Here is a 57,671-nt window from a genome sequence, read left to right on the forward strand (position 1 = left end):
GGCGTCCCGCCCGTCCACTCATGACGGGCGGGACGCCCATCCCACAAACTTGTGGAAGTTATTTAATTCTCATTCCTTATGATGTTTTCTCACATTGCGGATTGTTTGGCCTGACGCACCTTATCCTATAATTAGCGCGTTATCCTATTTTACATAATTTTTCCAAGACCGCATACATATCACCCGCAAACTTTTTCGGATTCCACAGCGGCGACAAATTGGCTGGATCTTTAGATTTCACCAACTGTGATTTAATGGCATTTCTCAATTCACGCTCTTTACCCAATTTTACACCAACTTCCACATATTCCGACAAAGACAAAGCCACACCTGTTTCAATTCCCAAAGTCTGCAAAAACGAATAACCCATTCTCGACAAAAATTGCTCTCCTGTGCGAGTCACCACCGGCAAATTAGACCACAAAGCCTCTAAAGTTTGAGTTCCTCCGTTGTAAGGATAAGAATCTAACAACACATCTGCCAGCAAATAGATAATTCTGTGTTCTTCCTCAGTAGCAAACCTCGGCAAAAACTTAATTCGGTGCTTGCTCACTTTCTCAGCTTCGCAAGCTTGGTGATATGCAGCCTCAAACACCGCAGCATCGCCTAAAGCTTTGTGAATTAAGATACTGTTCGGCACTTCTTTGAGAATGGCAATTTGTGCTTTTACCAACTCGCGATTAAATTTTCTGCCGGGAGCCACGCACAGGTAAACTATCTGATCCAAACCGATCCGATGCGATCTTCTCAATGCAACGGGATCGACTCCATATCTCTGAAAACCCGACACCGCTACAAAGGAATCAGGCATCCTAATTAGCTGCTCGTCATAATATTTTTCCCTGTCTGCAGGGTGCGAGTGCCTGTCTGTAAGAAAGTAATTTTCCGGCGATATGTAAGGGGCGTCAAATCCCAGCCAAGAAACACAAACTGGTGCGGGTTTTTGGTAGAGAATATCAGCGTGAACTGGTACGCTGAGAGAATCTAAATCAACTAAAACGTCCAATTCATCTTGCTGAATTTGGTCGATAATTTCGGCAGAGTTTGCAATTCCGTTCGGGTAGGTTGTGGGAAAAGTCAGTTTGCCAAAACTTTCAAATTGCTGAGTTCGATCGTCAGGAATAATTCTTTCGGAAGCGTACAAATACACATTCGGCGTGATATCGGACAATTCGCGAATGATGTCAGCGCTGCACCAACCTACAGAATGGCGGCTAAAGTGATTGGACAAAAAGCCGATTTTTAACTGGCTGGATGGAACCGTTGGTTTGAAACTGTAATTTGCGGGTTGAGAAAAATTAGGTTTAATACATTGGTCGATATACTTTTGAGCAATTAATCTGTAAAGTTTTGAGTTGGCCGCCAAGTCATCTCGCAAATAGGGCGTGCTGAATAACAAGTTTGCATAAAGCGATTTAATTTCCACCGGGCTAGCGGTTTCTAAGTTTTGCTGCAAGTACGACTCTAGCTCTAAAAATCGATCGCCCGCAATTTGATTTAATCCCGACACTTGATAGGTGCTGATGAAGTAAATCGCGGTCATAATTGGATCTGTTTCGGCACACATTTGGCTGTAGTGGTGCACGGCTTGCCGCGCGGCAGCTAAATCGCTAGTATCTCTGAGGATGCCGCACAAATGTTGGTGGGCAGAAATAAAATCCGGTTTAATTTCTAGGGCTTTTTGAAGGTTGGGTATTGCCTCTTTAAATTTGCCCTGGTGGCGCAAAACTTGGCCAATTTGACAGTATGCTTCGGCTAAATCGGGTTTAAATGCGATCGCCTGCTTCCATGCAGCCACCGCCTCATCTAATTTCCCTTGCCGCGCTAATGTATCTCCTAAATTTAAGTGAAAATCTACCTGAGCAAGGTGGGGATTGAGTTCGAGAGCTTTTTGCTCGTAGGCTACCGCTGCATCCTGCTGCCCCTGCTGCTTCAGTGCCCCTGCCAAATTCCAGTAAGCAGCAGCCAAATTCGGTTTAAGTTCGATCGCCTTTTCATAATTGACAACCGCCTCCACCAAATGTCCTTGTTTGTAGAGCATACTGCCCAAATTAGCATAAGCCTCAGCAAAATCGGGATTCAGAGCGATCGCCTCGGAATAAAACCGCATCGCTTCCTCAATTTGGCCGCTTGCTTGCTGCACATTGCCCATTGTCACGTAAGCCGCCGCCCAATCCGGTTGCAATTCCAGAGCACGGCGACAAGCAGCGACGGCTGCTGCTAAATTGCCTTGAGAGTAATAGGTTTCAGCAGCGACTGTCAGGGATGCAGCATCTTCAAATTGGGGTGTTTCGGATTGGTTGCTAAAATCGGAATTCATTTGGCGGCCTATCTGTGCTATCAAGTTAAAGGTTGAATCTATATTATTTTGCAGAGTAGCAGTTTTAGCGGAACTACGGGCGATCGTCACAGAGAATTTATGAGCGACAAGCAAGCGACACAGCGCCAACATAACATCAAGTGGAAACCAAACCTCCTGCTGGGGATACTCTTGTTAACCTTAGCAATCCCCTTACCCTTTGCCCAAAAGACTTTCGCCCAGCAGCAGCAGACAGCCAGCTTTCGGCAGAAATTATTTCAAACTGCTCTTTATTTCACCCTATATTTTGAGGGCGGATTCAGCAATCACCCAGCCGATAAGGGCGGCAGAACTTATCGGGGCGTCTTGCAAACGGAATACAACGCCTACCGCTACAGTCGTGGGCTTCCGCCCCTCGACGTGACGCAGATGTCGGAAGCAGAGCTCCTAGAAATTTATAAATATTACTGGGATTCGAGCCTATCGGGCACGATGCAGCCGGCTTTGGCGATCGTCATGTTTGACACTGCCGTTAATTTCGGTATTAATAACTCTATTACCTTTCTTCAGCAAGCATTAGGATTGCCGCAAACGGGAGTTTTTGATGCCCGCACCAAGGAAGCGCTAAAAGGAGCGAATAATAGAAATACCGCGTTGCAAATGATTAACGAACGAATTATTTACCGCTACAAACGGGTACAAGAAGACCCGACTCAAATGGCTTTTTTCCGGGGTTGGCTGAGTCGCGATTACAGTTTGTGGGGTTATGTGAACAAGATTAAGAATTAACAGTTAACAGTTAAGCTGTGGAGCGTTTAAAATAGTATTGTATGGTGCAGGAGGGCCTCCGCGTTTCCCTTGCCGGTGGAAGCGATCGAGCCGACGCACCCTACAGGTTTCGTTAGTGGTTTAAATGCTCCACAGGTTAGTCCCTCTCTGCTGGGACGAAAGTTTATGTAGTAGCGGTTTTCAACCGCCGAGTCTTATCTGTTATGCCGATCGCATTTCCCACAGCCACAGCAGCCGATTGACAATGCTAGCGATCTTGTTGCAGAGTGATTCATCCGCTACCATTATCCCTCGATGTACTGAGTAAAAACACTCCGTCTTGCCGATGAATCGGGCGCCAATTTCCGAAATCGAAGGGACAACGAACCAGGAACAAGGAATTTTTTATTAAAATTTACACATACAAAAATTAGTCAATTCTCCCAAATGCCTTCTACATAAGAGCCTTCCACCTTCATTTGACGCTCTATCTAAAGTTAGGTAAAATAATTCATATTTTATGCATAGCAGCTTTGAGCAAATCTTCAGCAGCTTTGTATCTAAGGCAACAATATCACTAGAGTGTTTATTGTTACCTTTGATACGTAAAAACCAAATAATTAGAGGGAGCGAGAAATTGGAAGTTTTTGAACGATCGCAACAACGGCAAACGCCCTCAACCCGAATGGCTGCAGTCGAGTCTTTTTGCAAAAAAGCGAGTATTGCAGTAATGGCGATCGGCTGTACAGTCATTTTGGGTTGGATATTCGATGTGCAACTCTTAAAAAGCATTCTGCCCGGACTCGTTACCATGAAAGCCAATACTGCGGTATGCTTTATTTTGGGCGGGTTTTCTCTATTCATCCAACAGACTAGGCGCACCAAATTAACAGCAAGAAAGCCTCAAAAAAATTATAAGAAATTGATTTTATTATCCTCATTTTTAATTATATTAATTAGCCTATTAACCCTACTTCAATATAGCTTTAATTTAGACTTAGGCATGGACCAACTGCTATTTAAAGAAAGTTACACATTGACAATTACCGGAACACCAGGACGCATGGCACCGAATACTGCTGGTGCTTTTTTATTGCTGGGAACAGCGCTGCTGCTGCTGTCAGAACGTCGGCCTAAATACCTGCGGATTCAAATCTTAAGCTGTTGTGCATTTTTAATTGCATTTACGGGTTTGATAGGCTATTTCTACGACAAAGCTTTATTTTACCAAATTGGCAATAATACAGGGATGGCTTTGCACACATCCGCAGCATTTATGTTGCTGAGCTGCGGCATTTTATTTGCCAGTCCCGATCGAGGATTGATAGCAGTAATGACGAGCGATCGCGCGGGCGGCATCATGGCGCGGCGCTTGTTGCCACGGGCAATCATTATCCCACCTTTAGTCGGTTATTTCATCCTATTGGGAGATCGGTTACAAGCCTACACGCCGGAGGTAGGGATATCGCTGTTAAGCGTATTGAACGTGATTATTTTTACAGTTCTGATTTGGCATTCTGCCAAAACTCTCTGCAGCGCAGACCGGAAACGCTATCGAGCGGAACTGGGACTGAGAAAAGCTAAATTAGACTTAGAAAATCAAGTTGAGAAACGGACTATCCAACTGCAAATAACCAACGAGCAATTGCAACAGCAAATTTTCGACTCTCAAACAACAAAGCAGGCGCTTCAAAAAAACTACAATCTGTTGATGACAGTAATCAACAGTACGCCCGCAGCCCTATTTGTCAAAGATATTCAGGGCCGTTATCTAATGCTTAATGCTGCGGGAGCCAGTATAATTGGCCAGTCTGTAGACGACATTATCGGCAGAGATGACAGCGAGTTGTTTTCGCCGGAAATTGCGGAAAATATTATAAAAACCGATCGCCCAATTATGGCAGCGGGAACAACGGAAGCGATCGAAGAAGAGCTGCCCGTCAAAGGAAATTTGAGAATATTTCTTTCTACAAAAAGTGCTTACCGGGACGGCTTAGGAAAGATCAGCGGTATAGTTAGCATCGCGCGGGATATTACTGAGAGCAAACAAGCCGAAATCGCTAACAGAAGTTTAGCAGCAATTCTGGAAGCAACCCCGGATTTTGTAGGTATCTACAACCTCGAAGGACGCGCCATTTACATTAACAAAGCCGGCAGAAAAATGGTGGGTATAGGCGAAAACGAAGATATATCCAAGCGAAAAGTTGCAGAATTCACGGCAGCCTCAGCCCGCAGCACTTTGAAACAAGCGATCGCCACCGCTGTTTCCGAGGGCTTTTGGAGTGGAGAAACAGCCTTCGTGTCAGCATCGGGACTCGAACTTCCCGTCAGCCAAGTCCTCATCTCCCACTCCGCACCGGGCGGCAAACTCGCATACATTTCGACGATCGCCCGCGACATCAGCGATCGCAAACAAGCTGAACAAGCGCTGCAACTGTCTCAAGCTCGTTTTGCCGGCATTGTAGAAATTGCCGACGATGCGATTATTTCCGTGGATGCTGAGCAAAAAATTATCCTGTTCAACCAAGGTGCAGAACGGATTTTTGGGTGGACTGCTGCTGAGGCGGTCGGGCAATCCTTGAGCCTGCTGTTGCCCGAAGCTTTTGCCACCCCTCACAGTCACCTCGTCAGCAATTTCGGCGGAGGCGTTAAACAAGCCCGAACAATGGGCCACCGCAAAGAAATTTTCGCCCGCCGCCAAGACGGTACGGAATTTCCCGCCGAAGCTTCTATTTCCAAACTCGAAGTGGCAGGCGAAATCATATTCACAACTATTTTGCGCGACGTGACAGCCAGCCGCCAAGCCGAAGAAGCTGTGCGTCTGAGCGAGGAAAGATATCGATCCCTGGCCATGGCTACCGCACAGATGGTTTGGACGACAAACGCTAGCGGAATCTTCGACAAGCCTCAGCCTGATTGGATAGCTTATACGGGCTTGAGTTCTGAAGACAAGGACTACTGGATAAAATCAGTGCACCCAGAAGATCGCGATCGCACAATACAAGCTTGGAAGCGCGCCATAGAAACAAAAAGTCTCTACGAAGTCGAGCACCGCTTGCGAGCTGCAGACGGCAGCTACAGACACTTCTGGGTGCGGGCCGTCCCCCTTTTGGCAGCCGACGGCAGCGTTCGCGAGTGGGTGGGAACTCACACCGATATTAGCGATCGAGTCCAAGTTTTGGAAGCACTCAAGCAGTCGGAGGGACAGTATCGAGTGCAAGCAGCCGAGCTCGAAAAAGCTGTCCACGAGTTGCACCAAGCTCAAACTCAACTAATCCAAACCGAAAAAATCTCTTCTCTCGGCCAGCTAGTCGCCGGCGTCGCCCACGAAATTAACAATCCGATTAACTTCATCTACGGCAACATTACCCACGCCAGCCAATACGCCACAGACTTACTCAGTTTGCTCCATCTTTACCAGGAGAAATACCCAAATCCCGTCCCAGAAATTGTAGAAGCAGCCGAAGATATTGAAGTTGATTACTTAATGGAAGACTTTACGAAGATTTTGGAATCAATGAAAGTTGGAGCCGATCGCATCCGCGACTTAGTTGTATCCTTACGCAACTTTTCCCGACTCGACGAATCGCAGATGAAGCGAGTAGATATTCACGAAGGAATCGAAAGCACTTTGCTAATTTTGCAGCACCGGATCAAAGCTAATGTACTTCGTCCCGCTATTGAGATTATCAAAGAATACAGCAATTTTCCAAAAGTAGAGTGCTATGTAGGTCAGCTCAATCAAGTATTTATGAATCTTTTAGTAAATGCGATCGACGCCCTCGAAGAGTACAACAGCACTCATTCTTCAAAAGAAATATATGCTCGCCACAACCGAATTCGGATTAGCACCAGTGCGAATTCCGAGACAGTAACAATTCGGATTGCCGACAACGGGATGGGAATCAATCAAGAAGTTATTGGCAAGTTGTTCGACCCATTTTTTACTACTAAACCAGTCGGCAAAGGCACAGGCTTGGGACTGTCAATCAGCTATCAGATTATAGTTGAAAAACACCGAGGCAAATTGCGGTGTATTTCCACGCCTGGGGAAGGTGCAGAGTTTGTCATCGAGATTCCCATTTGCCAGGAAGTATCAGCGCTGGCTACCGAAAACACAAAGGAAATGGTCAATCTATTTTAGATTTTAGATTTTAGATTTTAGATTTTAGATTTTAGCATTGACTTGCGCGAGATAAATTCGAGGGGCAAGTTTCTCGGATACAGGTTTTTTATTTCTGGACGGATGAATCACGTGGCGGGTATCCTGGATGCTTTCGGTCATTAGTCATTAGTCATGAGTCATTAGTCATTAGTTTCAGGGCTGATCCATCGGGGGGGCTAGAAACCCGGTTTCTACGAGTTTTGCGTTGAGTGACGAGAAATATAGGAAGAAACCGGGTTTCTGAGGTAGCGAGTGCATCCTGGGCTTGCATTTGGATATCGTAGTCTGAAAACCTGGATTTTCACGAATGCCGGTACTCTCCCTTTCTCGATCGCCCTAAATCGAAATAATTCTTTACAATAAAAAAGTAACAATCCAATTAACCTTGACAAATTCCCTTGAAAATGCCTGTAAACCAACTTTCTCCAACCACAGCCTCGACGCAAACACCGACACTCGACTTTGACATAGCCATCGTCGGAGGGGGCATAGTCGGGGCAACCTTAGCCAGCGCCTTAAAAGATTCTGGATTGAAAATAGCAATAATTGAAACCCAACTCCCCGCAATCGCAGCAGCCAAAAAACAAGCCTATGCAATTACCTTGCTATCAGGAATGATCTTAGAAGGTATCGGCGTGTGGCAGCAAATCTTGCCGCAAATCACCACCTTCGAGCAAATTAGCCTCTGCGACGGCGACTATCCCGGTGTGGTCGAATTCCACCGCCCGGATTTGGGAAATACTGGCAAATTGCCCGTACCAAAAGCAGCTTTAGGTTACGTTGGCGAGCACGGAGTCATGCTGTCAGCTTTGCAAGAATCTTTGGCAAAAAACCCGAATTTTAGTTGGGTTTGTCCGGCGGAAGTAGTCGAGGTAAAATATTTAACCGATTGCGCCGAAATAGAAGTCAAACAAAACGGCGAAACTCGGACAATTCGCACCAAATTATTAGTCGCCGCCGACGGTTCGCGATCGCGCATCCGCACCGAAGCCAACATCAGCACTCGCGGGTGGAAATACTGGCAATCCTGCGTTGCTATCACTATTAAAGCAGAAAAACCGCACAATGATATCGCTTTTGAGCGCTTTTGGCCGAGCGGCCCGATGGGAGTTTTACCATTACCGGGGAACCGCTGTCAAGTAGTTTGGACAGCACCTCACGCGGAAGCAAAAGCTTTGCAACAAATGGATGAAAAAGAGTTTTTGACTTTGTTGGAACAGCGCACGGGCGGGCTGTTGGGGCGTTTGGAATTGGAAAGCGATCGCTTTTTGTTTCCCGTGCAGTTAATGCAGAGCGATCGCTACGTTTTGCCCAGATTAGCACTAATTGGCGACGCCGCCCACTGCTGCCATCCCGTCGGCGGCCAGGGATTGAATATGGGCATTCGAGACGCTGGGGCGATCGCCCAAATCTTGCAGCAAGCGCACCAAAAAGGCGAAGACATCGGCGACTTGCGAGTATTGAAACGGTATCACAACTGGAGGAAAAAAGAGAATTTAATCGTGTTAGGATTTACCGATTTTCTAGACAGATTATTTTCCAATACTTGGCTACCAATTGTAGCATTTCGCCGCTTTGGATTGTGGTGTTTGCGGACAATTCCCCCAGTGAGGTTTTTAGCCTTGCGCTTGATGACAGGCTTGATGGGCCGGCCACCGGAATTAGCGAAAAATTAGGACTTACGCACGGGTGGTCAGAAACCGGGTTTTTGCGAGAATACTTCGTTAAAACCCATATAAACTGCCAAAAACCCGGTTTCTTTAGTATTTATGCGTAATTCCTATAGAAGTACAGTTTAACTATTAGCAAAATTCCCCGATGTCTAATCTGGAGAGTGTGAAATATTAAACCCGCTCAAAACGCGCCCCAATAAATGGAAGACTCGCCCTTGGAATTTGTCGCCGCTTTACTAATATTAGATTCTTGATTTTCAGGCTCGGTAGCGGTGACAAGCGATGGTAAAGACCTAATTCGCAACTCGTTTAGCAAACTGTGAATATTACATGGCTCCGCATCGATAATGCTGGCGAGGGGTAGCAAATTTTTAACGGCATATTCCCCAAGCCTAGCGTTAATACTTTCTGCTAAATACGATAGCATAATATATCTGCTAGCACTACTGATAATCTGAAAAATTTTATTGAATTCGTCAAAGTGTTGAGTACCCGGTATATCTGTGGCAATACAGGTTTCATCGCTCAAAAATAAATCTACATTAATTTGACTAGCCGCTGCAACTTGAGCTTTGGTCAACCAGATTAAATCTAAAATTGGTTCCGATTCGCACTCGTGAAAAATCAACCGCTTCAAACCCGATCGCAATTCTGCCGAATTTAAGGTATTTTGCCATTCTAGACACCAATCGCAGCTTTTGGTATTGCGGGCGACTTTTACTGTTTTCGGGCGTTCTCTAGCATCTTTCAACAAAGAAAGACAGCCAACCGATTTAGCAAATTTGACAGAAACTCTATCGTGCAGTATCCGGTTAGAGTCAATATAATCCTTGCGCCAATGCGCGTCAGGGATGAGAACTTTTTCCGCCAAACAAAGCGTGTTGTTAGCGGTAAGAATCGGTATATTGTTAACTGCGACTCCTTGTAATAACTGTTGAGATTCCAGGCGGTAGAGTACCTGAATCGCGCAGTTTTTATCCGCTTCATTTAAAGCATTATTGCCGTACTCTGCTGCTAGTTCTGCCAGGAAGTCTAAGTAGTCTTGTACAGTGGGCGAGATCCTTTGTCCTAATAACTGATAAACTTCGGAATGAGAATTAGAACTAGGTATTGTTGTGCGTCGATTTCCGAAAAAACCAACATCATCTAAAAAAGCGTGTTTGGGCTGCCAAAACTTACCCGTAGACTCATCCCACAGACATTGACGATGAGCAAAACGCTCTTGAATTTGCCGCTTTTGATCTGCCGAAATACCGCCTTTTACCAAAGTATCGTAAAAATACTTGTAAATCGCCTCGACTGATTGCAGTTGTGTATTTTGATTGTTGGATAATTTAATTTGAACTGTCATTTTCCCAAAGTTTTATGATAACATCAAAGTAGTCGATAACGGTATTTGGGTCTACAGGCTCAAAACCCAGTGCCTTTTTGATTTCTACCTTCAGTAAATCCCGCTGAGGACGTGCAAATATAAACTTTTGGCTGGCGACTAAAGGAGCATCTTGAATGAAACACAAGTCTTTAGCGCGGTACAATCTAGGTTCAGGTTTTGCAGCACCGAAATATTGGCTTAACTTTTGAGGATTTCCCTCGACAGGAAGCCAAGGTTTATCTACAAGTGCTTCTGGTAGTGTCTTGTTGCTGTTGGCAAGTCTGATATTTTTGATCGCATCCCAGTTGTCAACGATGTAGTTAAAAATAGCAATGCAGCTATCGGCTACAGCCTCTGCACCCGCTCGATTTGCCCTTTGAATGAGATTGTCAACGCAGGCTAAAATGTCATCAGCATCGGGATTTTGCCTCATTCCTAACTCTGAGAAAAATTTCAGCCAAATTTCAGAATTCTGCGAGTAAAATTCCATGTCTGGAATCACTGCTACATTCCCGATAATGTTTCGGACTACCTCACTAAAAGGATTATAAATCAATTGGGCAGCTCTCAATCTCCTGTCACTACAGCGTACCAGACGTGCCTTTTTAAGCTCTTCCTGGAATCCGAAAGCATTCTCTCCTGCATTTTCTAACTCTTTGCTAGCTTTAGTCAAGTTATCCCTAATCCAAGTTAGTGCGATTAACTGTTCTTCTGGGGAAAAGGAGGCATACTCTGGCAACAAACAGTCACGAATTAGTCGGGCGCGGTTGAGTATTGGTACTTGCAAAAGTTGGAAAAGTGGCAGCCATTCTCGTTTTTGTCCTAAGCGTAAAAGGCGCAAACTACCTGCAATTTCTGGCGGTTCATATCCGTCGCCCGGAAGGTAGACATTTTCACTGTAGAGGTCAACTATTTCGCCGGAAGTTGTTGGATAAATTGGCAGTTGGCGCAGCTTCTTTTTCCGGTTTTCATCGTAATTTATTTGCTCTCGACTTGCCAGGAAATTCAGCAGATATGTATAATGCTTTTCGTTGTAAGGTGGCAAACCTCGATCGCACCGCGAATATACTATGTCTAGGATATCCGGGCCCGTGATACAATAGACTAACTGATTTTTGTGGCGATCGGCAAATTGTGCGATCGCACCCTCAAGTTTTGCCGGTGCTTTGACAAGTGTTGCCCCAAAATATTCTACCGCCGCAATTGTTTCCGCCTCAATTCGATCCCCGCGCAACAAAGGAGTGTCAGCAATTTTCGCTTTGTAAAGCTTGCCATTACTTCCCGGAACCAGTGGCACTTTTGTCAAGGCATCGACTGTTTCTTGCGACAGATGTCTCGGATTTATCTTGTAAAAATAATCATAAACTAGAGTCAACCATTCTGCATTAGGAGGATGCGTTGCATCGGGATTCCAATCAATTTCTGACGCAGTTGAATCCACCAACTTAACCAATTGCTTGGCTACTTCCGCAGCAGTCATGGCTGAGATGCCCTTTAGATTGTATGCAGGCAATAATTTAGTTAAATCTTGGTGGAGAAACCATTCGGGATAACTGACAAATATTTCCCTCTGCGCCTCATCTGCAATGTAGATAGTGCCGATCGCATTATACCCAAATACCTGCAAAGTATTGTCAGCCAGAATAGCAAGTGGCAAACCGCGCAAATCTTGACAATTGTCGCTGAGACAATATCGCAGCATATTCCCAATCCACTGCCGATTTCGCAGGCTTGCTTTCGGTGCATCCGACAGCGCAATCCCTAGGGATTTATTTTCGATTAAATGCTTTCGCAAGTTGGCAGCAGTGAAGGTTGGTAAAGGCAAACCTGCATCTTTAAAAGCTGTTAAAATCGAATCGGGCAATGGCGGATTTGGAAGATCGATATTATCGGCACACAGCGGTGCTAATAACTCGTCCCAACACTTTTTAGATGGTAAATTTTTGACTGTCGGAGGTGTCACCCATCTTGTCTGTGACATTACTGCTCCGGTATTTTTACCCTCATATACAATTTGTTTGACAGCCGATCGCACAACTGGTTTGTGGTACAATAACTGCATCACAAATCCCTGCAATTCTTCCAGAGCTTTGCTGGCAGTAATTTTGCTAATCGGCCAAATTTGGTAAAATTTATCTGATTCAAATACTCCGATATCTTGCACTAAATCGACAATTAAGTTAGCACAAGCATGAGACAAAACGTGGCGCGCTAGTAGCCCATTCCAAATAGCTCTAGGCTTATCTTTTCCCGTTTGTCCGCTGTCGCTACTGAGATTATCCCGCGAACTATTTAAGTTGAAAAAACCGTTGATGTGAACCTGCCAACCAGTTTCGAGAGGAAGCGGCAAAAAACAGTAAACTTTGCCCGAAACAGGCGCCAGATTTCCCTCTGTACTGGCAGCATTAATTCTAGCAGCCGCACCGGCCCAAGGCACGACTTTTTCTTGGCTTTGGTGCATTGCTTCTATGACTTTTGCCAATTCGCCGCCTTCGTCTGTGCGAATTAAACTGACTATTCTCCAAGTTGACTTGATAGTACGATCGCAACTAATCGTTTCTATCTCGTGGCGGTAAGAAACTGAGACTAAACCGTCATGATTGCGGTGGCACAATTCCAGCAACTTGTCGGGGTTATCGGGAATTGCATCAAGGATTTTTTGTCGCGCCGAGCGGACTTCTTGCGGATTTTTGGTAACAATCGCTAGAATTTCTTGCCTAGTTCCTTGACTGTTTGCAGGAATTTCGTATACTCTAATTTCCTGAACAGATTTCAAAAATAGCAAAAGTTCTTCACCCGACTGTCTCAGTTCGTCTAGGAGTTCCTTGACGTTTGATTCAGTAAAAGCTTGTTTGCGAATCTCGCTATTTTTTGCGCTTTCCGTTGTTCGCAGAGGCAGCCGAAATAGAGTACCTTGAAAGTTTGTATCTCCAACGGGCAATCCTCCCGCTGCATAGACTTGCATAAAATCGGGATATTTTTGGTACCATTTAGCCTCTGCCAAATTCCACTCGCGCCCAGGTTCTTGCCGAGAAGTGCCGGGAATAGCTGCACCGTGAGGGTCAAAAAAAATGATGCGATCGCGCGACACGAAACTGGGAAAATCTGTAACGTGATAAATTGCATTAAACCCAACACCAAACCTACCCGTTTTCTGCAAGTCTCGCGCTTTTTCGCTTTGTCCCAAGCTGCGAATGCTGTCAAAATCTTTGTCTGCAAACACGCTATCGTTGTAGACTAACATCGCCGGCCCCATTAGCAGTACCATGCGATCGTCCGGCAATGATTTGACGTGATGGTTCCGCCAATCAAGGGTTATTTCTACCCGCGCTGCTTTCGCATCGTCAGCATTTTGAATTAATTCTTTGAGAATCCCCACACCTTCGGGATAATCTCGGATAATTCCCCTCAATCGGGCGATTAAAGGTTCTGATTGATAGAAAGATTTTCCCTCAACTTCGCTGTTGCTGTAAGCCATAGATGTTCAGACGGCAGGAATTTTCATGCGAGCGCGGGTGTTCGCTCTCTACCCATACTATAACTGATAAATTAATTCATTCTTTAACAACTTCCATCAACTCCTCAATCAAAACATCGAGGGTGCGAGCTATCTTTTGAATGGATGTGATATCAACCGTTGCTAGTCCTTCCGATCGAGCATAGTGGCTGACTGTGCTGTACGGAACCTCCGATCGATCGGCAACATCCTTTAGCGTCCATCCTTTTTCATCAGCCAACTCTCGGATTCGGAACCTAACTAACCCCATTCTACTTGACAAACGATAACTACAGCACTTTCCAGGTAAGTGAAGTACAGAGAAACCGGGTTTCTTTAATAAAACCGGTTTCTGGCGAGAAATCCAGAAGAAACCCGGTTTCTGGGGTGTACTTTATAAACCTGGAATCCGCTGTATCTATGTTTTTAATTCAAACACAATAGTCGATCGACAGTTAAACAGTATTTTGTAGGGTGCGGATCTGTCAGAAGTTCGATCGCACTTAAAGATATCTGATGAATCCGCACCCTACCGTACTCGCCCACAAATCAAAGAAACCGGGTTTTTCACCAAATCTTCGCCTGTAACCAAATATTCTCGCAAAAACCCGGTTTCTGCCCACCCACCCATCAAAAATAAAACAACTGCCGACAGCCAAAACCGTCAACAGTTGTTTTATATATTCAATGCGGATGGCGAGACTCGAACTCGCAAGGACATATTGCCACACGCACCTCAAGCGTGCGCGTATACCAATTCCGCCACATCCGCTCTTTCTGGCAATCTCCGGGATTTTTGCGTTACCAGTTAAAGATTCACAGGTTGAGGTTCCTGACATTTAACTCGTAACTTGCCCTTTGACACCGCCGATTTACAATCATAGCACCACTACCAGCAAAATGTAAAATAAATTTTTGTGAACAATTTCTGGAAAACGATTATCCAGAACATACCGAAAGGCATTATTGTACAGAATATTGAGTGAATTAAGCAGCGAAGATGGGGTTCTCGAAAATTTTAATCGCTAATCGGGGAGAAATAGCTCTCCGCATATTGCGGACCTGCGAGGAAATGGGGATTGCCACGGTCGCCGTACACTCCACCGTAGATAAACACGCCCTGCACGTCCAGTTGGCAGACGAAGCCGTTTGCATCGGGCCCCCCACCAGCAGCAAAAGCTATTTAAACATCCCCAACATCATCGCGGCTGCACTGACGCGCAACGCCGCAGCCATTCACCCCGGTTACGGCTTCCTCGCCGAAAACGCCCGATTTGCCGAAATCTGCGCTGACCATCAAATTACCTTCATCGGGCCGTCTCCGGCAGCAATGCGGGCGATGGGCGACAAATCCACCGCCAAAGAAACTATGCAGCGGGTGAAAGTCCCCACAGTTCCCGGTAGCGACGGATTGCTGGCGGACGATCGCGAAGCTTTGTCGATCGCCCGCGACATCGGCTATCCTGTGATGATCAAAGCCACCGCCGGCGGTGGAGGCCGCGGCATGAGGCTAGTGAGAGAACCCTCGGAACTCCCCAAACTATTCTCAGCAGCCCAAGGCGAAGCCGACGCAGCCTTCGGCAACCCCGGACTTTACCTCGAAAAATTCATCGAAAAACCCCGGCACATCGAAATCCAAATCCTTGCCGACAACTACGGTAACGTCATCCACCTCGGTGAGAGAGATTGTTCGATTCAGCGCCGACACCAGAAACTCCTCGAAGAAGCCCCCAGCCCCGCCCTCAGCCAGAAACTGCGAGATCAAATGGGTCACGCCGCCATTGCCGCCGCCAAATCCATCAACTACACGGGTGCGGGCACTGTCGAATTTCTGCTTGACAAATCGGGCAAGTTCTACTTCATGGAAATGAACACCCGCATCCAAGTAGAACATCCCGTCACCGAGATGATTACAGGCCTCGACTTGATAGCCGAACAAATCCGCATCGCCCAAGGAGAAAAACTGCAAATCAAGCAAAACCAAGTCATTCTCAACGGCCACGCGATCGAGTGCCGCATCAACGCCGAAGATCCCGATCGCAATTTCCGACCCCACCCCGGCATAATCAGCGGTTATTTGCCTCCCGGTGGCCCCGGCGTGCGGATGGACTCTCACGTCTACACCGATTACGAAATACCCGCTTACTACGATTCTTTAATCGGTAAAGTAATTGTATGGGGGCGCGATCGACCGACAGCCATCCGCAGGATGAAACGGGCATTGCGGGAATGCGCTATCACCGGCGTTCCTACCACCCTGGGCTTTCACCAAAAAATCCTCGATTCCCCCGAGTTTCTCAGCGGCGAAGTTTACACGAATTTCGTCGAACAGTTCTTGAACCAAAATAGTCATTAGTCAATCGATTTTGGATTTTAGATTTTGGATTTTGGATTGAAAGATTGAAGAAAGCAACCCCACGGATCGATCCGGGGGTTTTTACCAAGCCTGCTTTCAGTCAACAGTCAACAGTCAACCCCCAACAGTCAACAGTCAACCGCCAACTTCTACATCATCATTGTCAGCAGCCCTTGCTGGCCGAGAATCATTTCTCGCAGCAAGCTACAGATACCCACCCAAATAATCGGCGTAATGTCCACCCCGCCGATCGGCGGTACAATCTTTCTAGTTATGGCTAAAAAAGGTTCCGTGGGCCAAGCAATCAGACTCAACGGCAATTTGCTCAGGTTCACCTCGGGATACCAAGTCAGAACGATCCGAAAAATAAACAGCAAAGTCATCACGACTAGGACAGAGCCCAGAATCCAACTTGCAACGGTAATACCAGTCATGGGTCTTATCTCGAAATCTTAAGTTTTGTTAAGTCTGCCATTCATAATTTTAACCGTTTCACAGGTGCGATCGAAAGTATAAAATTAATAAAAATCAAATTGTTGTAACAAAGGCTTGGAATCTATGACTCCTTCTCTCGCGAACTTTTTGTACAGCCTGCTGGTGGGCGTGGTGGTAGTAGTGCTTCCAGCAACGATCGCCCTGATCTTCATCAGCCAAAAAGACAAAATCAAGCGCACCTAAAAAGTCAGCGGGTTTCTAAGTCCGGCGCTGCAAGTCAATTTTCGGCTACACGTCGGGCATTTCCCCGATGCGAGAAACCTCGGCTGCCAGCAACTGTCAAGGCAAAACCTTCAGTTGACTGCCAAGCTGAGGTTTTTTCCCGTTAAACTCATTATTATACTGACTTCCCAAGCTGAAACCCTGACCGGACTCTGCCCCAGAAAGCACCGTCGGGCTGACAGACTTAATGATAGATGTAAAATCTAACTCGCTAACATAGGAAAGACATAGGAGATAGGCTAATGGTCAATTTAGGATTGAACTGGAGCAGCCTGTTAGGGATTATCCTAGCAGTAGCAGGGGCAGGACTGTATTTTCTGCGATCGTGGCGTCCCAAACTAGCCCGAGACCACGATATTTTTTTTGCAGCAGTCGGCTTGCTGTGCGGCGGTATTCTGTTATTTCAAGGATGGCGGCTTGACCCAATTCTGGCATTCGGTCAATTTCTGTTGACTGGTTCCGCCATATTTTTTGCAGCAGAAAGCATTAAGCTGCGAGGAGCGACCACAGCCCAAGCCAAAAGTCGCGCCCAATACGTAGATGAAGACCGACCGGTCAGCAACGCCTACGGTTACGACGGCTACGATGCCGACATGGAACAGCTAGAACCAGAGGAAGACTATCCGCAGCGTCCCCGGATCAGAGGCAGCCAAGACTACCGTTCTTCTCGGGAAGCCTACGACGACGAACCCCGCCGCCGCCCCTCGAATCGCAACGGCAGCGTTAACACCGGACGGCCCGACTCGCCCGATCGAGCCTCGCGCAAACGTCCCTCTCGCCCAGAAGCCCCGCCTGCCCAAGAGTCAGACAACTGGGACGTTTCAGACAACCCCGAAGAAAGACCGACCCGCAGCCGCAGCAGTCGCCCCCCTGCTTCGGAAAACCGCAGTTCCGATACGCCGCCGAGAACCAAAAAACCCCGTCCTACGGAATCATCCAGGTCTCGCCCCAGCAACCGCGACGTGGAAGCACCGCCGTCAGACTACGTGGAGTATCGACCTGTAGAATACCCGGAAGACCAACCGGATAATTCCCCCAGTTTCGACAAATAGGCAAACACTAAGTAGATGGGTGAAACTAAACTTTTCTCGTACCCGTCGGCAAAAAAATAAGTTGCGTTTATTGATGCCCATCTACTTATTTTTCAGATATTAAAGTGATTCAAAAGACTGTAAATTGCGAGGGTGAAAACCCAGACCAACGGAGATATACACAAAGAAAAGCTAATTTTTTTTGAATTTTTTTTTGACAATCAAGCATCCAGGATACAAGCCCCCAGATTCATTCCGAAAGCAGACTCAGGACCCAGAAATAAAAAACCTGTATCCGAGAAACTTGCCCCCCGAATTTATTTCGCGCAAGTCAATGCTTCAATTCTAAAATCTAAAATCTAAAATCTAAAATCTAAAATCGATTGGCCTACCGAATCTGTGGAACTAATCGACAGCATAATAATCTAAATATAAAATCCCAAATATTAAATCAGCAAGATGCCATTACTCGAAATAGGAGATCCGGCTCCCTGGTTTTCCGTTCCTTCTACAAATAACCCCTTATTTCATTTCCCGACTGTTGGCGGCCGGCGAGTCGTGCTGTTTTTCTTTGCCAGCACAGCTTTTGAACAAATCCAAGTTATCCTCAAAAGCTTTCAAGAGCTTTCAGAGGAATTCCAAAGCTTGCAAGTACCGCGGTTTGGAGTGAGCGTTGACCCAGCAGACAAAGAACAAAACAGACCAACCACAATTGCTCCGTCATTCCTTTTTTTCTGGGACTTGGATAAAAAAGTCAGCCAGCAGTACGGTGTTTTCCGAGATGTCGAAGAAAATGGAGTTGCCGGAGTTTACTATGCACCACAAACTTTTGTTCTCAACGAAAACCTTCAGGTAATTAATATTTTGCCGATGGGCGAACCGCACCAACACGCCCAGCAAGTATTAGATTTTCTCAAAAGTTTGCCCCCAATTGAGGAAGCCCGAGCAGCCACTCGCCACGCCCCGGTGTTGGTAATTCCTAACGTTTTGGACAAAGCATCTTGTCGCAGTTTAATCGATATCTACAAAGCTCACGGTGGCAGTCCTTCCGGCTTTATGAGGCAAATAGGCGGGAAAACAGTTGGCCTGCACGACGACACTTTCAAGAAGCGCCGAGATTTCTTTATTGAAGACCCGAAGTTACAGCGACGATTGAGTGCGATTATTTGGCGCCGGGTGCGGCCGGAAGTAGAAAAAGCTTTTCAGTTTACAATTACCAGGTTTGAACGGTATTTGATAGGTTGTTACGATGCCCAGAGTGGCGGTTATTTTATGCCGCACCGCGACAACACTAGCAAAGCTACGCTGCACCGCAGGTTTGCAATGACGCTAAACTTGAATGTGGGAGAGTACACGGGGGGATTTTTACGGTTTCCAGAGTACGCGCCGCACGGTTATAAAGGGGATTGTGGCACGGCGATTATTTTTTCGTGTTCTTTGCTGCATGAAGCGACGCCGGTGATTAGTGGCCAGCGTTTTGCTTTGCTGTCTTTTTTCTACGGCAATGAGGATGCCGAGGTACGACAAGCTAATTTTAAGTATTTAGCTGCTGATTCAGATTCCCGAATTGGAGAACCGGCGTAAGGAATGTCACTACCGTGGTGCAAGTCCTAAAATAATTAGAGAAGGTAGTTAGCGGTTAGCCACAAAACCTAATTCCTAGCTACCGATCGCTAAATACTAAATCGATCGCCATGAATTTCAAACTTCTAAGTTTAGCAGTATCGGGAATTTTAACGGTTGGGGTTGCAGCCAGCGCCAGTGCGGTTGTTACCACATCCCCTGGGCGGCAATCAACAGATTTAACGGAATTTAACTCGGTGCATTCCCAGGGTGCGATCGCCCAAACTGTCGAAGAACAAACCAATATTCGGGTCTACGAAAAGGCTAGTCCGGCGGTTGTTACAGTCGATACAGATAAATCTAACGGCAGTGGCACAATTATCAGCCCCGACGGCATGGTGTTAACGAACGCCCACGTTGTTTCGGCAGGCGGTACCGTCAATATCATTTTGTCAGACGGCAGAAAACTTGTCGCCGATGTCATCGGATTCGGCGAAGACGGTCTAGACTTAGCCGTGCTGAAGATTCGCGGTCAAAACAATTTGCCCACTATTCCTTTAGCCCGTCCCGGTTCGGTGAAAGTCGGGCAACAAGCATTTGCGATCGGCAATCCCTTCGGTCAATTTCAAGGTACTTTTACAGTCGGAATCGTCAGCCGCATCGACCAGCAGCGGGGCTTAATTCAAACCGACGCCGCCATCAATCCCGGCAATTCAGGAGGCCCACTGCTCAACAGTTCAGGAGAATTAATCGGCGTCAATACTTCTATTTTTACTCGCGGTCGGGGCGGTGGCAGTATCGGTATCGGTTTTGCAATTTCCGCAGACAAATTACCCGCTTTCCTGACAGCGGTGCGAGAAGGGCGAGCTCCCCGCGCGGCTCAAGCCCGATCGCCCTTTGGTGGCAACCAATCACCTCAAAAAGTTACGTTAAACGGGCCCCCCGTCAGCGGCCTCCTCACCGACAAGTCTAGCGTTCTGCCCACCGACAACAGCTTTTTTGACCTCTACTCATTTGACGGAAAAGCGGGCCAGCAAATCACAATAGAAATGAAAAGTCAAGAGATTGACCCTTATTTAATTTTGCTCGGCCCCAACCAGCGCGAAATCGCGCAAGACGATGACGGGGCCGGGAATAAAAACGCCAGAATTACAGTCAGGCTGCCAGCAGACGGGACTTACACGTTAGTTGCAAATTCCTACCAAGCTAGGCAGTCAGGGGCTTATACGTTAGAGCTGAAAGCGAGTGCTCCTACCGCGCCTTCTCGGGCGATTTTGCAAGAAGAAGGTGCTTTAGTCGCAGGCGGCCCAGTATTGCCGTCTGACAACAGTCTGTATCGAGAGTATACTTTTGAAGGTCGATCGGGTCAGTCTGTCACCATTTCCCTCGAAAGTACAGATTTCGATCCCTATGTGGCGATCTTTGGCCCTAACGGCCGATTAGTGGCAGAAAATGACGATGGAAGCGATTCGACTAAAAATTCGTTTCTGACCGTTACGTTGCCCGCTACGGGTCGCTATCGCGTAATTGTCAATGCTTACGATGCTTCGGGCCGGGGTCGTTACACTCTAACTGTCCGGTGAAAATTGAAAATTCGGAACTGGGAATTGGGAATCGGGAATTGGGCAAACAGGGCATTGGTAATTGGTAGCATCTAAGGAATGAGAATTAAATAACTTACAATCTTTATTGTTCTTGTGGCATGGGCGTCCCGCCCGTGCATAAAGGACGGGCGGGACGCCCATCCCACTTTCAAGAGTGTAAATTATTTAATTTGCGATCCTAACAAATAACTAATGACTACTGACTAATGACTACTGACTTCTTCCTTCTTCCTCCGTTACAAATCGAGGTAATTCATGCGTCAAGTTAGATTTTGGGCGATCGCGCCAATTGCTCTGGTAGCTACTTTTTCTGGCAAGCCGGCTCTCTCCCTGTCACTTTCAAATTCAGGTGTTGCTAACAGCAGTTCCACCCTTATTTCAGCAGAATTTCCTCAAAACTTAACTGATGCGAAGACTGCTGACAAGGCGGTTTTAGCTCAAGCAAGCCCCAACCCGTCCCCATCGCCACAAAGTTCGCCAACTCAGACCCCAACTGTAGAACCTCCGCCGACTCCTGATGCGGGTGCATCTAAAGTCATTTTAGAGCAAAACGGAGAACTCAGCCCTGCTAAGTCTTCTGTACTTCCCTCAGACAGCAGTTTGTACGACGAGTATACCTTTGAAGGCACTCAGGGTCAGAAACTGGTTATTACCGTAGAAAGTACCGAGTTTGATACTTATCTCGCTATTTTCAACTCCCAGGGCGAGCTACTTGGAGAAAATGATGATGTCACGCAGCAAAATTCCAATTCTGAACTTACTGTTACCTTGTCTGCAAACGGTCGCTATCGCGTCATTGTCAATGCTTACGATCCGCCTCCAAAAGGTAGAGGCAAGTACAGTTTGACCGTCCGCGAAACAACTGGAAATTAGTTTGAACGAAACTTCGGAGTCAGGGCACGGCATTGCCGTGTCCCTATAATTCAAGGACGATCGCACTATAAGCAACTACTATTCACTTTGGTAAATTCATAGGTTTTTATGCCACTATAAATGTTAGAGTCTGGCACTTATAATTTTCTAATATCATGTCCTATCGATTAACCATAATATCCCGGTCGGGGCGGGTTTTTGAGATTGTCAATTATTGACAGGTATTGTTCTGAACCCGCCCCTACAAAAATCGCGGTCGCTCGACCGGACATGATATAGTCCAATACGGTTCAGTTAAGCTCGATCCCCCCTAGCCCCCCTTAAAAAAGGGGGGACAAGAAATTACTCTTGCGTCCCCCTTCTTAAGGGGGATTTAGGGGGATCTCGCCCGGAATAAATAGTTTTAACTGAACCGTATTGTGATATAGTCTGTATTTTAAATAACTATTAAAAATCAAAAGGAAGCTGAAATATAGATAATTTTTCAGCTTCCATTTTGAATTGATTTTGATTAATTTAACGCAGACCCAGCCAGGTGAAAAAATCCTGGCGGGTGAAGAATTCTAGCAGCAAAAGTCCCACGAACCCCACCATCGCAAATCGTCCGTTGATTTGTTCGGCGTAGGCATTCCACCCAAAGGCTGGTTCTGGTTTTGGGGTATTTGGGGTTGTCGGTTTTGGGGATGGAGGAGTTTTAGCAGTCATTTAAAAGTTTTAAGTTTCGAGTTGTGAGTGATGATTTTGGGGAAGCTTTGCGATCGCACAACTTGTAATTTACCAGGAAAAGGACAGCCGATCGCTAATCTGCTGACTTTTCTAAACTTTGAACCGATTCGATCAGATTTCGCACGGTTTCGGTACCTTCTGAAGGCTCAAAAAACAGCGGGAACTTGCCGCGAGCGATCATTCTCAAACCCAACGGGCCCAGACTCAGCAAACCTTTAACATCGCGGAAGTAGTTTCCTACTACTTCGATGCCAAATTTGCGCTCGTCTATCCAGCCCCCTTCTTTGACGAGATTGATTAAAACTTTGCGGTGGCGGATCGATCGACTGGCTTGGTCGTCTTTGCGATCGAGAATCTCTTGTTTAATCTTACCAATTTGATCCATCGGCGCAACTTCCATCGGACAAACCGAGTTGCAGTAGTAACAGCGCGTGCATCCCCAGACGCCTGCGGTGCCTTCATTGTATTTTTCCAGTCGATTTTCGGTTTCGCTGTCGCGGGAGTCGGCGATCGTGCGGTAAGCTTTGGCGAGGGCGTGGGGGCCGACAAATTCCGGGTTGACTTCGCGGGCGTTGCACTCAGAATAGCACGCACCGCAGAGGATGCAGTTGCCGGTTTGGTCGAGTTTCGATCGCTCTTCTGGAGTTTGCAGAAATTCCCGTTCTGGAATTGCTCGCGAGGCGGTGCTGATATATGGTTCAACTGCTTCTAGGTTGTCCCAAAAACTGGTCATGTCAACAACCAAATCTTTAATGACCGGCATATTTCCCATTGGGGCGACGGTGATTTCTGGGATGAAATCAGTAGGCATTTCTGCTGAGCTGGAAGCAGCTATTTTTTGCAGTCTTGCGAGTTCGCTGGCCACATTTTCTTTGCACGCTAATGCCGATCGACCGTTAATTCGCATAGAACAACTGCCGCAAATTGTATTACGGCAATTTTTGCGAAAAGCTAAAGTGCCGTCGTGTTCCCACTTAATACTGTTGAGGCAGTCAAGGATGGTATTGCTCTCTTCCACATCTAGGGTGTAAGTGTGAATCCGGGGAGCCTCGTTTTGATTTTGGCGCACTACATTAAAGCGGACTTTCATATTTTGATTAAGGAATTTAGTGTTTATTTTAAGCTGAATTTTTGCACTCTCTAGAAAGCTCTTATTTTTTTAACAACTATCTAAAGTCAGAAATTTTTATTTTTTTTTTATTGTTTGATAAACATCAATAATTCTCAAGTTATAAATCCTAAATTGCCAATTTTTTAAGCGGATTTGTGAGCTATTAATTGGAGATGAAAGTAATTAATCGCTACAATTCGCTAGTCGGAGGTGCGTGATGTCCAGCTTGTTTGTATTAACTTTTATGTTTTCCACACCTGCTTTTTGTCTGGGTCTGCTAAATCCTCAATGGGTGGGACTGGGAACTCGCAAGCGATCGGCTGCCTTGTACGGCGGGTTGATGGCAGTTTCGTTCGTTTTGCTTGGGGTTACAGCACCTAAGACGCCACAACCAGTTTCATCGGGGCTGCTGGCCTCAACTGAATGGCCAGAATTTAAGGTCAGCGCACCTTTGCGCTGAACGTAGCTGGGTATGCCTCTCACTTTTTTGGTAGCATTACAAGAAATTTTACCAGGAATTACGCCCGGTTGGGCCTACAAACTTAGTTTTTTAACTACCAGCCGGGAAGTCCCGGGCGTATATTCAGAGGGGACGCATCTGAGCGCTACGCCCCGTACCCCGAATGAATTACGCCCGCGTGATGAAAGGCTCGTCGGGTGTAGGTACGGAAACCGACAATTAGACATTGCGAGTACCTTTAACTTTGATGTACTTTCTAACTATTAAATCGAAAAAATGGTACATTAAAGTAGGTGGAAAAAAAGAAGTTTCCCATGCAACTAACATACAAATACCGCCTCAAACCCACACAAACCCAATTAGCAAAAATTGTGGCTCATCTAGAACTCGGTCGTCGGCAGTACAACTACCGACGGGCGTCAAAGATTCAGATGGTGGTCAGCCACGAGAACGCCCGTCAACGCCTGTCCCTTGATTGTTTCGATAGTCCCTATTGAGGAGATTTATCAAAACATTCCTTTGACGAGAGTGCAGACTAGGGATGGTAGAAAAAAGGATGAATTAGGTAATCCTTTGACTAAAAAGGGTGACATTTTCTCGAACATTGAAGGCGGTTATGTGCAGTGGCAAACCATACAGCTTGCCGACCTGAAAAACACTAAAAAACTATTTCCTGATTATAAATTGTTGGATGCACAGGTTTTACAAGATGTCCTCAACAGGGTGGAAACTTCCTTTTCAAATTTCACCACGCCGGATAAAAATGGCAATCGTAGGGGCCAACCCAAGTTCAAAGGGTTTCACTACTACAAATCTTTCACTTATCCTCAGTTGGACAATTTAAATATTGTCAAGGACGAGCAAAATAGGATTTGTATTAACCTCGCAAAAATAGGTAAGCGTGCCTATGGTCTTTCACCGCCCCATACCAACGGGTTTCAAAGTTAAGACGGGTAGTGTTATCTCAGAAGCGGATGGGTGGTATATTTCCCTGACGCTAGAAGATAAGACGGTTCCTGTAACGGTTGCAGAAATTCAACCGACTGATGAAAACACTGTTGGTATAGATTTAGGAATAACTGTGCGAATCGTTGGCTAGAAACCAGTCCTATAAAGGATTAGGGGGATTAGCCGCAAGGAATAGAACCTTGACAACTGAATGACCATGTAGGTGAGAATCAGTACCCTAGAACACTCAAATCCTACCCCGCAGGTGCAGCGGTGAAAGCATCTCCCCTACGGTAGCGACTAGCTATCAATCCGTAAAGCGGGGAGAAAAGATGTTATTACTGACAGCCTAAGTCGGTAAGCATCGAGCAAAAGTACCCATGAGTAAAGCCTTGGCTTGAAGATGTGTTTGAATCGTCGTTACCAAAAACCAGCGAAATAAGGCTTAATGCGCTGGAGCCAAAAGGCACAGGATAAAAGGAGTTGGCAAGTGGGTATTTGACCAACAAGCACTTCCGATAAACCCGGCGAATAACATCACTCTAAATGTACACAGTATGGTCATTCGGAACGAGATAACCTCTCGTCTGTTCTCAGGTGGTCGAATCCCTGTAGTAGGTGCTAACCGTATGCAACGAGTAGGAAAGATTGGGTCAGAAGCTTAAAGTCTGGGGTAATGCCCAGGATATGCAGACGGACTCACGATGATTTGGAAGGGAAAGTCTCAAGTAGTGAGTAAAAATGTCTAAAACGAGTTTAAAGACTACGGTAGAATGGAACCAAGTGAACTGGCGAAAGCTAGAACGTAAGGTTTATAAGCTCCAAAAGAGAATTTTTCAAGCCTCTCAACGTGGTGATGTGAAAGCATTACGCAGACTCCAAAAGACGCTGATGAAGTCTTGGTCAGCAAAGGTATTAGCGGTTCGTAGAGTAACCCAGGATAATACTGGCAAGAAAACGGCAGGAGTGGACGGGGTGAAATCCTTGTCCCCAGCAGCACGTTTGAAGTTAGTAAATAATCTAAAAGTGGGGTCTAAGGTTAGTCCGACTAGGCGAGTATGGATTCCCAAGCCTGGAACGGAAGAGAAGCGACCTTTAGGCATACCTACAATGGAAGACCGAGCCTTGCAAGCACTTGTCAAGCTGGCATTAGAACCAGAATGGGAAGCGCGATTTGAACCTAACTCTTTCGGGTTCAGACCTGGACGTTCATGCCAAGATGCAGTCGAGGCTATATTTTTAAGCATCAATAAAAAGCCTAAATATGTGCTTGATGCCGATATAACTAAATGTTTCGACCGGATTGACCATGAAGCACTGCTCAACAAATTAAATACATTCCCCACCATTCGCCGACAGATTCGTGCATGGTTAAAAGCGGGAGTGATGGATGATATGCAGTTGTTTCCAACATCTGAGGGTACTCCACAGGGCGGGGTTATTTCTCCGTTACTGGCAAATATTGCCCTCCACGGGATGGAAGAACGAATTAAACAGTTCGCAGAAACATTGCCTACTAAAAGTGGCAAAGGCAAAAGGGATAACCGTAGTAGTCTTAGCCTGATTCGTTATGCCGATGACTTCGTGATTCTCCACGAAGACATAACTGTTGTTCAAAGATGCAAAGAGATTATCTCTGGATGGTTAAAAGGCATGAATTTGGAACTTAAGCCTTCTAAGACGAGACTTGCCCACACCCTTAATCAGTATGAGCAAGAAAACCCAGGGTTCGACTTCCTGGGATTCAAGATACAACAATTTCCAGTAGGAAAGTATCACTCGAAACAAGGTTTTAAGACAATCATCACCCCAAGCAAACAGAAGCAAAAGGTACATTACGACCAAATCGCTAGTGTAATTAAAGCCCATAAGGCAGCACCGCAAGCAGTGCTAATCAGCCATTTAAACCCAATTATCCGGGGATGGGCTAACTACTATGCGACTGTAGTAAGTAAGGTTGTTTACTCAGATATCGACGACCTCATGTACCAAAAGTTAAGAGCTTGGGCAAAACGCCGTCACCCCTTAAAAAATGGGGAATGGGTGGCAAAGAAATATTGGCACCCAATAAACGGTGATAACTGGGTATTTGCAACCAAGAAGGAAGGTTCAACCCCACTTCGGTTACTCGACCATGCCGACACTCCAATAGTGCGACATATAAAAGTTAAAAGCGAATCGTCTCCATACGACGGAAACCTGGTTGTGCGAATCGAAGCCGCACGAGAGAGTGGGAAACTCAAAGACTCCCCTGGCAAGCGCTCAAATGCCAGTGTCCATTTCCTGGGGGCATAAGGAGCAATTCTTGTGTCTCATAGCTCAGGAAAGAAGCCGAACCTAAGTAGGAAGTCACGTCCAAAAAGGAGGCAAGGGCAAAACTAATTAGGTGTAGCAACAGCGAACCTGCGATGACGCTTCGTTAAGCCGAGCTTCTGAAAGTGACTGAAACAGGAGTGTAGGGACAATAGATAATCCAAAGAATTAGGTGGATTATGTGAGCGCCTAGTCCCCGGAGTAAAGCAGGACACCGAATTAGTTGTATCTCCATCTGGTGCGGAACGAGATAACCCCGATAGGGTCTACTGCCTAATTTCCAACGCAGTAGTAAAGAAACCGTAAGGTGACTCTAACTCCCTAGCGGGTGAGGGATGTCTTCAGAAGCGAATGCCGTCAGGACGAAAGTCCAGAGGAAAAAAGGCACAAGCCTATAACTCGACGGATAGGGCAGGTAGAAACCTGAGATACCCAACCCGAAAGGGTGCAGACGGAAGACAGGTGAATCTCTTGAAGTTCAATGAGACGGGAATGAACCTGTCAGGAAAAGTTAGATATGACTCATCGAGCCGTAAACGTAACTGACAAGAACGACACTCAATGGCAAGCCATCAACTGGCGCCAAGCCAATCGTGTAGTTAAGAACCTGAGACAGCGAATCTTCAAGGCTACTCGTGAAGGACGCTGGAAGACAGTCCGAAATCTTCAGCGATTACTTATGAAATCGCTGTCGAATATATACCTGGCTGTAAGGAGGTGTACACAACAGAACCAGGGCAAGAAAACTCCAGGCGTTGACGGATTGGTAGTTCTCAACCCCAAAGGAAGAGGAATTCTAGTGGATGCCCTCAAGAAATTCATCCCCTGGAAACCACTGCCAACTCTTCGGGTGTACATTCCAAAGCCTAATGGAAAGAAGCGTCCACTAGGAATTCCCACGCTAATAGACCGATGCCTTCAGGCAATCATACTAAACGCACTAGAACCATGCTGGGAAGCACAATTTGAACGCGCTAGCTACGGATTCCGCCCTGGCAGATGCACCCATGACGCAGCAGAGAAAATATTCAATGCTGTTCGTCCCAACAAGAAGAAAAAGTGGGTAGTAGATGCCGACATTAAAGGATGCTTCGACAACATCAACCACGAATTTCTAATAGGTCGAATTGGAAATTTTCCTGCAAGGAAACTAATACAGCAATGGCTAAAAGCAGGATATGTGGATAAGAACGTATTCCATGAAAGCGAAACCGGAACACCACAAGGGGGAATCATCAGCCCCTTACTGGCGAATATCGCACTGCATGGAATGGAGAAGGCACTAGGGGTCATCTACGAGAAAAGCGGAGGGTCACGAGGAAAACGGATTGTAGTCAGATACGCCGATGACTTTGTTATTCTCTGCGAAACCCAAGAAGACGCCAATAAAGCTAAGGACGAAATAATCCACTGGTTATTAGAGAGGGGTTTGAGCCTCTCTGAAGAAAAGACCAGAATCGTTCATATGACAGAAGGGTTTGACTTCTTGGGATGGAACTTCAGACATTACAAAGTGTCTGACAGAAAATCAGGGTACAAACTACTAATCAAACCAAGTGCCAAATCCATCAAAAACATCCGCGACAAACTCCGACAAATCTGGCTCTCTAACCGGGGCAAGGAAATTGGGGCAGTGATTACAGAGCTGACTCCCGTTGTCAGAGGATGGGCAAATTACCACCGAAAGATGGTAGCCAGCGAGGTCTTTCACGAACTCGACAAATGGATGTTCGACCGTGCTAAGAAATACGCCAAACAGAGACACCCAAACAAAAGTGACAAATGGAGAAACCAACGCTATTTCGGACGATTCAATCATGATAGGGAAGATAATTGGGTATTTGGAGACCACCAAACAGGGGCGCATATCCCAAAATTCTCTTGGTTCCACATCGAACGACACACCCTGATACCTGGTGATTATTCCCCAGATAATTCTGACCCTGACGTACAAGGATGGTTTAGGAAAAACAGGGCAAAACAAGCCAAGGACTATAATAAGTCGTGGCAAAAAATAGCCAAGAGACAAAACCATGTGTGTCCGAGGTGTGGTGACTCGCTATTCAACGGCGAGAACATACATAAACACCACTCGACCCCCAAAGCAATCGGAGGAAAGGACACATACTCCAATTATCAACTTGTCCATCTAATGTGTCACCAGCAAATCCATCATGAGAAGACACAGTGATTTGCTTGAGCCGTGTGCAGGGAAACTTGCAAGCACGGTTCTTAGGGGGGAAGGGGACAGCAATGTCCCTGCCCTACCCGACTACTGGAGTACAAGAATGGGTAATAACCCAGAAATGCCAAGTAGGGTATCAAAACTCCTGAAAAAGCAAAAAGGGAAGTGTACCCACTGTGGCTTGTTTTTCCGTGAAGACGATGTGATGGAAATTGACCACAGAATCCCTAAATCGCAAGGTGGAAAGGATTCTTACGATAATTGGCAACTCCTTCACAGACATTGCCACGACACAAAGACAGCTATCGATGGCAGTCTCGGCAACCAATCTGGCTGCAATAGTGCCAAGCCTAAGCCCACCAGAAGACTTGAAAAAGTCGATGATAGATGGGTAATGAGGTATGCGTAACAAGCACCAAAGCATTGAGGAGCCGTGTGAGGTGAAAGTCTCATGCACGGTTTTGAAGACCAGCGGGACTGGTGACAGTCTCGCTGAGTTTAATAATTACGTCGCTCTTTCTAATGGCGAAAGAGTTGAGAATCCTAGATTTTTGAGGAAGTCGGCCCCGAAGCTGGCAAGACTTCAAGCGAAGCTAGCTAACCGAGTTAAGGGTTCTAAGCCTTGGAAAGTTATCAAGGACAGGATTTCTAGACTTCATCAGTTCGTAGCCAGAGCTAGATTGGATTTTCAGTTTAAAACGGCACATGAGCTGTTCGGGAAATGTGAAGTTTTAGCTGTTGAAGACTTGAGTGTCAAAAATCTGACTAGACGCGCTAAGCCCAAGACCGATATTGAGGATGGTAATTTGGTTTATTTGCCCAACGGTCAATCAGCTAAGAGTGGCTTGAATAAATCCCTGCTTGATGCTGCTCATGGGCAATTCGCTAGCGTCCTAAAATATGTCGCATGGAAATTGGGTAAAAGCGTTTTGTTTGTTGATCCGAAGGGAACTTCTCAAAATTGCTGGAACTGCCTAAATAAAGTTCCGAAATAATTATCGGAGCGGTGGCATTCTTGTCTGTGTGGAGAATCTTTGGATCGAGATGAAAACTCAGCTAAACTTATTAGAAAGATTGGTCTGAGTTACGAAAGTGGCGGGGGAACTCCGTCACTCAAAAAAGCATGAGCAAAAAAGGAAAAAGAAGCCTGCGGTCTAACTGTACCCAGTTGACCGTCAGGTTAGTTCACATAGTGGTTCTTGATAAAGCGGGACAGTAAAAGTAACAGTCGCTCCCAGCCCTTCTCCCATACTGTAAAAATTTACTGTACCCCCCATTGCTTCTACCAGTTTTTGAGAAATAGCCAACCCCAAACCGGTGCCGCCGTATTGCCTGGTACGATCGCCATCCACCTGAAAAAACGACTCAAATAATTTATCTTGCTTGTCGAGAGAAACCCCAATGCCAGTATCAGCGACTCGGATTTTCACCATTCCGGGGAACTGCTGGTTGTGAACAGTCACCTTTTTCTTAATAACCTCGGCACTAATGCGAATTCCCCCTTCCCCGGTAAATTTAATCGCATTGCCCGTGAGGTTCAAGATTACTTGAAGCAGGCGTTGGTAGTTGCCATACACAATAATCTCGTCCTCCACAGGGGGTTTTTGGATTTGAAATTGCAATCGCTTTTGCTCGACTTGAACCCGTGTAAAATCCTCAACTTGTTGCAACAGTTCACCGAGTTTGACGGGAGCGAGGTCTAACTCCATTTTGCCAGCTTCGATTTTAGCGACATCCAAAATATCGTTAATCACATTGAACAAATGTACTGCCGATCGGTAAGCTTCTTCGATAAATTGGTGCGCTTCTTCTGGGTCATCTGCCATGCCGTCCATAAGCAGTTTTAGGAAGCCGAGGATGCCGTTGAGGGGGGTGCGGAGTTCGTGAGAAGTATTAGCAAGAAATTGACTTTTAAGTTGGGAAAGAGCTACGGCTTCGGCGCGAGCGTGTTCTAATTCTTGGTAAAGTGTAGCGTGGGCGATCGCACTGCCGACTTGAGCGACTAACTCGCGGGCGAATTCGAGTTCGACTGGACTCCATTTCGGGGAACTGCCGCAGCGGTGCAAACATATCAGTGCATTGGGTTGGTCTTCATAGGAGGTAGCTGCTACGAGCACGGAATGGCGGTGGAAGGGATCGGCGGCGGGGGAGGCGTAATCGACTGCTACTGGTTTTAAGGTGGCTAAAGTTTGAATCCACCCTGGCTGTTCGGCTGCGCGCAGTTCTAATCCCAGCATAGAAGAGTAAGCTTCTTGGCGGTACTCAGCTACTACTTTAAAAGTTTTCGATTGGAGATTTTCGATTTGAGTTGGGGAAAGCGGGGGCGAGGGGTAGCTAGCTATTGACTGTTGTAATTCGGCTGCTGAGGCGGTCGATTTTTGCTGTTTTTCGGAGGCGAGGAAGGGGGATGTTTCGAGATTTTCGCTGTCTTTTTTGTAGGAACAGATGATGCAGCGACTCGCGTTCAAAACTTGACCCAAGCTGTTAACAGTTTGCTGCCAAATGGTTGCTAAATCGAGGGTTTTGTGGAGGTTTTGAGCGATTTGCGAGATGATTTTACGATCGATTTCCGAGTAGGGAGGGAGCGATCGACCGGGGATACGGCTCGCTGGAAGCGACATTCGTTGGCGGGCGTCCAAGAGGGATGGCAAAGCTCGATAGAGCATGAATTCTGGGGAGTCTGGCCGTCTGTCTGTGGGTTTGTCAGACAGCAGCCTTCCCATAACTAAGACTTTTGTAGCTTTGCCGTTTGAGTCGATCGCCGGAGTGAGTGTCAAATCGAAGAGAAAATATTGTCCGGCGTGGGAAAATGGATAGCTGAACCGTTGCGGTACGAGGGTTTCGAGCGCCCGCCGCAGGATATCGAGATAAGGCGCGGGGGGGATGGGTTGCAGGGTTTCGCTGAGGGGGCGATCCTCTTCGAGGGCTTCGCTAACGACAATTTGTTCTGCTGTAAGGTTGTACTGTTCGGCTTTTTGCCAGTAAAAAGATAGATATCTACCCCTTGCGTCTTGGGTAAATACTAATTCTGCCCCTAACTCTTGAAAAAAAACTGTAGAGGCGAGGCTCGATCGCCGAAAATCTGTGTTAGAGTCCATCAGAGTAGGGGATGAAAGTAGTTCGGATTTTGGAGTCTTGAGTTTTGAATAAATATCTCAATACTCCCCATTGTTTGATGCTTCTACTGTTAATTTTTGAGTTATTAATCAATTAAAAAGTTGTTGGCTTTTTAATTAAAACATTTATCGCTCAAAACTCACAATTAGCACAAATTTTAGGCTTCTATTATTGAGTATTGAGTGATTAATGAACTCAGAAAACATTTATTATTTAATTCTGAACTCAACTCAAAACTAAAAACTATTCGTTCTCAGCCGTTTTGGGTAATTTAAAGATAAAAATTAAGATTGAGAAATTAGGAATCTGCACCGATTAACTATCAAATGTGAAAATTACGCCAAAATATGAGGCTGCGAACCACCACCTCGAATAGTTCCGAGGTTGTGATTTAGCCGAGTTCACTCGCCCACCACTTGTAGCTTTCGCCGCGAAATCTGCAGGATCTCGCCCGCGCGATCGAAATTTCATTGCCAGAAACTTTACAGCCTGCAGATTTGCGCGCGCCGTCTGGGGCGAGAGTACCTCAGTCGTTCCACTCACCGCGGGGCGGGACTGGGGGGTTGCGGCGTAAACTCAGAGCCAGCTCGTCTTCGCGGCGCTCGCCTCTGAGCCACTGCTTGATTGCTGTTTCAATGACTTTGCTGGGGTCATTCGTCAAGTGCTTAATTTGGTCTAGCAGTTCAGGATCGATATGGATGGACAGTTCGACTTTTTCTGACGAACTGTGGGATGGTATTCTTGATTCGCTCATAGTTAAAAAATCCTAGTTTTAATTCTTAAGTTTCAATTCTTTTGATGACAACCGACTGGACTAGATATTGGCAGTCCCTGATTTGCACCCAACCTTTCCTCAACCGCTTAACCGCTTTCTGTACAATGAGAGAGAGAAAAGTTTTTTCCTTTTGGGTGTCCGGCCTCGATCGGACACTTGAAAGGCTAATAACTGATACTCTTGAGGTTTGCCTCAGTTGTGGTTTCATCTCAATCCCCAGTAAGAGGTTGAAGTAAGCACTCTACTCTTGCTTGTGTAATCATACAACAAAAAGTATCCTTTGCCGATTAGCTCTTCGATAAAAAACATGACTAACGTCCCTGTATCTCGCATTCGTAATTTTTCGATTATTGCTCACATCGACCACGGAAAATCGACCTTGGCCGATCGCCTGTTGCAGGCGACTGGGACTGTGCAGGCACGGGAGATGAAGGAGCAGTTTTTAGACAATATGGATCTCGAACGCGAACGTGGCATTACGATTAAGCTGCAAGCCGCTCGGATGAACTATACTGCCAAGGACGGTCAGGAGTACGTGCTGAATCTGATCGACACTCCCGGACACGTGGACTTTTCTTACGAGGTGTCGCGATCGCTCGCTGCTTGCGAAGGGGCGCTGCTGGTGGTAGACGCATCTCAAGGCGTGGAAGCACAAACCCTCGCAAATGTCTACCTTGCCTTGGGACACAATTTGGAAATTATTCCAGTTTTAAATAAAATTGACCTGCCGGGGGCAGAACCGGAACGGGTAAAAGGGGAAATTGAAGAAATTATCGGTCTGGACTGTAGCGGGGCGATTGAGGCTTCGGCTAAGGAAGGAATTGGTATAGATGAGATTTTGGAGTCGATCGTCGAATTAGTGCCGCCGCCGCAGGATACTGTTGACAAACCGCTGCGGGCGCTAATTTTTGACAGTTATTACGACCCTTATCGCGGGGTAATTGTGTATTTCCGGGTGATGGACGGAAGTGTCAAAAAGGGCGATCGAGTTTTGTTGATGGTTTCGGGTAAGGAATATGTCATCGATGAATTGGGCATCCTTTCACCGACTCAAGTTCAAGTAGACGAACTGCACGCCGGGGAAGTTGGTTATCTGGGCGCGGCAATTAAAGCCGTAGCTGATGCTCGCGTCGGCGATACGATTACTTTGGTCAAAAAGCCTGCACCGGAGCCTTGGCCGGGTTATACAGAAGCAAAACCGATGGTTTTTTGCGGCTTGTTCCCGATCGATGCTGACCAATTTCCCGATTTGCGGGAAGCTTTAGAAAAACTCGAACTCAACGATGCGGCGCTTTCTTACGAACCGGAAACTTCGAGTGCGATGGGATTTGGTTTTCGCTGCGGTTTCTTGGGTTTGCTGCACATGGAAATTGTGCAAGAAAGACTGGAGAGAGAATACAATTTGGATTTGATTGTTACGGCTCCTTCTGTGGTTTATCAAATCACAACAATTAAAGGGGAAGTATTAACAATTGACAATCCCAGCCACTTGCCAGATCCTCAGTATCGCGAGAAAATTGAGGAACCTTATGTGCGGGTAGAAATGCTGTCGCCGGAAACTTATGTGGGCGCGCTGATGGAACTGTCTCAAAGTCGGCGGGGCATTTTTATGGATATGAAGTATCTGAGTCAAGGCCGAACTACGCTGGTTTACGAGTTACCTTTGGCGGAGGTGGTGACGGACTTTTTTGACCAGATGAAATCGCGATCGCGCGGTTATGCGAGCATGGAGTATCACCTCATCGGTTATCGCGAAAATCCGTTGGTGAAAATGGACATTTTAATTAATGGCGATCCGGTTGACGCTTTGGCGATGATTGTACACCGGGATAAGGCTTATAATGTGGGCCGCGGGTTGACGGAAAAACTCAAGGAGTTGATTCCTCGTCATCAATTTAAGGTGCCGATTCAAGCGACAATTGGTGCGAAGGTGATTGCTTCGGAGCACATTCCGGCTTTGCGGAAGGATGTGTTGGCGAAGTGTTACGGCGGTGATATTTCGCGGAAGAAAAAGTTGCTGCAAAAGCAGGCGAAGGGTAAGAAGCGGATGAAGTCTGTGGGTACTGTGGATGTGCCGCAGGAGGCTTTTATGGCTGTGCTGAAGCTCGATCGAGATTCGTAATCTGTGTGGCTTTTTGTCAGGAACAGGCAAGATGCCTGTTCCACAAAGAGTGTGTTTTTTGTAGTTGTTTGCAGTCATCTAGAACAGGCAAGATGCGTGTTCCACAAAGAGTCAGTTTGATTGTGGGATTTTGTCAGGAACAGGCAAGATGCCTGTTCCACAAAGAGTCAGTTTTTTGTAGTTGTTTGCAGTCATCTAGAACAGGCAAGATGCCTGTTCCACAAAGAGTCTGTTTTCTTGTGGGATGGGCATCTTGCCCGTCCCTGTGGGGGCCCAGAATATGGCTGCAGCGTCAGTGGCGATCGCCCCCTCGCATCACAGCTTACTACAAGTTAAACAAGAATGCTTTGTTGCAACTCGCGCTGAATTTCATCTACAACTTTGCGATCGCTCAAATCGCGATGCCACCAGTGGCTACAGCCATCTTGACAATATTTGCCGTACCTGCGCGCATCGGCAATTGCCAATAAACTCATTAACAGGAAAAAGGTTTTGATAGATTCTGAGGGCGGCAGTTTCAAAAGCTTTGCCATTTGTTCTTTTAATCGCCCTCTACTCAGCAACACACAAGGGGTGTAAGTTGGGCGAAGTTTTGATTTGGCAATAGCTAGGGAAACATCTTCTTCTCGCGCCCCTGCTTGGAGGGTCATGTAGGATAGCCGCTGCAATATTTCCTGCTGGTATTCGGTTGGGAAGCTTAAAAACCAGTTTTTTGCATCTTCTTGGCTAATTAATTCTTGTTTAATTTGATTGATTGTAATTTCATCGGCTAGATTCATTTGCCTCTCCTAAGTCTGGCTCAAATATAACGTGAGGTTCTCCTGAGATGAGGGGGCCAGTAAAAATATCGATTCCCGTTTCTCGACCTGAAGTATTAATTTCGCCGCCACTTGTACCGCGAGGGACGGAACTGCTAGCGGAATGCCGCTGGCGAGAGTTACCTAACATTATATAGTCCCAGTCAGAAGTTGGCGTACTTGTCCCGTTTGCTCGACTGCCAACAACTATGATGGTTTGTTTTGTCCGATCGGCTGCATTCTGAATTCTCCTGGCATCTTCTGGAGATATGCCTGCTTCTTGCCATGTTTTTACACCTCTCATTTAATGAATATTAGCATTGCCGTAGGCGAGTTTTTTCGCACTTCTCGATTTTAAAATTAAGCACGATAAATCAAGTTTTAGTTTCAGTCATCTGTTGATTGGAGCTTGCCGGATGCTTTTGCTCGATCGATCGCCTCTTGAATCAGAAGGTAGACAAAGTTGGAGATCGATCGCTTTTCGAGATCGCACAACTTTTCGAGATCCTTTTTAGCCTGTGTTGGCAAAACCACTGAAATCCGCTCGCTGTCGCTCATGCCCTGCAATCTGTTGGAAGTTTCCCCTATTGTGCCACCTCGCCCGTCCAGCTTGCAATGGGCGATCGTCGGTCGCTATCGCAGCCGGATGCGGAGGGACATCTTCAGTTGTTTCGGCAACGAGTGCCCAACATCCGATTTGAAGTGGTGTTTGATTTACCCTCTCGCCGGGGATAACTTTTTGGAGGGAGGGTTTTTGATAATTTAACTGTCAAATTATCGACGGCGATCGCACTTTGGGACATGAAGGGCGATCGTACTTAATTAACAAATAGCCGAAGCAGGCGCAATTTCGCGGAGTGGCATCAGGAATTCTTGCTTTTCTTCGCGGGTGATATAGCCGCCATTTAGAGCCATTTCCATGAGTTGTTCGACAAATCCCTTTAACTCTGTTATAACTTGAGTTTTATTCAGTTCAAAGTGTTGATTTCGGGATTTTAGGGTAAACTGGTTTGGAGATAAATATCCAAATTCTTTGAAATTACAGCTAATTTTATCGTTGGTTAATGGCTGCAATTCAAGAGAAAGGCACACACTTTCAACAAATTCTATTTTGATGGGTTTCCCTTGGGATAACTCACTAATTTTTTTGGGGAGTTCATCTTCTAGGAGCATACAGATATCGGGGTCTAAAAAAACTTTTAGTTTTTCTTCACCAATTTCTATTGATACTGGGCGATCGCATTCAAAGCAAAATAGTTTCAGACCTAATTCAAAATGCGAAAGTTCTCCTAATGAATCATCGGGTGCGTCAGCATATTGTTCGCAATTAGGTTTTTCTAACTGGATTGTAAAATTGATATAGTTATTCATTTTCATCGCTCCTATCTAATGAGGACAGCGTAGCATCATTGAGAACAGGATAAGCAGATTTGAATGTTCCATCTGGTTTCCTTTTAATAAAAGCATGGGTAACATTTTCAATTATTTTCCCATCGGGATAGTGAACTTTCCCAATAGAACGCTTAAAATTTATAATGTAACAACCGGGATATTTCGGTGTCACTTGTTCAGCTTTTACCCAGTCTCGATCGTTTAGCCACTGGCCTTGAGGCTGATTTTTGGATGCTGCCCTGCCTCTAAAATTAAGGGGTTTCAGTTTTGGGCCATGATGGCGATCGATATGGTCGTAGGCTTTGATGGATTTTGGATTATGCCACTGAGGTTCTACTCCACTGCCTGTCCAGTCACAACCACTTCCTACTTCAATCGTTTGGTCTATTATATCCTGTTCTACAACTTCTGGAGTGTCTTCAGAAGTATCTGTGCCATTATTCAAAATAAGTGGTTTACTCCTGCATGGTATGCGATCGATGATTATACCATTAACTAATTTGAGGAGGGCGATCGCACTTTTGGACGTGAAGGGCGATCGCTCATCCTGAGAGCGGCTTGCATCTTATTTGATAGGTTTAATTTCGGCTATTGGGCGATCGTCTTGCAAGAGTACCAAGATATTCCCATCTTGGATGAGTTTAAGAAAGCTCGACAGATCCCTCTGAATTTCATCAATATTAATTCGCAGTTGCGCCGGAAATAACTGACTCAGCATGGGAAGATAAAGGAGGGGATTCATTAGCAACTATTTCGCGCAGTAAATGCGTACATAAATCCCGATTTTGAGAATGGGTAGAATGTAACATCTGGCTATATAAATTCCGGGATAAATCCTGATTGAGAATTCCATAAAGTAGAATCATTGTCCATTCTTTCGCATTAACAACCATCCGGTCTATGCTATCAATAAACGCCTGCAACTGGTCTTTTAGCTCAAAAGACTCCAGAAAATGAATGAGACCATACATGACTTCATGTTGTTCGCAGCGGTCATCGAAAACTAGATAGAGTTCCGGCAAATATTCGCTATTAGGATGTAGGGCAAGTTCGGCTAAAGTGAATTCAAAACTCATTACTTCCTCATCAGATCGCATAAATTTATTAGCATTTAATGTTTCTATTAATTGAGTAACGTTCATCTTATCTCTCCCACTTTCTCAAAATTACCCGACCATGCCAGTTTGTAGTGAAAAAGGGTTAGCTATTTTAATTAAATCATGGAAGATTACTGTTAGTGAATGGGAGGCGATCGCACTTTTGGAGATTAAGGGCGATCGCTTTTATAATTCTGCTTACAAAATATCCCTCAACTACAGAAGGAACAAATTACTTGCAGTCAAAGGAGCATCAGAGAACACAGTAAGTTCACCGCCCGAAGCAAAAGTAATTTTACCAGTGCTGTTGACTTGGCTTAAAACTGTGCTTGCAGTTAACCCCGAACCCCGAATTTGAATTACATCGTTCTCGGCGACAGAGAAGGAGTAGATGACATCTTGTCCGATTAATACATCTTGAGTGGTATTAAAGTTGAAAAAGTCCTGACCCGCACCACCAATCAAGCTATCATTACCGACACCACCTTCAAGAAAATCGTTGCCCTCACCGCCAAAGAGCAAATCATTACCTTCATAGCCACGGGCGACATCATCTCCACCTAAAAGATCGATCGTATCATTACCATCAGTACCAGAAAAGTTGTCAGCATTCGGGGTTGCGATCGGTGGTTTTTCTTGTGAGATATAACCAGCAAGGCTAGGAATTTGATAACCTTTATCCGCCAAGATTGCTAAATCTGCTCTTGTTGGGAACCGTCCACCAGCACTTGGTGACATAACTGGTGATTGACCATCTATTCGGAAATTTTCATCGATGTGAGGATTACCACCTGGCATAAATGGAATCGGATTACCACCATTAACATTGAGAGAGTTAGGGCCTGTTCCCTGGGTGAAGGGATAAAAACCTAACGAGTGACCAATTTCGTGTACTGCAACACTAATGAAATCACCTTGGGTTAATGGAATATCATCAACAGTTGCAGGTGTTGGGTCAAAGAACCAGTTAAGACTTGATTCAAAAGAGATGCTTCCAAAAATATCGCCCGGTCTTGCTTGTCGAATGCTGTCATATCGAACTGTTTGACCAGAAACTAGCTGTCCTGCTGCGTTTGCGTTTGGATTACCGAAGACGGGAGATTGACCGCCGACGAACAGAACCATGTCATCAATTTGGGAATCGAAGGTAACATTTTGGGGCTGCCCTGTAATCGGATGGGTTATTGTCCCAGATATCCCAATAGGTGGATCGGGAAAATCGTTTTTGATGACATCTTCCCAGATTTTACCTGCTGCTTCCAGCGCTGCTTTGCGACTAGGATCGTTAAAGAAACCAGTCGTATCATAACGATAGTCGAACTTGATATTAAATCCGTTAGGTGCAGGCGGAGCAGGAAGTTGCGGTAGTTGTGGAGGCGTCGGAGTCGTCACAGGTGTCGGAGTCGTCACAGGTGTCGGAGTCGTCACAGGTGTCGGAGTCGTCACAGGCGTCGGCGTCGTCACAGGTGTCGGAGTCGTCACAGGCGTCGGCGTCGTCACCGCAGGTGTCGGAGTCGTCACAGGTGTCGGAGTCGTCACAGGCGTCGGCGTCGTCACAGGCGTCGGCGTTGTCACCGCAGGCGTCGGCGTTGTCACCGCAGGCGTTGGAGTCGTCACAGGCGTCGGAGTCGTCACAGGCGTCGGAGTCGTCACAGGCGTCGGAGTCGTCACAGGCGTCGGAGTCGTCACCGCAGGCGTCGGCGTCGTCACAGGCGTCGGCGTTGTCACCGCAGGCGTCGGCGCAGGCGTCGTTGCACTTGGGGTGATTGAAGGCTTGGGCTCCGGTGTCGGAGTCGTCACAGGTGTCGGCGCAGGCGTCGGAGTCGTCACAGGCGCAGGCGTCGGAGTCGGCGCAGGTGTCGGTGCAGGTGTCGGTGCAGGCGTCGGAGTCGTCACAGGCGTCGGAGTCGGCAAAGGCGCAGGCGTCAAACTCACAATCCCGCTAGAATCAGCAATAGTCAATCTGGCGTCACCCTCCAAAACTGCCAAATATTGCCCTGTTAAGTCATCCTGAATAATTGTGTAGCCAGCATTAACCCCTGTGCCCACATAAATCTTGAGGTCATCAAAGGCAACATCGTTCCTTAACTGAATTACATCCTCACCCTCTGTATAATCAACAATGAAATCGGCATCCGAAATCTCTGAACCCCCAGTATTTTTACCAATAAAAAAAGTGTCGTTACCATTCCCCCCAGTTAAGGTATCTGCTCCGTTATCTCCATAGAGAATGTCATCCCCGAAGTTGCCAAACAAGCTGTCATTACCTTTACCACCGTAAACTGTATCGTTATCTATTCCGCCCTCAACTGTATCCTCGCCTTCGTTGCCATATATCAAGTTATCTCCAGCATTAGCAAATAGCCGATCGTCACCTTTGCCGCCGTAAACTGTATCCTTACCTTTGCCACCGTAGACGGTATCATTACCTTCATTACCGTATAGCTTGTCATCTCCTTGCTTGCCGTAGATTAAGTCGTCTCCATCACCGCCAAACACTAAGTCAGAGCCTTGTTGTCCAAATATTAAATCTGCATCGGGGGTGCCATTGAGAGTATCGTCAGCCAACGTTCCATTAATGTTCATGTTGCAATCTCAGTGTGAATACTAGATTTATGCCTATTCGAGCTACAAGTCTTTCTCCATTTCTAAAAAAATGACTTGCTAGCCTGTATTTTTAGATCCTGCGATCGTCCTAAATTTATGCGAAGTCAGGGATTTGCTATCGCAAAACTCTTGCATAGCAAAGCTTTCGTCGCGATCGCACTCACAAATAACTCAGTCTGCAGAAGGCGCATTGCAGCCTCCCATTTATTTATCAGGGGCAAATCCAGAAAATTATGCAAAATCCCAGAAAATAAATTAAAAAAATTACTGGCAGTGGCCGAAATTAGAGTCAAAGCGAGAAACTTACCAAAGTTCAGCCTTACTCCCCTGTCGGGTCGCTAACTGTAGTCAGTCACGGCTAAAAAGCCATCCCACAAAGGTTTTGACTTTTAAATTTCATTACTTGCGCTTTAGCATTCACTTATCATACGCTAGCGGAGTCTGGCAATAAACTGACACTCATCAGGAGTTATGTTAGAATTCCATCAGGAAATTTAGAGACACCCATCTATGGCATCCACAAACGATCGCTTCGTCGAAGCCGAAAGCCGCTGGGACTTAAAAACTCTGTACTCGGACTTGGCCGCCGTTAAGGGAAAGCCCCTCACCCCCGTAGAAAAGCTGCATCTGCGGGGGTTGCTTTGTGGCTACAGTCCCGCTGAAATCGCCGAAAAGCTGAAAAAGAATCCCAAGGGTGTTGAAACTGACCTGTGTGCCACTATTTATAAATACGTTAAAGCCTTTCTGGGTAAAGGCGTTGAAAAGATAGAAAATTGGAGAAATATTGCGGAATGGCTTGAGGATGCTGGATATAAAACTCAGTCGTCTGCTAAATTCCCAACCAAAGATTTATTACCTGAAAATTGTGTTGTTAATGTAACGAATATAAATATAGATAAAAATCAAATAGTATTTTTTATTAACCTGCGAATACCAACCTCACCAGATTCAGAACTCTCCATACAAAATCTAGACATCAACGATAACAACGGTAACTAAAATTTTGTCGCTATTCAACAGATTGGTAGGGTGTAGCGACTAAAATCAGGAAGGGCGATCGCACCTTTACCCGATCGCGCGGGGCGATCGCACACTGCATTTCTCAAAAAAGGGCGATCGCACTTCTATTGTGCTAGGATTAGATTAGAGCGTCAGCGAGTAAAAAAATGGCAACAATTACCCTTCAAATTCCCGACGAACTAGCACTGCGGCTAGATCCTCTCAAAGATGAGTTACTACAGATTTTGATGCTGGGATTAAGGGAAGTCGAAGCCAATCCTTCAAGCGGATTTTCTGGGCTCACGAAGATATTAGAATTTATAGCAAGTTTACCCTCGCCACAAGAAATATTAGCCCTGCGTTTATCCGACGATCTTCAAGCTGAAATCGATACTTTATTAGAGAAAAATCGCACAGAAGGACTCACGCCGATCGAGCAGCGCCTGTGGCAGCAATACGAATTTGTCGAACATTTAGTACGCATTGCCAAAGCGCAAGCCCTACTGAAACTGAGCGAGGCAGCATGAGTAAAACCTACGTTTCAGCTAGTCTGCGACGAATGGTATGCGATCGCGCCAACGGATACTGTGAATATTGTTTAATCCCAGAAACACTCGCCCTCTCGTCTCATCAAATAGACCATATCATTGCCGAAAAACATAGCGGGGAAACAGTAGAAAGTAATCTGGCTTTGTCTTGCTCAATTTGTAACAAAAATAAAGGCAGCGACATTGCCTCGCTCGATCCAGAAACAGATGAAGTGGTTCGACTTTACAACCCTAGAAAAGATAGCTGGGAAGACCATTTTCAACTTCAAACTGAAAGTGGTACAATCGAACCTCTAACTGCGATCGGTCGAGTCACTGTGCGTTTATTGCAGGTTAATCGTGCAGAATGTCTGACCGAACGTAAGCTATCGATCAAAATTCGATCGTTAACAAAATCCGATTAATCGATCGTGTTCAAGCCACACCATAACCTGTATACGGATGCTTATAGGTCGGCTGTAATCCCAACACAATATCCTCTTTAGATTTTGGCGATCGATTATGACCATCAAAGAACAACTTCTCCAAACCATTGAAACACTGCCTGATGACTTGCTAGCACAAACCCTACAATTCGTCCAAAGCCTTCAGCATCCCATTCACAAAACTCCAGGAATTTGTGGCGGTGCAGCGCGAATTCGCGATACCCGCATTCCCGTCTGGACGATTATCGCCTACCAACAACAGGGCGCAACTGAATCCGAACTTCTCTATAATTATCCAGGACTCACCCTTCAAGATTTGCAAGCGGTTGCGAACTATTACGAACACAACCGAGAAGAAATCGAGCTGTGGCTTGCTGAAAATGAGTAACTAAAAATGCTAAAGTTTTACTCGAATGAAAACTTTCCGATCGCAATGGTTGATTTACTGCGAGCGCGTGGCTATGATGTTTTGACATCCTAGGGCGCTGGACAAGCCAATCAAAAAATTCCCGATGATGAAGTCTTGATGTACGCGACAAATGCAGGGCGAGTAGTCATTACAGAAAATCGTCAAGATTTCATCAATCTCCATTCTACAACCTCAAATCATGCAGGAATTGTAATTTGTAAAGCCGATCGAGACTATGCAGGCAAAGTGCAGGTACTTCATGAATTTTTCACCCAAGATACACAGCCAATGGATAATCGTCTGCTTCGGGTGATGAAACAGAATCTTAAAGGTAGTCAACAGACATTTATACTTCAGGAATACCCAAAGTCTTCTTAAAAATAATCGTGACTTTAACTGCTGCTGAGATTCCACCGCGATCGGATAGCGATACTGTATAATTCTAATTCCCGTCGTCGCAGTTAGTCGATCGCGACTAAGGCCAAATAAACCGGGTTTCTCGGAAAAATATTTGCTTGCTCAACTTTATCTACGAATAAACCAGGTTTCTAGCCTCTGACAAGCGAATTTCTTCATGTGGTACCCGCCACGTGATTTATCTCGCGCAAATCAATCCAAAATCTAAAATCTAAAATCACTTATTGCCCCCGCATTTATCTCGCGCAAGTCAATTCTTTAATCTAAAATCTAAAATCTAAAATCGATTGACGCGCGTCAGCCCTGTTTACATAAACTGGATTAACCTATTCTCAAACAAGCCCGTGAAGCGTAGCCATACCTAGGGAATCAGCCTTTTCTTAGATAACTCAAGACAGAAGCGATCGCCTCACCAATCACAACAAACAAACAATTAATACCTATTAACTCAAAAGTGAATTATTGTCAACAGTATTTTTGCGAAAATATTGAAGCTTCACTAAAAATTGCTAGCTGACATTTGCGAATTATAGCACTTTGTTCAAAGTATTGGCAAATGCTAAGTTAATTAAAGATTTAATAAAGGTGACGCATAAGTGTTTACATCGTCGATCGCAATTTTGTTATTCTATTAGCAAGTTTCATTTGATAGACTGAATTTTTGTACCCCAGTCCTACCCCTAAACAGAACGGCAGTTTCCACAATGAGAATTTTAGTCACAGGCGGTGCAGGTTTCCTCGGTTCCCACCTAATCGATCGCTTAATGGCCCAAGGACATGAGGTAGTCTGCCTGGATAATTTTTACACCGGGACTAAACGCAATATCCTCAAATGGCTGGACAACCCGTATTTTGAGCTGATCCGCCACGACATCACGGAACCGATTCGGTTAGAGGTAGATCAGATTTACCATCTGGCTTGTCCCGCTTCCCCTATACACTATCAGTACAACCCTGTCAAGACAATTAAAACAAACGTCATCGGCACGATGAATATGTTGGGATTGGCAAAACGGGTAAAAGCAAGATTCTTTCTCGCTTCCACTTCCGAAGTGTACGGAGATCCTGACGTACATCCACAAACAGAAGATTATCGCGGCAACGTTAATTGTATCGGGATCAGATCGTGTTACGACGAAGGGAAGCGAGTAGCTGAAACCTTATCTTTTGATTACCACCGTCAAAATGGTGTAGACATTCGAGTTGTGCGAATTTTTAACAGTTTGACAGGCGATCAAAAAGTTCTCTATTACAAAGGAGATCGACTTTATTACGAAACATTTGAGGAATGCTACAGCCGGATCGGAGGTGACATATCAAATGTTTCAGTTCCTTGCTTTGACGAACAGGGAAAAATGCGCTTAAAACCAATCTCGGCAATTTGGAAACACAAAGTGACGAAGAAAGGGTATAAAATTGCAACAACCTGGGGCAAACAAGTAAAAATTACTGAAGACCACAGTTTGTTTACTCGCGACAGCCAAGGGTTGCCTCAAGCCGTATTTGGCAAAGACTTAAAGGTTGGGGATGATGTAGCTGTTCCCAGTTACCTTCCTTTTATCGATCGTCCCTTGGAACCTTTTTACATCAGCGATAAAGTTAATGCACCAGGGCTGTGGGTAATCAGCGAGGATGCGATCGCATACTTAGAAAAATTCAGAGAGCAGATATATGGATATTTCGCTCGAAAAGGAATCAGCAATCGCCAATACTTCAGCACCATCAAAAAATACGAAGCCGGCAACAAAATTCCCTGGCAACTTTGGCAAGAATTGGGATTACCTTTGACCCAAAAAGACAAAATAGCTGGCTATCAATCCGTCAAAGCCATCAACAATTACATCGAAAATGTCAGTGATTTCCTGTGGTTTTTGGGATTTTACTTAGCAGAAGGCTGTTTGGTTCATACAGAAAAAGACCGCCAGCTCGTATTTAGCTCAAATGTCAAATATCTGGAAAAGCTGATCCGGGTGACGCGAGAGTTATTTGGCTGCGAGTGTGAAATCAGATTTGACAAAGAGGAGAAAAGAGCGCCATCCGTTAACGTCAGGTCAAAAATAATTGTCGATCTAGTTGTCAATATTTTGGGGTTTGGCAAAGAATTAAGCACCAAAAAAGATATACCCAATTGGATTTTGCAACTTCCCAAAGAACAGTTAGTTCACTTTTTACACGGTTTCTGGGAAGGCGACGGGAATCACGACGCGAAAACAACGGGTTCGCTGCTAGTGTTTAACAGTTCCAGCCAAAAAATCATTGAAAAACTGGTGCTAATTCTAGCTAAATTCGGGATAGTTGGAAGTGTGTCGGAATTCGAGACAACAGTGCGAAAAGGAGACAGCAAAAAATACAAGTCTTACCGGATAACTGTTCAAGGGTTGGACGAGTACAGCATTCTCAATCTTGCTAATGCTAAACAAAAACTGCAAGCTCAAATCACAGGGGATTTAGCTTGGGCAAAAGTTAAAGCCATAGAAGAGTTTGAAATCGATGAGGATGTATACGACTTTTCTGTTCCCGACGGAGAGAATTTTGTAGGCGGTACTTACTGCGTTTGCTGTCATAATACCTATGGCCCCCGGATGTTGGAAAATGACGGCAGAGTAGTCAGCAATTTTATTGCTCAAGCTTTGCGGAATCAACCGCTGACAGTATACGGCGACGGTTCCCAAACGCGGAGTTTCTGCTACGTTTCTGATTTGGTGGAAGGATTTATTCGTTTGATGAATAGCGACAAAATCGGGCCGATGAATTTGGGGAATCCCGGCGAATACACTATATTGGAACTGGCACAAAAAATTCAAAACACGATTAATCCAGGGGCAGAAATTATCTTTAAACCGCTGCCGGAAGACGATCCAAAACAGCGACAACCGGATATTACTCGTGCTAAAACTTGGTTGGGGTGGGAGCCAACTGTGCCGCTGGATCAAGGTTTAGAGTTGACTATAAAGGATTTTCGCGATCGCATCGAGGGAAACCAAAAGTAGAGAGTGGGGATTTGTAGGGGCAAACCCCCCGTGGTTGCCCTCTAGGGGTAGGCACGGGGAGTAGGGGTAGCACTACCCCTACAAGCTGTTTTTTCCTTCTCTCCTAGATAACTAAAGGCTTCTCCCTTCTTCCTTCTTGTTTCAACATCCCATCTAATTTATTTACTAGCTTTGAGGAGATTTCTATGCAGGTTTGTGTCATCGGTACAGGATATGTTGGCTTAGTCACCGGCACTTGTTTGGCCCACATCGGCCACCACGTGATTTGCGTAGACAACAACGAAGAAAAAGTTAAATTAATGAAGTCTGGACAGTCGCCTATTTTTGAACCTGGACTGTCTGAATTAATGTCTTCTGCATCTGCATCTGGCAATCTAGAATTTACTTCGGATTTAGCAGCGGGAGTGTCTCACGGGGATATTTTGTTTATTGCGGTGGGGACGCCTCCTTTGCCTACTGGGGAAAGCGATACTCGCTACGTGGAAGCGGTTGCTCGGGGAATAGGAGCTCACCTCGATGGCGATTACAAAGTCATTGTTAATAAATCTACTGTGCCCATCGGTTCCGGGGACTGGGTGCGAAGAATTGTACTAGACGGTTTAGCAGAACGTCAAAAACCTCACAGCGGTGATGAGGTTACTGGTGAGGAAGTAGCAGCAAACAAAGGTGTTCAATTTGATGTGGTTAGCAACCCGGAGTTTTTGCGGGAGGGCTGTGCTGTTTTTGATACTTTTAATCCCGATCGCATTGTTCTCGGTAGCAACTCTCGGCGGGCTATGGATATGATGCTACAGTTATATCGGCCGATTGTCGATCGCAAGTTTGCAGAAAATCAGTCTTTGCCGGAAGTTCCTGTGGTGATGACTGATATCAGTTCAGCGGAGATGATTAAGTACGCAGCTAATGCTTTTTTGGCTACGAAGATTAGCTTTATTAATGAAGTTGCTAATATTTGCGATCGTGTCGGTGCAGATGTTAGTCAAGTGTCCCGAGGTATCGGTTTAGATTCACGGATTGGCAACAAGTTTCTGCAAGCTGGCATTGGTTGGGGCGGTTCCTGTTTCCCCAAAGATGTCTCGGCTTTAGTTCACACTGCTGACGATTACGGCTACGAGGCGCATTTGCTGAAAGCGGCAGTGGAAGTTAACCAACGCCAGCGGTTCATTGCTATTGAAAAGTTGCAGCACGTTTTGAAGATTCTCAAAGGTAAAACTGTCGGACTTTTGGGTTTGACTTTCAAGCCGGATACTGACGATTTGCGGGATGCCCCAGCGCTGATTTTAATCGAGAATTTGAATCGGTTGGGAGCGAAAGTTAAAGCTTACGATCCGATTGTTTCTCAAACTGGGATGCGTCACGGTTTGTCGGGAGTTTTGGTAGAAACTGACCCGGAAAGGTTGGCCGACGGTTGCGATGCTTTGGTGTTGGTGACTGACTGGGAACAGTTTCGCAATTTAGATTACGATAAAATGGCGAAGTTGATGAATCATCCGGTGATGATTGATGGCCGCAATTTCTTAGACAAGAAGGCTTTAGAAGCGGCTGGTTTCCAATATGTGGGGATTGGAAGGTAAAGAAGAGTTTTGATCGGAACCTCTATCCCGTAGGGTGCGCCGAAGCGCACCTTACATTTACAGCATATTCGGTGGTTGATGAAGTACAGTAGCCACTATATTTATGTTGTGTGATTTTAATACAGCACTTTCCAGGTAAGTGAAGTACAGAGAAACCGGGTTTCTTGAATAAAACCGGTTTCTGGCGAGAAATCCAGAAGAAACCCGGTTTCTGGGGTGTACTTTATAAACCTGGAATCCGCTGTATGTAGGGTGCGGATCTGCGACCTTTTAAATAGAACTTGCAGATTGATGGGTGGCGACGCACCGATGCTTACTACAAGATAGTGTGTACTACATATACATGGAATATGCTGTATCTTGCTGGTGGCCAACAATTGCCGATTTATCCGCCCCGCCTGCTTTAAAACTTTTCCATCAATGTTTTTTCTTGAGCGTAAACATCTCGTAGCTGTTGCAGCGCTGATGCGGAAATTACCGATTTAACTGTAGCTACTAATTTACCCCACTCAAGCAAGCTGTCAACTGAAACAGCCGCTTTGAAGTTGTACGTATAGAATTTAGTCCAAAATTCTGGTGCTTGTGTCCGTTTCCAGCGTTTGTACCAGGCGACAAAATCTTGAGCACAGGGCGGTTTTACTTCTAAGATTGGGGGGAAATCGGCGTAGCTGACAAATCGACTCAGGCCTTTGGCATGAACGTACACCACGTTGTGGCAGCAATCGATCCGGTATATCTGTTCCGGTGATATGTTGAACAGGAGTGCTACTGTTTCTTCGGTGACAAATCTCGATCGCGGATTGACGATCGACGATTTGTGAATAATTTTTGAGGCGCTGATAGTTGACGATCTTAACTGATTTTCTGATATCATTGTAGTTGCATCTGGTGGTGGTAGCTAAATCTATCTCTGCTAAGTGCGATCGACAGAAATTATCTGTCGGGATTAATTTTAACTGGCGATCGTCTTTAGTTTCGTTGACTCCGCCGCAAAACGGAGACAAGCCCCGACTTCTGCCATGAGAGGCGCAAAATTTTCGACCAACGTTCCAGCTACCAGATTCATCTTTAGAGTCAATCTAAAATCTAAAATCTAAAATCTAAAATCGAATGACCGGGGGCGATCGCTTTTTGATATATTATACTAAATCCAAAATTTTGTAAATAGTGAATATGAGCAAAGGCTTAGTAAGGTTGCGGGTTCGAGAGTTGGCGGCCCAGAAGGGATGGACGCTCAAAGAGGTTGCGGAGCGATCGGGCGTGGGCTACAGTACGATTAGCAATTATGCCCGTTCTCAGGGTATGGCAATGGTTGACTTTGCAGCAGTTCACAAGCTGGCTCAAACTTTTGATGTGATGATTGAGGATTTCGTGGTAATCCTAGAAAAATAGTAGAAGGTTTTGCTTAAATTATAATGTGGTAGCGATCGACTTTTGATGCGATCGTCGAAGTTTTGATGTAATGATTTGAGCAATTGTCGATCGCCCGCAACCAAACTCGATCGCCTATCATTAAAGTAACTCGCTTGCAGCAGCGCGTCAGGAGAACCAAACTGTTTGCTATTATGCAAAGACCAGGAGTTCAACAGCTTGCAGACATTCAGTGCGAAATCCTAAAAACAGTCCAGAACCAACAAATTCGGGAATATCAATTTCCCAGCGACAGTGCGAACTGCCGACAAAGTTTTGGATGTCCGTACAGGAATCCAAACAACAGCAGTCCCCGAAGTGCACGGGCGACAAACTTGACTCATTTATCAAAGCTGGTGTGCTGCTGAAAAATTGATTTGCACATTTAGAGCAAAATTTCAGCTAAACTCAAAAATACACCCCACAACTAGGAGAACTCACAGTGGAAGTTCTAGACATCAAACACAATATCGAAACTTTGTCCGATCGACTGGGTACAACCCAGGACTATCTTTGACATCCCCGCACTCACAGCCAAAATTCAAGACTTAGAGCAAATCTGCGCCCAACCAGCATTTTGGGACGACCAAGATCGAGCTCAAGAAACCCTCCAAGAACTTAATGACTTCAAATCTCATCTAGACCAATATCGCGGCTGGCAAACAAGCTTGGAAGATGCTAAAGCTATTTTAGAACTGCTGGAGTTAGAAGCCGACGAGTCCCTGTTCCAAGAAGCCTCATCAAGTCTTTCTCGGTTAACCCGCGAACTCGACCAGTGGGAACTGCAACAATTACTATCGGGGCCCTACGATGAAGGCGGCGCCGTTTTGACAATTAACGCCGGGGCCGGCGGCACAGATGCTCAAGATTGGGCCGAAATGTTGCTGCGGATGTACACCCGCTGGGGGGAAAGTCAAGGTTACAAAGTACATTTAATGGAAATTTCCGAGGGAGAGGAAGCAGGTGTTAAATCGGCTTCTTTGGAAATTGTCGGCCGTTACGCTTACGGTTATATGCGATCGGAAAAAGGCACTCACCGCTTGGTCAGAATTTCACCTTTTAATGCTAACGACAAGCGTCAAACCAGTTTTGCTGGCGTTGAAGTGATGCCAATTCTCGATCGATCCGTCAAGTTAGACATTCCAGAAAAAGATTTGGAAATCACGACTTCCCGCGCGGGCGGCAAGGGCGGGCAAAACGTTAACAAAGTAGAAACCGCAGTCCGCATCGTTCACATTCCTACCGGTTTGGCTGTCCGCTGTACAGAGGAACGCAGTCAGTTGCAAAACAAGGAAAAAGCTTTGGCATTACTCAAGGCTAGGCTGTTGGTGGTTGCTAAGGAACAGCGGGCTTCGGAAATTGCCGAGATTCGCGGCGACATGGTAGAGGCAGCTTGGGGCAACCAAATTCGCAATTATGTTTTTCACCCATACCAAATGGTCAAGGATTTGCGTACTGGAGTGGAAACAACCGCCATCGCAGATGTAATGAACGGCGAATTAGAGCCGTTTATTCAAGCTTACCTGCGACAGGAAAATCAGTTGGTAGCCCAAACTGATTCAACCGCGGGAATATAATTGGCGCCTTGACATACAAAGTCTGCCTGTGGAGACTAAAGAATCAAGAGCCGTGATGGCAGCGGATTTGGTATAATTTTGGGGTTTTGGTCGATCGCCCGACCTTCAACAGGTCGCGCGGCCAAAAAGCTTGATATGATAAAACTTGATCTACCGAACAAAAGGAGAAATAATGACCCAAGTTGTAATAGGCGAAAATGAAGGGATTGAGTCAGCCCTACGACGGTTTAAGCGACAAGTTTCTAAAGCGGGCATTTTCCCCGACATGAGAAAGCACCGCCACTTTGAAACCCCGTTGGAAAAGCAGAAGCGCAAAGCTATTGCCAGAAGGACTAAGAGACGCTTCCACCGCAACAACAAACCCTAGAATTATTAGCACTAAATTGATTCGGCAGATATAATGCCTTGCGATTCTAGTACCGCAGCGACTCGGAGAATCACCGCTTCGCTGTAGGGAGCACCAATAATTTGTACCCCCAAGGGCAAAGCGCCGGGCCGCTGTACGGGCACGCAAAGAACGGGCAAGCCAATAAATGATAGGGGTTGGGTGAACAGTCCGAGATTGGGACGCACTCTTGTTTCTTGTCTGGCTATTACCATTTTCTCGACGCCAATTTCAGGGGCTGCTATCGGGGTGGCGGGTGCGAGGATGATGTCTGTTTGTTGGAATATTTCGCGAATTCGATCGCGGTACCACTGTCTGAATCTCTGCGCTTGCAAGTACCAAGTCGCAGGGATCAGGGTTCCCGCTAAAAAACGATCGCGCGTGGCAGGATCGAAGTCTTGAGGGCGCGATCGTAAATTGTCTAAATGCAAGTTTCCGCCCTCGCAGGCGGTAATGATAAATGCAGCAGCCCTGGCGCGATCGGATTCCGGTATGCTGACAGTCGCAAGCCCCCCTATTTTTGGGGGGTTTGTTGTTTTTTGTGTGTCATTACCACAATCCAAGACATTTGTCAATGCTTTAGCAACTATTTCTACAGCATCCATTGCTTCCGGTTCGGCCCCTGTGGCGAAATACCCGTCAGCAACAGCAATTCGCAATCCTTCGATGCCTTGATTTAACTGCGGCGAACAAAGTTCTGGCGGGCGTTGAGTGCAAACTGGGTCACGAGAATCAGGGCCTTGCAGGATATCGTACAGCAGCGCCATGTCTCTGATCGATCGCCCAAACGGCCCCACACAATCCAAACTACCCGAAAATAAATAAGCGCCAGCCCTGGACAAACGGCCGTAAGTAGGCTTAAACCCAAAGACACCGCACAAAGCAGCCGGTACGCGGATGGAACCGTTAGTATCAGAACCGAGGGTGATGGGTACAAAACCGGCGGCGACTGCTGCTGCGGAACCGCCGCTGGAACCGCCAGCGATGCGGGTAGTATCGCGGGGATTGCGAGTCGGGCCGTAGTGGCTGTTTTCCGTGACGAAACCGTAGGCGTACTCATCCATGTTGAGAGTACCTACGAGCACAGCCCCGGCTTGTTTTAGTCGGGCGACCACCGCCGCATCCTGGGTAGCGGTCGGATTGTCAGCGTTGATTTTTGACCCAGCTAGAGTAGTAATTCCGCCGATATCGAACAGGTTTTTGACTGCGAAGGGAACGCCTGCTAAAGGGCCTGGGTTTTGGTTATTTGCGATCGAATTATCTATATTTTCGGCTGCTGCGAGTGCGCTTGATGCAGTGATTGCAGTAAAGCAATTGAGGACGTTATCTCGATCGGCAATTCGTTCTAATGCCGCAGTCACAACCGCTGTCGCTGTAATTTTGCCACTTTTAACCGATGATGCTGTGGCGACTGCATCCGCTTGTGCTAAAAATTTACGTTCCTCTGCGTTCATCTGCGGTTAAAAATCAGGGTTCAAATACCGGCGCGACTTCTACTTCTGGGGGTAAAGGGAATTCAGTAACGAGTCGGGCGATCGCAGCTATCGTCTCTAAGTTTACCACAACACCGGGGCGGTGTTCCGGGTCTAAGGGTAAGTTTATCAGTTCGGCGGTGCGATCGACATATTCTTCTATATTTGTCATTTTTTTCTTGCTAGCCTTGGAGTGCGATCGATTATTGTATTGTAAGGGCGATCGGGCTGTCATTTATTATCGCTCAGTTTTTTGTATTCCTCGGATTGTCTGATGTCATCTAAAGGTGATATAGGTTCATTTGGTAGATCGGGACTGAATTCTATACATATATCAAGAACAGCTTTATTATACTTTTTATAATCATCATTTTCTGAATATGAATTTACGACTTTTGCCTGCATTCTCAATTTTCCTTCCTGCCATCCTCCAGAACCCACTTTGAGAATTTTACAATTTACTGATTTTATACATTTCCATTGAATCTCACTGCATCTAAAATTTCCCGAATCAAACGAGATAGTGCTTAATTTGGATTTAATATCAGTACGTTCTTCATAAGAATCACCCCGATAACTTGGTTTTTTTTGATAACTTATTAAAAACTTTTCCTGAAATTCTTTACTAATTAAATTCTTCAGTTTTCCTACTGTAAATGTATTATTGTTGTCGAACAACAATACATCATCATCGCGGTCTAGTGGTTGAAATTTATCACTCATAAAATTTGAGGCTGTCATGTATCTTTAAATATCATGCGTGTAGAAGCAGGAGTTACAAATGTTCTCGTGAGAGTGTCTACCCTAGGAATACAACTATCTTTACCTTTTTTATGTCTGCTTGCTTAGCAGATTTTATGAACTCACTCCGCTTCGATGTTTGTCTTTAACTCAAACACTGACAGTTTCCCGCAACCTCTCAACGGCAACATCCAGCGGAGGCAAAGTAAAATCCTCAGCATCCATCAATTCCTTAACCTTCTCAAAAATCTCAACCTCCGCCTCTTCCTGATCCGTCAGCTTATCATAAAAATAAGGGTCAGTAAACCACTGTTCAAACGCTATCATTAACAATCCATTGGGCGACAGTTCAAACCGCCAATACTTAGAAATTCTGCTGTCAACCACTTCAAACATCGGCGCCGGATTATGGATGGGATAATAGCTATAATTATCATTGCAGATGTAGTACCAAATAGTCCCTTTCCATTCTCGGATAGCATAAACAACATATTCCTTGCCTATAGTTAGCGGTAACTCAACCTTTCTAGTGTAACCGCGTGGCGGATCTATATATTCTTCAGGGAGAGATTCACCGGTATTAGCAATACAACGAATTTTCATAACTTGATTACCTACAGATTTTTAGGGGCTGTTTTGGGATACTGTCGCTTGAACTTAAACTCCACATCTTGAAGAGTCTGACTGTTCCGAAACCAATGGACTTGTACGGAAGCTCCATTAATTTCAAAAGCCTCAATACTTGTCATTTTATCCCAGTCTTCAGCATTCCCGCCATAAACAGCAATAAGTCTCCGTGCATCGCCCAACAATCTATCTGTACCGCAATGAATTACTATGCAATTACCAGCCTTAGCATCTTGCAGTAGCAGTTGCTCCTGCAAATTTCTCGGACTCTCATCGGGAATAGCACCTTGATTCATAGTTTAACAGCTTCAAATATTGTTTGTCAAATACCATAAAAACTAATTTTAGCAGGTGCAGTTTCCGCCAGCAACTTACCCCGCGAAATCACATACCGAACCGCAGCGCGCCTCCTAATTGCATCATAACAATCCTCAGCATCCAACACAATCAAATTTGCAGGTTTTCCCGCATCTATCCCATAATTATCATCTCCCAGATTGAGAGTTTTAGCACCGTTGACAGTGACCATATTAAAACAAAGGGAAATCAGCCTAGATTTCCCTGCACTTGCAATTCTTATCCTCTGCAATATCAGTGTGTCATCCACTGTTGCAGGCGAGAAAATAAAGGACTCTCAGAATACAGCCAAACCACATCATCAGTCATCTTTCCTCCTTGCGCTTTAGACAATTGTAACCGATGGCCCAAACCTTCCCGTTTCGCCTCCAAGTTAAAAGCTTCATAGCCAAAGTCACCCATCACAGAGCAAAGTTCTGCTACACTTGAACCAGCCCGTTCCAGATGACTTCCTACAACTTCTGTCAACACCGCAGGGCGAAGCTTTTGCAGCGTTTGGGAGAAACCTTTAATCACATTCACCTCAAACCCCTCCACATCAATTTTAATAAAAGTAGCACCAGGAAGATTATCTGGGAGCATTTCATCTCCGCGATACACAGGTACTTGATACTGATTAGAAATCAGACTTCGATCTTTTTCTGGGAGTTGAGCGAAAGTACCCAAACCAGTAACATCTGTAGGCACTGTCAGTGTCAGTTCATTTCGCTCGTTAGAAAGCCCACACTGGTGCAGAGAAACTTTCTGCAATTCATTGTCTGTTACCGCAGCTTTTAATGTTTGAAACGCCAGAGGATTTGGTTCAAAAGAGTGTACGCATCCCGTTGTTCCTGTATGATAAGCAGCCAAAAGAGTAATCATGCCCGTATTTGCCCCCGCATCAATAAAACTGTCCCCAGGCTGTACAGCATTTTGGATGAAAAGTTGCGTGGGCAAGTCATAATAACGGCCTAAAAAATAGCTCATGCGATCGTTCCACTTGGAAAGATCCATCGCCATCCGATAACCGTGGAACTTGCCTCGAATCTCCCGTATAGGAGCATTTTTCCACAAATCATCCCGGTACACCCCTGTGAGTGTCATCAATTTTCCCCATCCAGGGAGTTCCCGGCGCGTATATGGTAAAATCAAAAGAGAATAGAGTGGATAATTCATAATTATTAGACCTCTCCCAAAACTATTAAACACGGTTAAGCAGGTATAATCAGCTTCGTTGATATACTATCAAAATTCTACGATAAATTTTTCTTAAATTCAGACAATCTCAAACTCCAGATTGTGATTTTTCACAAAATCAAAAGTAAAATGGTCAACCACATTAGTATTGCTCAATTCCAGATTGTAAAAATCAACAAAATCCGCATCAAAATAAGGCCCAGCGTGCCAAGTCCCCACATCTAACTTAATAAAACAATTGCCCGGAATCCGAAAAGCAGCCATATCCTCTAAACTCGGTTTATAGCTATCCCCAGGAGGCGCAACCGCCATCAACCAATCCTTCCCATCCAAAGAACCCAAACACTGAGTACATTGAACGTGCCGCGTAATTTTGCGAAACTTGCGACCTTCCTTATGGAGCCGCATAATGTAAAATCTAGGAACACCATTTTGCAAATTTAACTGAGCATCCTCAGCATCGAAAGACTTGCCATCAATAGCCGTAAAGATAACTTGACCGTAACTCCGAAAATTCTCCCGTGTCACCCATTGGGCAAACAACTGCTTAGTCGAAATTGATTCGCTCATAAATCCCAACACCCCCTCCCTGCTTTCCATCAAAAACATTTTAATACAGTAACTCCTCTCTCTTCTCTTCTCTGTGCCCTCTGTGCCCTCTGCGGTTAATTAAATAAAAAAATCCAGTTCGCTTTCTCGATCGCCCAAAACACCCTTACAATCACGCATCAGCACACTGCTGCAAAAAACGAGCCGGAATATCAGGCCGAGCCCCCCAATGCAAATGCAAATAAGAAGCGTGCACCTGACAAACTCCCCAACCTTCAGCAACCGCCTCAACCTCCCCCCGCTTCCCATACCTCCAACTGTGATAAACTGGATTACTCGGTTCAACAGTTAAATGCGATCGATGAAACTCATGTCCCCAAACCTCATCAAAAGCAGTTAACACCAAACTATCCCTCACCGCCACAGCTTCTCGGTATCCCAGCGTCAA

General features: G+C 45.7%; 53 protein-coding genes, 1 tRNA gene and 5 pseudogenes (1 of these 59 running past the window's edge). 30 read left to right on the forward strand and 29 right to left on the reverse strand.

The window, feature by feature from the left end; translation table 11 throughout:
- Positions 1-139 precede the first annotated feature (139 nt).
- Positions 140-2,320 (reverse strand): tetratricopeptide repeat protein, encoded by a 2,181-nt coding sequence (locus tag QT984_RS19345; RefSeq protein ID WP_333270709.1) that lies wholly within the window; start codon positions 2,318-2,320, stop codon positions 140-142.
- 99 nt (positions 2,321-2,419) lie between these two features.
- Between QT984_RS19345 and QT984_RS19350 the strand changes: the two genes are divergently transcribed.
- The 3 genes from QT984_RS19350 to QT984_RS19360 all read left to right on the forward strand — a co-directional run bounded on the left by QT984_RS19350 (position 2,420) and on the right by QT984_RS19360 (position 8,908).
- Complete coding sequence (locus QT984_RS19350; RefSeq protein WP_006634869.1) at positions 2,420-3,088, forward strand: glycoside hydrolase family 108 protein; 669 nt, start codon at positions 2,420-2,422, stop codon at positions 3,086-3,088.
- A 616-nt stretch (positions 3,089-3,704) separates the two neighbouring features.
- Positions 3,705-7,211 carry a PAS domain S-box protein gene (locus QT984_RS19355; RefSeq protein WP_333374695.1) on the forward strand — a complete coding sequence of 1,169 codons (3,507 nt, stop codon included), beginning with the start codon at positions 3,705-3,707 and terminating at the stop codon, positions 7,209-7,211.
- A 425-nt stretch (positions 7,212-7,636) separates the two neighbouring features.
- Positions 7,637-8,908, forward strand: coding sequence for an FAD-dependent hydroxylase (locus QT984_RS19360; RefSeq protein ID WP_333374697.1), 1,272 nt, complete (start codon positions 7,637-7,639; stop codon positions 8,906-8,908).
- Positions 8,909-9,086: 178 nt separating this feature from the next.
- On the opposite strand, the gene QT984_RS19365 is transcribed toward QT984_RS19360, so the two are convergent.
- The 4 genes from QT984_RS19365 to QT984_RS19380 form a co-directional block, all read right to left on the reverse strand.
- Positions 9,087-10,256 (reverse strand): hypothetical protein, encoded by a 1,170-nt coding sequence (locus QT984_RS19365; protein WP_333051908.1) that lies wholly within the window; start codon positions 10,254-10,256, stop codon positions 9,087-9,089.
- Entirely contained in the window at positions 10,240-13,755 is a 3,516-nt protein-coding gene (locus tag QT984_RS19370; RefSeq protein WP_333374699.1) for a sacsin N-terminal ATP-binding-like domain-containing protein, read from the reverse strand. Before QT984_RS19370 ends, QT984_RS19365 begins: the two co-directional genes overlap by 17 nt.
- A gap of 76 nt (positions 13,756-13,831) precedes the next feature.
- Entirely contained in the window at positions 13,832-14,044 is a 213-nt protein-coding gene (locus tag QT984_RS19375) for a helix-turn-helix transcriptional regulator (RefSeq protein WP_333051904.1), read from the reverse strand.
- A 417-nt stretch (positions 14,045-14,461) separates the two neighbouring features.
- A tRNA-Leu gene (locus tag QT984_RS19380) sits at positions 14,462-14,545 on the reverse strand.
- Positions 14,546-14,773: 228 nt separating this feature from the next.
- Here QT984_RS19380 and accC point away from each other — a divergent pair.
- On the forward strand, positions 14,774-16,129 hold the full coding sequence (accC, locus tag QT984_RS19385; protein ID WP_333051901.1) for an acetyl-CoA carboxylase biotin carboxylase subunit: 1,356 nt from the start codon (positions 14,774-14,776) through the stop codon (positions 16,127-16,129).
- 149 nt (positions 16,130-16,278) lie between these two features.
- Here accC and QT984_RS19390 read toward each other — a convergent pair whose 3' ends face one another.
- Positions 16,279-16,563, reverse strand: coding sequence for a YggT family protein (locus tag QT984_RS19390; protein ID WP_333051898.1), 285 nt, complete (start codon positions 16,561-16,563; stop codon positions 16,279-16,281).
- A 124-nt stretch (positions 16,564-16,687) separates the two neighbouring features.
- On the opposite strand from QT984_RS19390, the gene psbX reads away from it, so the two are divergent.
- The 5 genes from psbX to QT984_RS19415 all read left to right on the forward strand — a co-directional run bounded on the left by psbX (position 16,688) and on the right by QT984_RS19415 (position 21,917).
- Positions 16,688-16,807, forward strand: coding sequence for a photosystem II reaction center X protein (gene psbX / locus QT984_RS19395; protein WP_333051895.1), 120 nt, complete (start codon positions 16,688-16,690; stop codon positions 16,805-16,807).
- A gap of 281 nt (positions 16,808-17,088) precedes the next feature.
- A complete protein-coding gene (locus QT984_RS19400) occupies positions 17,089-17,898 on the forward strand; it encodes a Ycf66 family protein (protein ID WP_333051893.1) in 810 nt (269 codons plus the stop codon).
- A 438-nt stretch (positions 17,899-18,336) separates the two neighbouring features.
- Positions 18,337-19,461, forward strand: coding sequence for a redoxin domain-containing protein (locus QT984_RS19405; protein WP_333374701.1), 1,125 nt, complete (start codon positions 18,337-18,339; stop codon positions 19,459-19,461).
- Positions 19,462-19,571: 110 nt separating this feature from the next.
- Positions 19,572-21,023, forward strand: a complete 1,452-nt coding sequence (locus QT984_RS19410) for a trypsin-like peptidase domain-containing protein (RefSeq protein WP_333051888.1) — start codon at positions 19,572-19,574, stop codon at positions 21,021-21,023.
- A gap of 276 nt (positions 21,024-21,299) precedes the next feature.
- The gene (locus QT984_RS19415; protein ID WP_333051885.1) at positions 21,300-21,917 is read left to right on the forward strand and encodes a pre-peptidase C-terminal domain-containing protein; all 618 of its coding nucleotides are present in this window, start codon (positions 21,300-21,302) and stop codon (positions 21,915-21,917) included.
- A gap of 516 nt (positions 21,918-22,433) precedes the next feature.
- On the opposite strand, the gene QT984_RS19420 is transcribed toward QT984_RS19415, so the two are convergent.
- Together QT984_RS19420 and QT984_RS19425 are read right to left on the reverse strand one after the other, a co-directional pair.
- On the reverse strand, positions 22,434-22,622 hold the full coding sequence (locus QT984_RS19420) for a chlorophyll a/b-binding protein (RefSeq protein WP_333051883.1): 189 nt from the start codon (positions 22,620-22,622) through the stop codon (positions 22,434-22,436).
- A gap of 94 nt (positions 22,623-22,716) precedes the next feature.
- A complete protein-coding gene (locus QT984_RS19425; RefSeq protein WP_333051881.1) occupies positions 22,717-23,733 on the reverse strand; it encodes a succinate dehydrogenase/fumarate reductase iron-sulfur subunit in 1,017 nt (338 codons plus the stop codon).
- A gap of 238 nt (positions 23,734-23,971) precedes the next feature.
- Between QT984_RS19425 and QT984_RS19430 the strand changes: the two genes are divergently transcribed.
- From QT984_RS19430 to QT984_RS19465, 8 genes and pseudogenes are all read left to right on the forward strand, one after another.
- Positions 23,972-24,214 carry a hypothetical protein gene (locus tag QT984_RS19430; RefSeq protein WP_333051877.1) on the forward strand — a complete coding sequence of 81 codons (243 nt, stop codon included), beginning with the start codon at positions 23,972-23,974 and terminating at the stop codon, positions 24,212-24,214.
- 314 nt (positions 24,215-24,528) lie between these two features.
- The gene (locus QT984_RS19435) at positions 24,529-24,711 is read left to right on the forward strand and encodes a helix-turn-helix domain-containing protein (protein WP_333051874.1); all 183 of its coding nucleotides are present in this window, start codon (positions 24,529-24,531) and stop codon (positions 24,709-24,711) included.
- A gap of 76 nt (positions 24,712-24,787) precedes the next feature.
- Positions 24,788-25,162, forward strand: a complete 375-nt coding sequence (locus tag QT984_RS19440) for a hypothetical protein (protein ID WP_333207716.1) — start codon at positions 24,788-24,790, stop codon at positions 25,160-25,162.
- The gene (locus tag QT984_RS19445) at positions 25,122-25,313 is read left to right on the forward strand and encodes a hypothetical protein (protein ID WP_333051872.1); all 192 of its coding nucleotides are present in this window, start codon (positions 25,122-25,124) and stop codon (positions 25,311-25,313) included. The genes QT984_RS19440 and QT984_RS19445 overlap by 41 nt, the downstream gene beginning before the upstream one ends.
- 590 nt (positions 25,314-25,903) lie before the next feature.
- Positions 25,904-27,457 carry a group II intron reverse transcriptase/maturase gene (gene ltrA / locus QT984_RS19450; RefSeq protein ID WP_333051869.1) on the forward strand — a complete coding sequence of 518 codons (1,554 nt, stop codon included), beginning with the start codon at positions 25,904-25,906 and terminating at the stop codon, positions 27,455-27,457.
- Positions 27,458-27,992: 535 nt separating this feature from the next.
- Positions 27,993-29,666, forward strand: coding sequence for a group II intron reverse transcriptase/maturase (gene ltrA, locus QT984_RS19455; protein ID WP_333051867.1), 1,674 nt, complete (start codon positions 27,993-27,995; stop codon positions 29,664-29,666).
- Between the two features lie 82 nt (positions 29,667-29,748).
- A pseudogene (locus QT984_RS19460) lies at positions 29,749-30,154 on the forward strand (HNH endonuclease); the annotation flags it as partial.
- 18 nt (positions 30,155-30,172) lie between these two features.
- Positions 30,173-30,655: pseudogene (locus QT984_RS19465) on the forward strand (RNA-guided endonuclease InsQ/TnpB family protein); the annotation flags it as partial.
- Between the two features lie 180 nt (positions 30,656-30,835).
- Here QT984_RS19465 and QT984_RS19470 read toward each other — a convergent pair.
- Positions 30,836-32,758: an ATP-binding protein gene (locus QT984_RS19470; protein WP_333051860.1), complete on the reverse strand. Its 1,923-nt coding sequence runs from the start codon at positions 32,756-32,758 to the stop codon at positions 30,836-30,838.
- A gap of 545 nt (positions 32,759-33,303) precedes the next feature.
- The gene (locus QT984_RS19475; protein WP_333051858.1) at positions 33,304-33,531 is read right to left on the reverse strand and encodes a hypothetical protein; all 228 of its coding nucleotides are present in this window, start codon (positions 33,529-33,531) and stop codon (positions 33,304-33,306) included.
- Between the two features lie 328 nt (positions 33,532-33,859).
- Between QT984_RS19475 and lepA the strand changes: the two genes are divergently transcribed.
- Complete coding sequence (gene lepA, locus QT984_RS19480; protein ID WP_333051855.1) at positions 33,860-35,674, forward strand: translation elongation factor 4; 1,815 nt, start codon at positions 33,860-33,862, stop codon at positions 35,672-35,674.
- Between the two features lie 332 nt (positions 35,675-36,006).
- Here the strand turns inward: lepA and QT984_RS19485 are convergent, their stop codons facing one another.
- From QT984_RS19485 to QT984_RS19515, 7 genes are all read right to left on the reverse strand, one after another.
- On the reverse strand, positions 36,007-36,453 hold the full coding sequence (locus tag QT984_RS19485) for a DUF5958 family protein (RefSeq protein WP_333051853.1): 447 nt from the start codon (positions 36,451-36,453) through the stop codon (positions 36,007-36,009).
- The gene (locus QT984_RS19490) at positions 36,437-36,775 is read right to left on the reverse strand and encodes a nucleotidyltransferase domain-containing protein (protein WP_333051850.1); all 339 of its coding nucleotides are present in this window, start codon (positions 36,773-36,775) and stop codon (positions 36,437-36,439) included. Before QT984_RS19490 ends, QT984_RS19485 begins: the two co-directional genes overlap by 17 nt.
- A gap of 83 nt (positions 36,776-36,858) precedes the next feature.
- Positions 36,859-37,029, reverse strand: a complete 171-nt coding sequence (locus tag QT984_RS19495) for a ribbon-helix-helix domain-containing protein (protein ID WP_333051847.1) — start codon at positions 37,027-37,029, stop codon at positions 36,859-36,861.
- A 264-nt stretch (positions 37,030-37,293) separates the two neighbouring features.
- On the reverse strand, positions 37,294-37,842 hold the full coding sequence (locus QT984_RS19500; protein ID WP_333051844.1) for a hypothetical protein: 549 nt from the start codon (positions 37,840-37,842) through the stop codon (positions 37,294-37,296).
- Complete coding sequence (locus QT984_RS19505) at positions 37,835-38,308, reverse strand: hypothetical protein (RefSeq protein ID WP_333051840.1); 474 nt, start codon at positions 38,306-38,308, stop codon at positions 37,835-37,837. The genes QT984_RS19500 and QT984_RS19505 overlap by 8 nt, the downstream gene beginning before the upstream one ends.
- Before the next feature lie 235 nt (positions 38,309-38,543).
- Complete coding sequence (locus QT984_RS19510; protein ID WP_333051838.1) at positions 38,544-39,005, reverse strand: Imm30 family immunity protein; 462 nt, start codon at positions 39,003-39,005, stop codon at positions 38,544-38,546.
- Positions 39,006-39,176: 171 nt separating this feature from the next.
- Complete coding sequence (locus QT984_RS19515; protein ID WP_333374707.1) at positions 39,177-41,546, reverse strand: hypothetical protein; 2,370 nt, start codon at positions 41,544-41,546, stop codon at positions 39,177-39,179.
- Between the two features lie 531 nt (positions 41,547-42,077).
- On the opposite strand from QT984_RS19515, the gene QT984_RS19520 reads away from it, so the two are divergent.
- The 9 genes and pseudogenes from QT984_RS19520 to QT984_RS19560 all read left to right on the forward strand — a co-directional run bounded on the left by QT984_RS19520 (position 42,078) and on the right by QT984_RS19560 (position 48,929).
- Positions 42,078-42,566: a helix-turn-helix domain-containing protein gene (locus tag QT984_RS19520; protein WP_333055760.1), complete on the forward strand. Its 489-nt coding sequence runs from the start codon at positions 42,078-42,080 to the stop codon at positions 42,564-42,566.
- A 167-nt stretch (positions 42,567-42,733) separates the two neighbouring features.
- Entirely contained in the window at positions 42,734-43,093 is a 360-nt protein-coding gene (locus tag QT984_RS19525; protein ID WP_333055759.1) for a hypothetical protein, read from the forward strand.
- Positions 43,090-43,518, forward strand: a complete 429-nt coding sequence (locus tag QT984_RS19530; protein WP_333055758.1) for an HNH endonuclease signature motif containing protein — start codon at positions 43,090-43,092, stop codon at positions 43,516-43,518. The genes QT984_RS19525 and QT984_RS19530 overlap by 4 nt, the downstream gene beginning before the upstream one ends.
- A gap of 97 nt (positions 43,519-43,615) precedes the next feature.
- Positions 43,616-43,927 (forward strand): DUF433 domain-containing protein, encoded by a 312-nt coding sequence (locus tag QT984_RS19535; protein WP_333055757.1) that lies wholly within the window; start codon positions 43,616-43,618, stop codon positions 43,925-43,927.
- Between the two features lie 117 nt (positions 43,928-44,044).
- Entirely contained in the window at positions 44,045-44,326 is a 282-nt protein-coding gene (locus QT984_RS19540; RefSeq protein ID WP_333055764.1) for a DUF5615 family PIN-like protein, read from the forward strand.
- A 743-nt stretch (positions 44,327-45,069) separates the two neighbouring features.
- A pseudogene (locus QT984_RS19545) lies at positions 45,070-45,588 on the forward strand (GDP-mannose 4,6-dehydratase); the annotation flags it as partial.
- Positions 45,571-46,926: pseudogene (locus QT984_RS19550) on the forward strand (LAGLIDADG family homing endonuclease); the annotation flags it as partial. The pseudogenes QT984_RS19545 and QT984_RS19550, both read left to right, overlap by 18 nt.
- Positions 46,927-47,355 (forward strand): annotated as a pseudogene (locus tag QT984_RS19555) (GDP-mannose 4,6-dehydratase); the annotation flags it as partial.
- Between the two features lie 185 nt (positions 47,356-47,540).
- The gene (locus QT984_RS19560; protein ID WP_333055756.1) at positions 47,541-48,929 is read left to right on the forward strand and encodes a UDP-glucose/GDP-mannose dehydrogenase family protein; all 1,389 of its coding nucleotides are present in this window, start codon (positions 47,541-47,543) and stop codon (positions 48,927-48,929) included.
- Between the two features lie 403 nt (positions 48,930-49,332).
- Here QT984_RS19560 and QT984_RS19565 read toward each other — a convergent pair whose 3' ends face one another.
- Positions 49,333-49,803: a hypothetical protein gene (locus QT984_RS19565; protein WP_333055755.1), complete on the reverse strand. Its 471-nt coding sequence runs from the start codon at positions 49,801-49,803 to the stop codon at positions 49,333-49,335.
- 299 nt (positions 49,804-50,102) lie between these two features.
- Here QT984_RS19565 and QT984_RS19570 point away from each other — a divergent pair, with 299 nt between their 5' ends.
- On the forward strand, positions 50,103-50,321 hold the full coding sequence (locus QT984_RS19570; RefSeq protein WP_333055754.1) for a helix-turn-helix transcriptional regulator: 219 nt from the start codon (positions 50,103-50,105) through the stop codon (positions 50,319-50,321).
- Positions 50,322-50,334: 13 nt separating this feature from the next.
- On the opposite strand, the gene QT984_RS19575 is transcribed toward QT984_RS19570, so the two are convergent.
- A complete protein-coding gene (locus QT984_RS19575) occupies positions 50,335-50,481 on the reverse strand; it encodes a hypothetical protein (RefSeq protein WP_333055753.1) in 147 nt (48 codons plus the stop codon).
- 11 nt (positions 50,482-50,492) lie between these two features.
- The gene (locus QT984_RS19580) at positions 50,493-50,690 is read right to left on the reverse strand and encodes a hypothetical protein (protein ID WP_333278202.1); all 198 of its coding nucleotides are present in this window, start codon (positions 50,688-50,690) and stop codon (positions 50,493-50,495) included.
- A gap of 91 nt (positions 50,691-50,781) precedes the next feature.
- On the opposite strand from QT984_RS19580, the gene prfB reads away from it, so the two are divergent.
- Both prfB and rpsU read left to right on the forward strand, forming a co-directional pair.
- A protein-coding gene (prfB, locus tag QT984_RS19585) for a peptide chain release factor 2 (RefSeq protein WP_333055751.1) occupies positions 50,782-51,916 on the forward strand; the annotation gives its coding sequence in 2 pieces (ribosomal slippage) (positions 50,782-50,853 and positions 50,855-51,916; 1,134 coding nt in all).
- 172 nt (positions 51,917-52,088) lie between these two features.
- The gene (gene rpsU / locus QT984_RS19590) at positions 52,089-52,283 is read left to right on the forward strand and encodes a 30S ribosomal protein S21 (protein WP_006632476.1); all 195 of its coding nucleotides are present in this window, start codon (positions 52,089-52,091) and stop codon (positions 52,281-52,283) included.
- Between the two features lie 11 nt (positions 52,284-52,294).
- Here the strand turns inward: rpsU and QT984_RS19595 are convergent, their stop codons facing one another.
- From QT984_RS19595 to QT984_RS19635, 9 genes are all read right to left on the reverse strand, one after another.
- The gene (locus tag QT984_RS19595; protein WP_333374710.1) at positions 52,295-53,755 is read right to left on the reverse strand and encodes an AtzE family amidohydrolase; all 1,461 of its coding nucleotides are present in this window, start codon (positions 53,753-53,755) and stop codon (positions 52,295-52,297) included.
- A 13-nt stretch (positions 53,756-53,768) separates the two neighbouring features.
- The gene (locus tag QT984_RS19600; protein ID WP_445242990.1) at positions 53,769-54,008 is read right to left on the reverse strand and encodes a DUF4089 domain-containing protein; all 240 of its coding nucleotides are present in this window, start codon (positions 54,006-54,008) and stop codon (positions 53,769-53,771) included.
- Positions 54,005-54,514: a KGK domain-containing protein gene (locus QT984_RS19605; RefSeq protein ID WP_333055749.1), complete on the reverse strand. Its 510-nt coding sequence runs from the start codon at positions 54,512-54,514 to the stop codon at positions 54,005-54,007. The genes QT984_RS19600 and QT984_RS19605 overlap by 4 nt, the downstream gene beginning before the upstream one ends.
- Before the next feature lie 150 nt (positions 54,515-54,664).
- Positions 54,665-55,117 (reverse strand): hypothetical protein, encoded by a 453-nt coding sequence (locus tag QT984_RS19610; RefSeq protein WP_333055748.1) that lies wholly within the window; start codon positions 55,115-55,117, stop codon positions 54,665-54,667.
- A gap of 11 nt (positions 55,118-55,128) precedes the next feature.
- Positions 55,129-55,437, reverse strand: coding sequence for a hypothetical protein (locus QT984_RS19615; RefSeq protein ID WP_333055747.1), 309 nt, complete (start codon positions 55,435-55,437; stop codon positions 55,129-55,131).
- Between the two features lie 26 nt (positions 55,438-55,463).
- Positions 55,464-55,748, reverse strand: a complete 285-nt coding sequence (locus QT984_RS19620) for an amidohydrolase family protein (protein WP_333055746.1) — start codon at positions 55,746-55,748, stop codon at positions 55,464-55,466.
- Positions 55,733-56,653 carry an FkbM family methyltransferase gene (locus tag QT984_RS19625; RefSeq protein WP_333055745.1) on the reverse strand — a complete coding sequence of 307 codons (921 nt, stop codon included), beginning with the start codon at positions 56,651-56,653 and terminating at the stop codon, positions 55,733-55,735. Before QT984_RS19625 ends, QT984_RS19620 begins: the two co-directional genes overlap by 16 nt.
- 99 nt (positions 56,654-56,752) lie before the next feature.
- A complete protein-coding gene (locus QT984_RS19630) occupies positions 56,753-57,244 on the reverse strand; it encodes an ureidoglycolate lyase (RefSeq protein ID WP_333055744.1) in 492 nt (163 codons plus the stop codon).
- 151 nt (positions 57,245-57,395) lie between these two features.
- Positions 57,396-57,671: the 3' end of a cobyrinate a,c-diamide synthase gene (locus tag QT984_RS19635; RefSeq protein WP_333055743.1), read on the reverse strand. Its footprint extends 1,215 nt past the window's final position; the window shows 276 of its 1,491 coding nt (coding positions 1,216-1,491); its start codon lies beyond the right edge, outside the window; it ends in the stop codon at positions 57,396-57,398.

The organism is Microcoleus sp. Z1_B2, from assembly GCF_036700325.1.
Taxonomy (GTDB): domain Bacteria; phylum Cyanobacteriota; class Cyanobacteriia; order Cyanobacteriales; family Microcoleaceae; genus Microcoleus.

What these genes read in the sequence shown, in the direction of transcription:
- QT984_RS19345 (WP_333270709.1), bottom strand. Translation starts at nt 2,320, where the DNA reads ATGAATTCCGATTTTAGCAACCAATCCGAAACACCCCAATTTGAAGAT.
- QT984_RS19350 (WP_006634869.1), top strand. Translation starts at nt 2,420, where the DNA reads ATGAGCGACAAGCAAGCGACACAGCGCCAACATAACATCAAGTGGAAA.
- QT984_RS19360 (WP_333374697.1), top strand. Translation starts at nt 7,637, where the DNA reads ATGCCTGTAAACCAACTTTCTCCAACCACAGCCTCGACGCAAACACCG.
- QT984_RS19365 (WP_333051908.1), bottom strand. Translation starts at nt 10,256, where the DNA reads ATGACAGTTCAAATTAAATTATCCAACAATCAAAATACACAACTGCAA.
- QT984_RS19370 (WP_333374699.1), bottom strand. Translation starts at nt 13,755, where the DNA reads ATGGCTTACAGCAACAGCGAAGTTGAGGGAAAATCTTTCTATCAATCA.
- QT984_RS19375 (WP_333051904.1), bottom strand. Translation starts at nt 14,044, where the DNA reads ATGGGGTTAGTTAGGTTCCGAATCCGAGAGTTGGCTGATGAAAAAGGA.
- accC (WP_333051901.1), top strand. Translation starts at nt 14,774, where the DNA reads ATGGGGTTCTCGAAAATTTTAATCGCTAATCGGGGAGAAATAGCTCTC.
- QT984_RS19390 (WP_333051898.1), bottom strand. Translation starts at nt 16,563, where the DNA reads ATGACTGGTATTACCGTTGCAAGTTGGATTCTGGGCTCTGTCCTAGTC.
- psbX (WP_333051895.1), top strand. Translation starts at nt 16,688, where the DNA reads ATGACTCCTTCTCTCGCGAACTTTTTGTACAGCCTGCTGGTGGGCGTG.
- QT984_RS19400 (WP_333051893.1), top strand. Translation starts at nt 17,089, where the DNA reads ATGGTCAATTTAGGATTGAACTGGAGCAGCCTGTTAGGGATTATCCTA.
- QT984_RS19405 (WP_333374701.1), top strand. Translation starts at nt 18,337, where the DNA reads ATGCCATTACTCGAAATAGGAGATCCGGCTCCCTGGTTTTCCGTTCCT.
- QT984_RS19410 (WP_333051888.1), top strand. Translation starts at nt 19,572, where the DNA reads ATGAATTTCAAACTTCTAAGTTTAGCAGTATCGGGAATTTTAACGGTT.
- QT984_RS19415 (WP_333051885.1), top strand. Translation starts at nt 21,300, where the DNA reads ATGCGTCAAGTTAGATTTTGGGCGATCGCGCCAATTGCTCTGGTAGCT.
- QT984_RS19420 (WP_333051883.1), bottom strand. Translation starts at nt 22,622, where the DNA reads ATGACTGCTAAAACTCCTCCATCCCCAAAACCGACAACCCCAAATACC.
- QT984_RS19425 (WP_333051881.1), bottom strand. Translation starts at nt 23,733, where the DNA reads ATGAAAGTCCGCTTTAATGTAGTGCGCCAAAATCAAAACGAGGCTCCC.
- QT984_RS19430 (WP_333051877.1), top strand. Translation starts at nt 23,972, where the DNA reads ATGTCCAGCTTGTTTGTATTAACTTTTATGTTTTCCACACCTGCTTTT.
- QT984_RS19435 (WP_333051874.1), top strand. Translation starts at nt 24,529, where the DNA reads ATGCAACTAACATACAAATACCGCCTCAAACCCACACAAACCCAATTA.
- QT984_RS19445 (WP_333051872.1), top strand. Translation starts at nt 25,122, where the DNA reads ATGGTCTTTCACCGCCCCATACCAACGGGTTTCAAAGTTAAGACGGGT.
- ltrA (WP_333051869.1), top strand. Translation starts at nt 25,904, where the DNA reads ATGTCTAAAACGAGTTTAAAGACTACGGTAGAATGGAACCAAGTGAAC.
- ltrA (WP_333051867.1), top strand. Translation starts at nt 27,993, where the DNA reads ATGACTCATCGAGCCGTAAACGTAACTGACAAGAACGACACTCAATGG.
- QT984_RS19470 (WP_333051860.1), bottom strand. Translation starts at nt 32,758, where the DNA reads ATGGACTCTAACACAGATTTTCGGCGATCGAGCCTCGCCTCTACAGTT.
- QT984_RS19475 (WP_333051858.1), bottom strand. Translation starts at nt 33,531, where the DNA reads ATGAGCGAATCAAGAATACCATCCCACAGTTCGTCAGAAAAAGTCGAA.
- lepA (WP_333051855.1), top strand. Translation starts at nt 33,860, where the DNA reads ATGACTAACGTCCCTGTATCTCGCATTCGTAATTTTTCGATTATTGCT.
- QT984_RS19485 (WP_333051853.1), bottom strand. Translation starts at nt 36,453, where the DNA reads ATGAATCTAGCCGATGAAATTACAATCAATCAAATTAAACAAGAATTA.
- QT984_RS19490 (WP_333051850.1), bottom strand. Translation starts at nt 36,775, where the DNA reads ATGAGAGGTGTAAAAACATGGCAAGAAGCAGGCATATCTCCAGAAGAT.
- QT984_RS19495 (WP_333051847.1), bottom strand. Translation starts at nt 37,029, where the DNA reads ATGAGCGACAGCGAGCGGATTTCAGTGGTTTTGCCAACACAGGCTAAA.
- QT984_RS19500 (WP_333051844.1), bottom strand. Translation starts at nt 37,842, where the DNA reads ATGAATAACTATATCAATTTTACAATCCAGTTAGAAAAACCTAATTGC.
- QT984_RS19510 (WP_333051838.1), bottom strand. Translation starts at nt 39,005, where the DNA reads ATGAACGTTACTCAATTAATAGAAACATTAAATGCTAATAAATTTATG.
- QT984_RS19515 (WP_333374707.1), bottom strand. Translation starts at nt 41,546, where the DNA reads ATGAACATTAATGGAACGTTGGCTGACGATACTCTCAATGGCACCCCC.
- QT984_RS19520 (WP_333055760.1), top strand. Translation starts at nt 42,078, where the DNA reads ATGGCATCCACAAACGATCGCTTCGTCGAAGCCGAAAGCCGCTGGGAC.
- QT984_RS19525 (WP_333055759.1), top strand. Translation starts at nt 42,734, where the DNA reads ATGGCAACAATTACCCTTCAAATTCCCGACGAACTAGCACTGCGGCTA.
- QT984_RS19530 (WP_333055758.1), top strand. Translation starts at nt 43,090, where the DNA reads ATGAGTAAAACCTACGTTTCAGCTAGTCTGCGACGAATGGTATGCGAT.
- QT984_RS19535 (WP_333055757.1), top strand. Translation starts at nt 43,616, where the DNA reads ATGACCATCAAAGAACAACTTCTCCAAACCATTGAAACACTGCCTGAT.
- QT984_RS19560 (WP_333055756.1), top strand. Translation starts at nt 47,541, where the DNA reads ATGCAGGTTTGTGTCATCGGTACAGGATATGTTGGCTTAGTCACCGGC.
- QT984_RS19565 (WP_333055755.1), bottom strand. Translation starts at nt 49,803, where the DNA reads ATGATATCAGAAAATCAGTTAAGATCGTCAACTATCAGCGCCTCAAAA.
- QT984_RS19570 (WP_333055754.1), top strand. Translation starts at nt 50,103, where the DNA reads ATGAGCAAAGGCTTAGTAAGGTTGCGGGTTCGAGAGTTGGCGGCCCAG.
- rpsU (WP_006632476.1), top strand. Translation starts at nt 52,089, where the DNA reads ATGACCCAAGTTGTAATAGGCGAAAATGAAGGGATTGAGTCAGCCCTA.
- QT984_RS19595 (WP_333374710.1), bottom strand. Translation starts at nt 53,755, where the DNA reads ATGAACGCAGAGGAACGTAAATTTTTAGCACAAGCGGATGCAGTCGCC.
- QT984_RS19600 (WP_445242990.1), bottom strand. Translation starts at nt 54,008, where the DNA reads ATGACAGCCCGATCGCCCTTACAATACAATAATCGATCGCACTCCAAG.
- QT984_RS19605 (WP_333055749.1), bottom strand. Translation starts at nt 54,514, where the DNA reads ATGACAGCCTCAAATTTTATGAGTGATAAATTTCAACCACTAGACCGC.
- QT984_RS19610 (WP_333055748.1), bottom strand. Translation starts at nt 55,117, where the DNA reads ATGAAAATTCGTTGTATTGCTAATACCGGTGAATCTCTCCCTGAAGAA.
- QT984_RS19615 (WP_333055747.1), bottom strand. Translation starts at nt 55,437, where the DNA reads ATGAATCAAGGTGCTATTCCCGATGAGAGTCCGAGAAATTTGCAGGAG.
- QT984_RS19625 (WP_333055745.1), bottom strand. Translation starts at nt 56,653, where the DNA reads ATGAATTATCCACTCTATTCTCTTTTGATTTTACCATATACGCGCCGG.
- QT984_RS19630 (WP_333055744.1), bottom strand. Translation starts at nt 57,244, where the DNA reads ATGAGCGAATCAATTTCGACTAAGCAGTTGTTTGCCCAATGGGTGACA.